Annotated in this window: 48 protein-coding genes and 1 tRNA gene (2 of these 49 cut by a window edge); 32 read left to right on the top strand and 17 right to left on the bottom strand. The window is 53.4% G+C overall.

Annotated elements, in window-relative coordinates:
* The 5 genes in view from yidC to AC1EKS_RS04320 are tightly spaced (at most 57 nt apart) and all read left to right on the top strand, a layout consistent with a single transcriptional unit that may run on beyond the window.
* A protein-coding gene (gene yidC / locus AC1EKS_RS04300) for a membrane protein insertase YidC (protein ID WP_481009171.1) crosses the window boundary here: on the top strand, positions 1-261 show its 3' end. Its footprint begins 1,113 nt before the window's first position; only the last 261 of its 1,374 coding nucleotides appear in the window; its start codon lies off the left edge, out of view; its stop codon occupies positions 259-261.
* Between the two features lie 35 nt (positions 262-296).
* Positions 297-824, top strand: coding sequence for a Jag family protein (locus tag AC1EKS_RS04305; protein ID WP_481009172.1), 528 nt, complete (start codon positions 297-299; stop codon positions 822-824).
* Positions 825-881: 57 nt separating this feature from the next.
* Complete coding sequence (rsmG, locus tag AC1EKS_RS04310; protein ID WP_481009173.1) at positions 882-1,532, top strand: 16S rRNA (guanine(527)-N(7))-methyltransferase RsmG; 651 nt, start codon at positions 882-884, stop codon at positions 1,530-1,532.
* A 32-nt stretch (positions 1,533-1,564) separates the two neighbouring features.
* Complete coding sequence (locus tag AC1EKS_RS04315; RefSeq protein WP_481009174.1) at positions 1,565-2,470, top strand: ParA family protein; 906 nt, start codon at positions 1,565-1,567, stop codon at positions 2,468-2,470.
* On the top strand, positions 2,470-3,618 hold the full coding sequence (locus AC1EKS_RS04320; RefSeq protein ID WP_481009175.1) for a ParB/RepB/Spo0J family partition protein: 1,149 nt from the start codon (positions 2,470-2,472) through the stop codon (positions 3,616-3,618). The genes AC1EKS_RS04315 and AC1EKS_RS04320 overlap by 1 nt, the downstream gene beginning before the upstream one ends.
* Before the next feature lie 57 nt (positions 3,619-3,675).
* On the opposite strand, the gene AC1EKS_RS04325 is transcribed toward AC1EKS_RS04320, so the two are convergent.
* From AC1EKS_RS04325 to AC1EKS_RS04345, 5 genes are all read right to left on the bottom strand, one after another.
* Positions 3,676-4,638, bottom strand: coding sequence for a D-alanine--D-alanine ligase family protein (locus AC1EKS_RS04325; RefSeq protein ID WP_481009176.1), 963 nt, complete (start codon positions 4,636-4,638; stop codon positions 3,676-3,678).
* Positions 4,631-5,902, bottom strand: a complete 1,272-nt coding sequence (locus tag AC1EKS_RS04330) for an aminotransferase-like domain-containing protein (protein ID WP_481009177.1) — start codon at positions 5,900-5,902, stop codon at positions 4,631-4,633. Before AC1EKS_RS04330 ends, AC1EKS_RS04325 begins: the two co-directional genes overlap by 8 nt.
* A 110-nt stretch (positions 5,903-6,012) precedes the next feature.
* The gene (locus AC1EKS_RS04335) at positions 6,013-6,861 is read right to left on the bottom strand and encodes a cytochrome c biogenesis CcdA family protein (RefSeq protein ID WP_481009178.1); all 849 of its coding nucleotides are present in this window, start codon (positions 6,859-6,861) and stop codon (positions 6,013-6,015) included.
* Positions 6,861-7,688, bottom strand: a complete 828-nt coding sequence (locus AC1EKS_RS04340; protein WP_481009179.1) for a DsbA family protein — start codon at positions 7,686-7,688, stop codon at positions 6,861-6,863. The genes AC1EKS_RS04335 and AC1EKS_RS04340 overlap by 1 nt, the downstream gene beginning before the upstream one ends.
* A gap of 56 nt (positions 7,689-7,744) precedes the next feature.
* Complete coding sequence (locus AC1EKS_RS04345) at positions 7,745-10,312, bottom strand: lysylphosphatidylglycerol synthase transmembrane domain-containing protein (protein WP_481009180.1); 2,568 nt, start codon at positions 10,310-10,312, stop codon at positions 7,745-7,747.
* A 132-nt stretch (positions 10,313-10,444) separates the two neighbouring features.
* On the opposite strand from AC1EKS_RS04345, the gene AC1EKS_RS04350 reads away from it, so the two are divergent.
* A complete protein-coding gene (locus AC1EKS_RS04350) occupies positions 10,445-11,113 on the top strand; it encodes a DedA family protein (RefSeq protein WP_481009181.1) in 669 nt (222 codons plus the stop codon).
* Positions 11,114-11,134: 21 nt separating this feature from the next.
* On the opposite strand, the gene AC1EKS_RS04355 is transcribed toward AC1EKS_RS04350, so the two are convergent.
* The 3 genes from AC1EKS_RS04355 to purB all read right to left on the bottom strand — a co-directional run bounded on the left by AC1EKS_RS04355 (position 11,135) and on the right by purB (position 14,568).
* Complete coding sequence (locus AC1EKS_RS04355) at positions 11,135-11,407, bottom strand: heavy-metal-associated domain-containing protein (protein WP_481009182.1); 273 nt, start codon at positions 11,405-11,407, stop codon at positions 11,135-11,137.
* A gap of 196 nt (positions 11,408-11,603) precedes the next feature.
* Positions 11,604-12,884 (bottom strand): hypothetical protein, encoded by a 1,281-nt coding sequence (locus AC1EKS_RS04360; protein WP_481009183.1) that lies wholly within the window; start codon positions 12,882-12,884, stop codon positions 11,604-11,606.
* A gap of 229 nt (positions 12,885-13,113) precedes the next feature.
* A complete protein-coding gene (gene purB / locus AC1EKS_RS04365; protein ID WP_481009184.1) occupies positions 13,114-14,568 on the bottom strand; it encodes an adenylosuccinate lyase in 1,455 nt (484 codons plus the stop codon).
* 150 nt (positions 14,569-14,718) lie between these two features.
* On the opposite strand from purB, the gene hisC reads away from it, so the two are divergent.
* Positions 14,719-15,774, top strand: a complete 1,056-nt coding sequence (hisC, locus tag AC1EKS_RS04370; protein WP_481009185.1) for a histidinol-phosphate transaminase — start codon at positions 14,719-14,721, stop codon at positions 15,772-15,774.
* A 161-nt stretch (positions 15,775-15,935) separates the two neighbouring features.
* On the opposite strand, the gene AC1EKS_RS04375 is transcribed toward hisC, so the two are convergent.
* From AC1EKS_RS04375 to hemL, 3 genes are all read right to left on the bottom strand, one after another.
* The gene (locus AC1EKS_RS04375) at positions 15,936-16,640 is read right to left on the bottom strand and encodes a hypothetical protein (RefSeq protein WP_481009186.1); all 705 of its coding nucleotides are present in this window, start codon (positions 16,638-16,640) and stop codon (positions 15,936-15,938) included.
* Positions 16,641-18,215 (bottom strand): hypothetical protein, encoded by a 1,575-nt coding sequence (locus tag AC1EKS_RS04380; RefSeq protein WP_481009187.1) that lies wholly within the window; start codon positions 18,213-18,215, stop codon positions 16,641-16,643.
* Between the two features lie 159 nt (positions 18,216-18,374).
* Positions 18,375-19,793 (bottom strand): glutamate-1-semialdehyde 2,1-aminomutase, encoded by a 1,419-nt coding sequence (gene hemL, locus AC1EKS_RS04385; RefSeq protein ID WP_481009188.1) that lies wholly within the window; start codon positions 19,791-19,793, stop codon positions 18,375-18,377.
* A 147-nt stretch (positions 19,794-19,940) separates the two neighbouring features.
* Between hemL and AC1EKS_RS04390 the strand changes: the two genes are divergently transcribed.
* The 3 genes from AC1EKS_RS04390 to AC1EKS_RS04400 are packed head-to-tail and all read left to right on the top strand — an operon-like array spanning position 19,941 to position 20,936.
* Positions 19,941-20,153 (top strand): DUF4244 domain-containing protein, encoded by a 213-nt coding sequence (locus AC1EKS_RS04390; protein WP_481009189.1) that lies wholly within the window; start codon positions 19,941-19,943, stop codon positions 20,151-20,153.
* 1 nt (position 20,154) lies between these two features.
* Positions 20,155-20,559: a TadE/TadG family type IV pilus assembly protein gene (locus AC1EKS_RS04395; RefSeq protein ID WP_481009190.1), complete on the top strand. Its 405-nt coding sequence runs from the start codon at positions 20,155-20,157 to the stop codon at positions 20,557-20,559.
* Positions 20,556-20,936: an Rv3654c family TadE-like protein gene (locus tag AC1EKS_RS04400; RefSeq protein ID WP_481009191.1), complete on the top strand. Its 381-nt coding sequence runs from the start codon at positions 20,556-20,558 to the stop codon at positions 20,934-20,936. Before AC1EKS_RS04395 ends, AC1EKS_RS04400 begins: the two co-directional genes overlap by 4 nt.
* Before the next feature lie 10 nt (positions 20,937-20,946).
* Here AC1EKS_RS04400 and AC1EKS_RS04405 read toward each other — a convergent pair whose 3' ends face one another.
* The gene (locus tag AC1EKS_RS04405; RefSeq protein WP_481009192.1) at positions 20,947-23,409 is read right to left on the bottom strand and encodes a DEAD/DEAH box helicase; all 2,463 of its coding nucleotides are present in this window, start codon (positions 23,407-23,409) and stop codon (positions 20,947-20,949) included.
* Positions 23,410-23,510: 101 nt separating this feature from the next.
* Here AC1EKS_RS04405 and AC1EKS_RS04410 point away from each other — a divergent pair, with 101 nt between their 5' ends.
* The 5 genes from AC1EKS_RS04410 (at position 23,511) to AC1EKS_RS04430 (ending at position 29,809) form a co-directional block, all read left to right on the top strand.
* A complete protein-coding gene (locus tag AC1EKS_RS04410; protein WP_481009193.1) occupies positions 23,511-24,425 on the top strand; it encodes a phosphatase PAP2 family protein in 915 nt (304 codons plus the stop codon).
* A gap of 253 nt (positions 24,426-24,678) precedes the next feature.
* Complete coding sequence (locus tag AC1EKS_RS04415) at positions 24,679-26,502, top strand: ribonucleoside triphosphate reductase (protein ID WP_481009194.1); 1,824 nt, start codon at positions 24,679-24,681, stop codon at positions 26,500-26,502.
* Complete coding sequence (locus tag AC1EKS_RS04420) at positions 26,495-27,241, top strand: anaerobic ribonucleoside-triphosphate reductase activating protein (protein ID WP_481009195.1); 747 nt, start codon at positions 26,495-26,497, stop codon at positions 27,239-27,241. Before AC1EKS_RS04415 ends, AC1EKS_RS04420 begins: the two co-directional genes overlap by 8 nt.
* A gap of 155 nt (positions 27,242-27,396) precedes the next feature.
* A complete protein-coding gene (locus AC1EKS_RS04425; protein WP_481009196.1) occupies positions 27,397-28,287 on the top strand; it encodes a hypothetical protein in 891 nt (296 codons plus the stop codon).
* Positions 28,288-28,543: 256 nt separating this feature from the next.
* A complete protein-coding gene (locus AC1EKS_RS04430) occupies positions 28,544-29,809 on the top strand; it encodes a variant leucine-rich repeat-containing protein (protein WP_481009197.1) in 1,266 nt (421 codons plus the stop codon).
* Positions 29,810-29,840: 31 nt separating this feature from the next.
* Here AC1EKS_RS04430 and topA read toward each other — a convergent pair whose 3' ends face one another.
* Positions 29,841-32,543, bottom strand: coding sequence for a type I DNA topoisomerase (gene topA, locus AC1EKS_RS04435; RefSeq protein ID WP_481009198.1), 2,703 nt, complete (start codon positions 32,541-32,543; stop codon positions 29,841-29,843).
* Between the two features lie 687 nt (positions 32,544-33,230).
* Between topA and AC1EKS_RS04440 the strand changes: the two genes are divergently transcribed.
* Both AC1EKS_RS04440 and AC1EKS_RS04445 read left to right on the top strand, forming a co-directional pair.
* The gene (locus AC1EKS_RS04440; protein ID WP_481009199.1) at positions 33,231-34,997 is read left to right on the top strand and encodes a CAP domain-containing protein; all 1,767 of its coding nucleotides are present in this window, start codon (positions 33,231-33,233) and stop codon (positions 34,995-34,997) included.
* Positions 34,998-35,423: 426 nt separating this feature from the next.
* Entirely contained in the window at positions 35,424-38,753 is a 3,330-nt protein-coding gene (locus AC1EKS_RS04445) for a coiled-coil domain-containing protein (protein ID WP_481010265.1), read from the top strand.
* Positions 38,754-39,018: 265 nt separating this feature from the next.
* On the opposite strand, the gene AC1EKS_RS04450 is transcribed toward AC1EKS_RS04445, so the two are convergent.
* The 4 genes from AC1EKS_RS04450 to purT all read right to left on the bottom strand — a co-directional run bounded on the left by AC1EKS_RS04450 (position 39,019) and on the right by purT (position 43,035).
* Positions 39,019-40,152 carry an ABC transporter ATP-binding protein gene (locus AC1EKS_RS04450; RefSeq protein WP_481009470.1) on the bottom strand — a complete coding sequence of 378 codons (1,134 nt, stop codon included), beginning with the start codon at positions 40,150-40,152 and terminating at the stop codon, positions 39,019-39,021.
* A gap of 335 nt (positions 40,153-40,487) precedes the next feature.
* The gene (locus tag AC1EKS_RS04455) at positions 40,488-41,222 is read right to left on the bottom strand and encodes a phosphoglyceromutase (RefSeq protein ID WP_481009469.1); all 735 of its coding nucleotides are present in this window, start codon (positions 41,220-41,222) and stop codon (positions 40,488-40,490) included.
* Between the two features lie 53 nt (positions 41,223-41,275).
* Entirely contained in the window at positions 41,276-41,599 is a 324-nt protein-coding gene (locus AC1EKS_RS04460; protein ID WP_481009468.1) for a histone-like nucleoid-structuring protein Lsr2, read from the bottom strand.
* A gap of 221 nt (positions 41,600-41,820) precedes the next feature.
* Positions 41,821-43,035: a formate-dependent phosphoribosylglycinamide formyltransferase gene (purT, locus tag AC1EKS_RS04465; protein WP_481009467.1), complete on the bottom strand. Its 1,215-nt coding sequence runs from the start codon at positions 43,033-43,035 to the stop codon at positions 41,821-41,823.
* Between the two features lie 146 nt (positions 43,036-43,181).
* Between purT and AC1EKS_RS04470 the strand changes: the two genes are divergently transcribed.
* The 15 genes from AC1EKS_RS04470 to AC1EKS_RS04540 all read left to right on the top strand — a co-directional run.
* Positions 43,182-43,254, top strand: a tRNA-Lys gene (locus tag AC1EKS_RS04470).
* A 155-nt stretch (positions 43,255-43,409) separates the two neighbouring features.
* Positions 43,410-44,912, top strand: a complete 1,503-nt coding sequence (locus AC1EKS_RS04475) for an ABC transporter substrate-binding protein (protein WP_481009466.1) — start codon at positions 43,410-43,412, stop codon at positions 44,910-44,912.
* 1 nt (position 44,913) lies between these two features.
* Positions 44,914-45,876, top strand: coding sequence for an ABC transporter permease (locus AC1EKS_RS04480; protein WP_481009465.1), 963 nt, complete (start codon positions 44,914-44,916; stop codon positions 45,874-45,876).
* Positions 45,873-46,712, top strand: a complete 840-nt coding sequence (locus AC1EKS_RS04485) for an ABC transporter permease (RefSeq protein WP_481009464.1) — start codon at positions 45,873-45,875, stop codon at positions 46,710-46,712. The genes AC1EKS_RS04480 and AC1EKS_RS04485 overlap by 4 nt, the downstream gene beginning before the upstream one ends.
* Positions 46,709-47,533, top strand: a complete 825-nt coding sequence (locus AC1EKS_RS04490; protein ID WP_481009463.1) for an ABC transporter ATP-binding protein — start codon at positions 46,709-46,711, stop codon at positions 47,531-47,533. Before AC1EKS_RS04485 ends, AC1EKS_RS04490 begins: the two co-directional genes overlap by 4 nt.
* A complete protein-coding gene (locus tag AC1EKS_RS04495; protein ID WP_481009462.1) occupies positions 47,526-48,326 on the top strand; it encodes an ABC transporter ATP-binding protein in 801 nt (266 codons plus the stop codon). The genes AC1EKS_RS04490 and AC1EKS_RS04495 overlap by 8 nt, the downstream gene beginning before the upstream one ends.
* Positions 48,327-48,527: 201 nt before the next feature.
* The gene (dnaN, locus tag AC1EKS_RS04500; RefSeq protein ID WP_481009461.1) at positions 48,528-49,661 is read left to right on the top strand and encodes a DNA polymerase III subunit beta; all 1,134 of its coding nucleotides are present in this window, start codon (positions 48,528-48,530) and stop codon (positions 49,659-49,661) included.
* Positions 49,662-49,687: 26 nt separating this feature from the next.
* Positions 49,688-51,022, top strand: a complete 1,335-nt coding sequence (recF, locus tag AC1EKS_RS04505) for a DNA replication/repair protein RecF (protein ID WP_481009460.1) — start codon at positions 49,688-49,690, stop codon at positions 51,020-51,022.
* Positions 51,019-51,687 (top strand): DciA family protein, encoded by a 669-nt coding sequence (locus AC1EKS_RS04510; protein ID WP_481009459.1) that lies wholly within the window; start codon positions 51,019-51,021, stop codon positions 51,685-51,687. Before recF ends, AC1EKS_RS04510 begins: the two co-directional genes overlap by 4 nt.
* Positions 51,680-52,468: a class I SAM-dependent methyltransferase gene (locus AC1EKS_RS04515; protein WP_481009474.1), complete on the top strand. Its 789-nt coding sequence runs from the start codon at positions 51,680-51,682 to the stop codon at positions 52,466-52,468. The genes AC1EKS_RS04510 and AC1EKS_RS04515 overlap by 8 nt, the downstream gene beginning before the upstream one ends.
* A 161-nt stretch (positions 52,469-52,629) precedes the next feature.
* Positions 52,630-53,730, top strand: coding sequence for a phosphate ABC transporter substrate-binding protein PstS (gene pstS / locus AC1EKS_RS04520; protein ID WP_481009458.1), 1,101 nt, complete (start codon positions 52,630-52,632; stop codon positions 53,728-53,730).
* 83 nt (positions 53,731-53,813) lie between these two features.
* A complete protein-coding gene (gene pstC / locus AC1EKS_RS04525; RefSeq protein ID WP_481009457.1) occupies positions 53,814-54,785 on the top strand; it encodes a phosphate ABC transporter permease subunit PstC in 972 nt (323 codons plus the stop codon).
* Positions 54,786-55,925, top strand: a complete 1,140-nt coding sequence (gene pstA / locus AC1EKS_RS04530; RefSeq protein ID WP_481009456.1) for a phosphate ABC transporter permease PstA — start codon at positions 54,786-54,788, stop codon at positions 55,923-55,925.
* Between the two features lie 57 nt (positions 55,926-55,982).
* Positions 55,983-56,762, top strand: a complete 780-nt coding sequence (gene pstB / locus AC1EKS_RS04535; protein WP_481009455.1) for a phosphate ABC transporter ATP-binding protein PstB — start codon at positions 55,983-55,985, stop codon at positions 56,760-56,762.
* Between the two features lie 136 nt (positions 56,763-56,898).
* On the top strand, positions 56,899-57,671 hold the 5' portion of the coding sequence (locus tag AC1EKS_RS04540) for a sensor histidine kinase (protein ID WP_481009454.1). It continues 316 nt past the right edge of the window; 773 of the gene's 1,089 nt are visible here — the first part of the coding sequence; the start codon lies at positions 56,899-56,901; its stop codon lies off the right edge, out of view.

Below are 57,671 nucleotides of genomic sequence, written 5' to 3' on the forward strand. Positions count from 1 at the left end.
CTAGAAGAAAAACCGAAGAAAGCGGTAAAGCAGTCCCGGATGATGGCAGCGCTGCAAAAGAAGGCCGAAGAACAGCAGACCGGGATGAAGACAAGTACTCATAATGCCCAGGCACAACCGAAGCGACTCACTAGGGCGCAGCGTGATGCCCAGGCGAAACGGCGTCGCCAAGCTGGCGGGTTAAGTGAGCAGGAAAAGGCGAAACGCCGGCAGGCACGGCGCAAGAATAATGCCGGTAAAAATCGGCGTAAGAACCGATAGGATCATTGCAGATAGCTAAGAGAGGATTAGATGCCATGAGTGAAGAAGCATCACCGGAGCGGGTTGCCGCCTTGGAAGAAGAGGGCGATATTGCCGCCGATTATTTAGAAGAGCTACTTGATATTGCGGATCTAGGTGGAGATCTTGAGATCGATGTAGAACACGATCGTGCCAGTGTCGATATTGTTTCTGATGCGCAAGATCTAAATGACTTGCAACGGTTGGTAGGAAAAGAAGGCGAAGTTTTAGAGTCTTTACAGGACTTAACCCGCCTGGCTGTTTCGCAAAAAACGGGGGAACATTCGCGGTTAATGCTGGATATTGCCGGTTACCGTGAGGAACGTAAACAAGAGTTGCGCTCGATTGCGGAGGAAGCCATTACCAAGGCTAAAACCACGGGTGAGCCGGTTCGTCTAGAGCCGATGAATCCTTTCGAGCGTAAAGTTTGCCATGATGTGGCCGCTGAAGAAGGCGTTTATTCTGGTTCCCAGGGTCAGGCACCTAACCGCGCAGTAGTTATTTATCCGGATGCGGCTGGCCCCGAAGAAGCAGAAGAAGAGTAAGGGTAAAGCTGGTAGACTCCCCGCTACCACTACCCTTTTACTTAGCAGAGTTTAGCCATGGCAGAACTAAATTTTGAGGTTGTGCAACCAGGCCCAGAGGTTAAGAAGTTTTTTGGTTCATCTTTTGAGCTGATGCAACGCTATGCCGATATGCTGGCAGATCAGGGTGAACTGCGGGGACTTATTGGTCCGCGCGAATTACCTCGGATTTGGCCGCGCCATTTGTTAAATTGCGCGGCCGCAGAAAAATTCTTACCTTTGGGACGCAATGTCACTATTGCCGATGTAGGTTCCGGAGCCGGCTTACCGGGAATTGTCTTGGCTATAATGCGACCTGATCTTCAATTTTTTTTGATAGAGCCTTTAGCTCGACGGGTAGTTTGGCTAGAGGAAGTAAAGCAAGAGTTGGGATTGGCAAATGTGGAAGTCATGCGTTCCCGGAGTCAAGACTTACCGGCGGGACAACAGTTTTCGGCGGTTACCTCTCGCGCAGTAGCGAATCTAAAGAAGCTGGTACGCATCTCTGGCAAACTAGTGGCTCCCGGCGGGCGGATGCTGGCGATTAAAGGTGAGCGCGCTCCCTTGGAGTTGGCCGCTGCGCAAGCGGAGTTGCGGGCAGCTAAACTTGATTTGGCACATATAGAGGAAGTGCCATCCCTCATGGATGATTCGATTACCCGGATCATTATGGCAACTAAACGTCCCTAGTGGGCAGCAGTTTTGCAAATTTTGGAGGCGTAATGAGTAAGCATCGTTTGGCTGATGCCGAAATGGTGGAGCAGGCAGATTCGGACGAAGGACTTCTCCTCGCGGAGCGTTCCCATTCCCAACTGGAGTTAGGGGAACTGCCGCGTCCGCAGCAAACGCGGGTAATTGCTGTCGCTAACCAAAAAGGTGGGGTGGGTAAAACTACTACGGTGGTTAACCTGGCGGCAGCTTTGGCTTTAGGGGGACTTAAAGTTCTGGTAATTGATGCTGATCAGCAAGGAAATGCCTCTTCTTCGCTAGGTTTTCGGCACTTAGCGGATGACCAACAATCTCTGTACGAGGTAATGACCCAGGGGGTGCCGCTGCGGGATGCTCTGATCCAAACCACTAAAATTCCGAATCTGTGGCTGGTGCCGGCCTCGATGAATATGGCGGGTATCGAATTAGAGCTGAGCGAACGCACCAATTTTCAACAGATCTTAGCGGAATCTGTAGGGCAACTTTTGAGTAGCGGAGAACAGTTTGATTATATCTTCATAGATTCTCCCCCGTCTTTAGGAATTATGACCGTTAACGCCCTAGTCGCAGCCAAAGAGGTTTTAGTTCCTTTGCAGGCAGAATATTTGGCGCTGGAAGGGCTAACCCAATTGACGAAAACTATCGATATGCTGGTTATTCGCCTTAATCCCACTCTTCATTTCACCGCCATATTGCCTACTATGGTTACCAGCAACACTTTGTTGAGTAAAGGGGTGTTAGAGGAAGTTCGGGCCTACTACGGCGAGATCGTAATGCAAACAATTATTCCTCGTAATGTTGCTTTAGCGGAGGCTCCTTCGCATGAGGAATCGATTTTGACTTACCAACCAGCCTCTAAAGGTGCAAAATGTTATTTAGATGCTGCATATGAGTTAGTTAGTCGTGAGGTGAAATCGTAATGGCGCGAAAGAGTCACTTAGGCAGAGGTCTTTCTGCACTGATTCCTACGGATCCGGTAGAGAACAAAACCGAAGAGGCGGCAGAAGATCCCGCCTCTCGTCCAGCGGACATATTTTTTGGGGGACATGGTCATTCGCCCAAGGGCGGCTCCGCCAAAGATCTTTTGGAACCCCGAAAAAATGTTTCACGTGAAACATTGCGGGGGTCACGCAATACGGGAGCAGGAGAAAATCAGAATATTTCTTCTGTCAAAAAGGCTGAGCGCCCGAAAAGTAAACGCGATAGAGAGAACGCGAATGTTTCACGTGAAACATCACTGCTACCGGTGCCAGGCGCGAAGTTGGAGCTTATAAAGGTTAGTAAAATACATCCTAATCGTTCTCAACCGCGACAAACTTTTGACGAGGATGAAATCGCAGAACTCGCCGCCTCTATAAAGGAAGTTGGGTTATTGCAACCAATCGTGGTTCGCACTGATCCTACCGATAAATCAGCCTATGAACTCATAATGGGCGAACGTAGGTTGCGGGCTTGTCAACTGGCCAAAGTAGAGCAGATTCCGGCGATTGTTCGTGAGACCACTGATAATAAAATGTTGCTGGACGCGCTAATTGAAAACCTGCATCGCGTGCAGCTCAACCCTTTAGAGGAAGCCGCTGCCTACCAGCAATTGATGGAAGATTTTGGCTGTACTCAACAGGAGCTATCAAAACGAGTTGCAAAGTCCCGGCCTGCTATTACTAACGCATTACGGCTGCTACGGTTGCCAGCGAGTGTACAACCCAAGGTTGCATCCGGGGTCCTCTCTGCCGGACATGCGCGAGCGCTGCTTGCAGTCAGTGATCCGCAGGATCAAGAATATTTAGCGGATCGAATTATTGCAGAAGGACTTTCGGTGCGTTCTACTGAAGAAATTGTAGCTTTGGGAAATGTTCGCGGTGCACCAGTGCGTACAAAAGGAAGCGGTAAACCTCGCCAGGTAAATCTTTCTCCTAGCCAAGCGGCCGCGCAGGAGCGCTGGACGCATATTCTCGATACTCGAGTATCAGTTAAGCCGGGAAAGAAAATCAGCAAACTTGTCATCGAATATGCTGATGAAGCTGACTTAGAACGCCTCACCCAGCTGCTAGAACAAGTTAAGCACTAGCATTGTAAATCCGATATAGCTGCCTGGGTAATAGAAAAAGCTGAGGTAACTGCGCTTTTAACCGCGCTGTCCCCGTTCAGCTGCCTGGTAGGTAACCGCCTCAATTAATTTTCCGAAACCCACATCAGCTTGCGCGGCTAGGGGCCACAAGGAAGTGTCTGTCATTCCTGGTACCACGTTGGCATCTATAAACCAGGGCTTACCGTCACCATCCAAAATGAGATCTATACGAGAAAAATCTTCTAGCTCTAAAACCCGATGACAATCTAGTGCTAAACTCCGAACCTTTTCATCTTCTTCCGGTTCTAGCGGCGCAGGTGCAAAAAATTCAGTGCGCCCGGTTAGATAGCGGGCATCAAAATCGTATCGGCCCACATCTGTGCGGATTTCTACCGGCGGAAGGGTCCGGGCAACTCCTGCTTCGACAATAATCGACACCGATATTTCCCGTCCCTTAATAAAGCGTTCGATCAATACTTCATCGTCGTAGGCGAAGGCATTTACCATGGCAGTACGTAGCGCACTCTCATCGCCCACGTAGGTAATTCCCATCGCGGATCCGCCTCGGGAAGGCTTAACCATTAGTGGGTATCCCAAACGTCTAGAAACTTCTCCGAGTAAAGTATCTGCACCTACCTGGCGGAATAAGATTTGGGGTAACGCTACTGAACGGGGGGTGGGTAACCCGTTTTTCTCCACCACCGATTTTGCTACCGGTTTTGACAGGGATATCCGGCAACCCTTAGGTCCGGTACCCACATAAGCCAAGCCGCTTAGCTCTAATAAATCCTGCAGAGATCCGTCCTCACCCTCACGCCCATGAATAATTGGCCACACTACGTCAGGAGCAAAATCGCGTAAAGCATGAAGTAAGTTCCGGTCCAGCTCCAAGCTTTCCAGCTGGTGACCACATTTACGTAACTGGGTCGCTACTCGATTTGCGGAGCGCAAAGAAACTTCCCGCTCATGTAGCTGACCTCCAGTGATAATAGCAATTTTTAGGCTTTCGTCTTTAGTCATTGCTTTCACCTTTCTGTTGGGAGGCGAATAACTTAACCAGTTCCATTTCCCGATGCACTACTTTGGCTAACCGTCGCACGCCCTCTCGAATCTCATCTGGAGTGGGATAACAAAAGGATAGCCGGATATTTTGACGTCCCTGGTCAGAGGCATAAAATGCCGTTCCTGGGGTATAGGCAACTAGTTCACTAACTGCGCGCGTCAGCATGTCTTTGGAATCTAATCCTTCCGGTAAAGTGAGCCAGGTATAGAAGCCCCCTTCGGGAACTGTCCAGGTACATTCGGGCAAGTAATCGTTTAAAGCGGTGAGCATGGCGTCGCGGCGACCGCGATACATTTGCCGGTAGGAATCTATTTGTCCGCGCCAATCATAGTCCCGCAGGTAAGCATGGATCGCCATTTGCCCAACCATAGACGGCGATAAAATTGCAGATTCGGAGGCCACCACCAGTTTGTCCCTGACTGCCGGGGGCGCATAGGCCCAACCAATCCGAAAGCCTGGCGCGAAAATCTTTGAAAACGATCCTAAGTAAACTACCAGGTCAGGAGCAAGTTCTACCAAGGGAATCATAGTTTGTCCCTCGAAACCTAGCAGGCCATAAGGATTATCTTCTAAAATCAACACTTGATATTTTCGGCAGAGCTCCACCAGTTCTTTCCGGCGGGAAATCGACATGCAAACGCCCGCGGGATTATGGAAATTGGGAATGGTGTACAGGTATTTAATTCGTTTTCCTTCCCCGCGTGCCTGCTTGACAGTGCGAAGGAACTCTTCGGGAATCAAACCTTCGTCGTCTATGGGAATATGGCGTACATCTGCTTGGTAGGCCTTGAATACTCCTAGCGCCCCAACATAGGAGGGTGACTCGGCTAGAATTACATCTCCTGGCTCAATAAAAAGCTGTGTGACCAGGTCTAATGCTTGTTGAGAACCGGTGGTTATCACCACGTTATCGGGGTTGGCGTTGATACCTTCTTCCGCCATGACTTCAGTGATGGATTCTCGCAGGGGTGCCCACCCCTGTCCCCCTCCGTATTGCATCGCCTGCTCGCCGTGTTCCAACACTAGTTGTTGGGCGCTATTGGCCAGTTTTGCCAGCGGAAGATCGTGAATATTAGGCATCCCTCCGGCGAGAGAAACCACCTCGGGACGAGAAACTACCGAGAATAAAGCCCGAATTTCAGATTCCCTCAGGTTATGAGCTCGCGCAGCGTAGGAATCCTGCCAAAGATCAAGATGGGTCCCTTGCTTATGCGCGCTCATTTACGTCTCCTTCGTTAGATTAATTGCCATTTTCGCACGAAGAATGAATGTGACCAAAGCCAAAGTCAAAAAAAGCAAAAAATTTAAGTAATACCAGTTCGAGCTAGCGGCTATTCTTGGGGGTTATCTTTTGCGGATTGCTTTTTTTGGCTACGCAAATACCAGGTCAAGGTGCCTACAAATGCCAAAACAAGCACTAGCAGCAAAGGTAAGAGCAGGTCGGGAAGAACTGCAGCGGCCCGAGTGATTGAAGTTTCTAAAGACACTTGTTGGGCGGGGGTAAGCAAAGAGTTAGCGTTGGTGCCCCCGGTGATTAATAGCAGTACTCCCACGATTACAAATACCAATCCCGATAACATCGAACCCCACGTGGTTTGCCTACCTAAGAACCGTAGGGGACGGGGATGGAAAAGGCGCTGTTGGCGGGCAGTGAGCGAACCCCAGATGAGGGAAAGTATGGCCACCGGGGTGAACATTCCCAGGGCATACCAGAACATCAAAAGTGCGCCTCGCAAGCTAGACCCCGTCAAAGTGGCAGCCGACAAGACTGCCCCGAGAATCGGACCAGTACACCCGGATCCGGCCAACCCATAGGAAATACCGAAAAGAAAAATCCCGATAACACTAGGACGAGTGGCTCCCCCTAAAGCGCGAGGAAGCGGGAGTTTGGGGAGCGGTAGGGCCAAGACTTGAGCGATACCTAAAACGGTGATTACTCCACCGACAATTAGGGTTACGAGGTGGGAGTGGGCAAGTAGCCAACCACCGAGTCCTCCGGCCGCGAACCCCAGAGGTACTAACGCCACCAGCAGCCCGCCAAGAAAAACTAAAATCCGCTGCAGCAGTCGCGAGCGATCCTCAAAAGCACAGGCAAAAAAAGCTGGCAGTAAAAAAGCGCCACAGGGAGCTAGAAAAGTAACCAGTCCCCCCAGGTAGGCGATCGTGAAGTTTATCGACATTAGCGATTACCAGCAGCTTTAGCTGCAATTTCAATGGTTTGGATAAAACTGTCTGCTGGTAGCGCCCCGGTAATCACATAATTGTTAATGAAAAACGCCGGGGTGCCGTTAAGACCTACGGCGCGGGAATGAGAGGTTTCATTCTCAATAGTTGCGGCGGTTTCGGGTGCCGCAAGATCTTGGTTAAAACGAGACAAGTCGCTAACGCCGCTAGCTTGGGCCACCTGGGTAACCAGTTGTTTATCCCAGGTAATATGACCGCTACCTTCGCTGGCAGCCAGCTTGGTAGCTGCCGCTAAATACTCCCAGAATTTTCCTTGTTTAGCTGCCGCGATTGATCCGGCAGCAGCCAGGTCAGAGTGATATTGCGGAGCGAAAATTGTTAGGTTGTTGAACTCTATTCGCAAAGTACCGTTATCGATATACCGCTTCAGCTGCGGAAAAACATTAGCTTCGTACTGATAACACATGGGACAGGAAAAGTCAGAGAACTGAATCATAGTTACCGGAGCTTTCGGGTCTCCGATTGCCCGGGGATCGGACTTAGCGTTGCGATAAAAAGACCTAATTACCTTTTTGCCCTGTTCATCGTTAACTAAATTCACCCCTTCGGGCAGCTGGTCACTTTGGGTAGCACCGTTACCCGGGGTCTGAGCGTTTTGAGAGGATACCGCGGTGTCAGCGGGATTGGCAGTGCTGCTTTTATCGGAACCAAGGTAGTAGGCGATGAAAAAAACCAACACCAGTACGGAGATTGCTAGCAATACTAGAACCACTATGGCAGCTGGTTTCTTCTTTATCGGTGCCGGGGGGGCGGAGTCACTCATATCCTTATTTCCTCTCTTTGCTTCTACCCTAAAGGAGATTAGCTTACTGGGGATAGTTAGAGCACGTCACGCCGTTGCAAATAACGCATTGCTAACCAACCGATGGGGGCACGCATCCAAAACGTGAGTAGGCGGTACAGTAATGCCCCAGATAGCGCGATGGCGCCTGGTACCCCGGCCACCTGCAAACCGGCAGTCAGCGCGGCCTCCACCGGACCGAGCCCGCCGGGACTGGGGATTAACGAACCTAAAGTGTTGGACACTAAGAAAGTAACGGTGATGGTGGCTACCGGTAAATGGTAGCCAAAGGCGGCAATCGCGCAATAAAAAGCTGCTACTTGCAGGCCAGTTTGCATTAAGCATCCCAAGGTGGTCAGCATCATTCTGCGGGGGCTGGAAGTGATCCAGATTAGACGTGGCCAAACCTGCTGGAAAGTTGGTTGAATTTTTCCCCAAATCCAGTTACGCACTTTGGGGAGCGCAAACGCGGCTACCAGCAGCGCCACTATCAACAAGACGGTCGCTAATACCGTCGATGAGGGCAGACGCACGTTCATGGAGGTGCCGGTAAACATGACCATGACTGCTAGTAGCACCACCGTGATTACAAATTGGAAGAGCTGCATTAGGGAAACGGTAGCGAGGGCGAGCGCTCCGGTCATATTCTTCTTGGTTAGGTACCGCAGGTTAAGGGCTCCTACTCCTACCCCCGCGGGCACTACCAGAGAGGTAACGGAGCCTGCCAGCTGCAAGATAAATAGCTCGCCATAGCCTAGACGGTTGGGGGTTACAGCTTGTAGGGAGAGTGCTTGACCGCTACTCATAACAATTGCAAAGAAAACTCCGGCGAGAATCCACCAAAGGTTGGCTGCTGAAATCGTGGCATAAATTTCTTTAAAGTTTAAAGATCCTAAGACAATCAGTACCGCTGAAAGTCCCAGGGCGGTGAACACCAAGGAGGACAGGGAGAAGCGGCGTAGTTGAGCGCGGGGAACCGCGGCGGGATCCGCCTGGTCGCGAGATAGCAGTTCTTGGCGCAACTTGGCTAGAAGCGCGGTCTTCCGTATTTTTTGTCTGGTTGAAGAGGGCAGAGCCAAAGTTTGCAGCACCGGAACCATTGCTTCGATCTGGGAAGCTGGAATCACTGCGCGCATTGCCGCCACTGCCCGGTTTTTCCCGAAATAAGAACTGGTTAAAACTAGCAACTGTACCTGGTCAATTAGAATCGACATTTTAGAGGCGGCGACTTCCCCGTCGGACCAGTTAAGAAAATATAGAGATCCATCTGCGCCTAAACATAAGTTTTCGGCATTAATATTTCGGTGAGCAAGCCCGCCTTGATGGGCTTTTAACAGTTGTGACCAGGCAGAGCGCAACTGTTCATCGGAAATATCGGAGGGAGTCAGACCGGCCAGAGGGCGCAGAGAAATATCGTCCTCGAAAATATTGAGCATCGTGCTTCCGCTGTGAGTTAGACCGTGGTAGGGGCGAGTTTTGAGTTGCGCCCGGGTGGTCATGGCTCCCATTAACGCGGTATATTCTCCGTTTTGCCTTACGGTAGCGGCGGTTGACTTGGAAAAAGAACGCAGCCGCAGATTAGTCCAGATTCCGGTGATCCAGGTGGAAAGGCGGGAATCTCCATCGGTGGCGATCATGCGGTAACGGCGGTTACCTTGGGAGATTACGCTATAAACTCTTATCCCCGACCTTTCAGTTTCTTTGAAGGTTTTTAGGTCACTGCCGACAAAAGTAGCTAGTTCCAGAACCGGATCTGCTGCTAGCTTTTGCCGTTTCATTTCTCCGACTGGCGTTAGGGAACCAGTTTCGGTAGTGAAGCTAACCTCCTCGACGCTAAGCAGATCACCTTCGGTGGGCGGATCGAGCCGCAAAATCATCCGGGGGGTTATCCCCACTTGGATCAAGGCGCGGATCAAAGCACGACCGGTAGGACGGTGATTGCGTACTCCCCATAGGTATCGGCCCAGGCAACCGGTTAGGGTGCCTAAAAACACGGTAATTAGCGCCGAAGGTAAAGTCATCCGACCTTGCAGAACCGCCAACACTAAAATAGCCCAAGTGATGGCCCAGAGTACCCGCACTAACTGGTCTCGCCGGCGTTCGCCTGCCATAGTCATCATGGCCACTACCGCAGTAAAGGGAATTGAAATAGCCACTATCGATCCCTCCACTGACCATACTTTCAAAGCACTTGAAAATACGTAGGGAAGGGCAGATATCAAGGCTGATGCCCCTAAGGCCACAATCCCTCCGATTAGGGCAGTAAATGCAGCCTGAAAGGTTCGTATCCATTGGCGGCGCAGCGCCAACATGGATAAAAGAGCGATGGGGGCAAGCAAAATAAATAGGTTTTGCAACATCGACAGCGGCAGTAGCAGGATTTGAGCCAGCGTGGTGTTTACGAATACTTTAGTCAGATCTTGGGCGACTGCCTGGGTAGTGGCATGGGCGTAGATAGCCATTAGCACTACCAGAACAATGGCTGCTAGGTAGAGGCCGGCACGAGCCAAATCATCGATTCGTCGTAAGCGGGTATTTTTAGCGTCAACAATTTCGGTGAGATGCTGATTTAGCTGCCCCTTAGCTATATCTCCCGAAATGCTCATGTTTTGATTCTATGCGTTATTAGGGTGCATACCTAGATGTGAGCTTACGCCCAGCTTTGCACGCTTCTTGTTCGTCTCCCAGCTCCCTCCTTTAGGATTAGAGAAGATCATGATCTGTTTTCAGGAGGGCGAATGTTAGCGTCTGTATTAGCCGGGGGAGCATTAGATTACCTTACCGACCCTAATCTTTTGCTCAACACCTTATTGACGGAACTTGGCGGTTGGATGGTAGCGGCCGTCGCCCTAATTGTGTTTATCGAATCCGGAGTGCTATTCCCGGTACTTCCGGGTGACTCCATGATTTTTGCTCTCGGGATTTTACATAACCGGATACCGGGAGTACCCGAATGGCTTACTTTTCTCGTCCTCTTTTTGGCTGCGATCTGTGGAAACCTAGTTGGGTATTGGTTAGGACGCAAATTTGGGCGGCGCTTATTCAAAGATGATGCCCGCTATTTATCAACTGAAAATATGCACAAATCCGAGGATTTTTTTCGCCGGTACGGCGGAGTGGCGTTGGTGCTGGCGCGCTTTGTCCCGTTCGTGCGCACCTTCGTGCCGATTATTGCCGGGATTGGCAAGCAACACTACCGTACTTTCATAATCTGGAATATGGTGGGCGCGGCGCTCTGGATCGGAGTATTCATGCTGGCCGGAGTGCTGCTGGGGGATATTCCGGTGGTAGCCAACAATGTCGAGGTAATCGCGATTGCAATCGTGGCCATCTCGGTGGTGCCCATGGTGATTAGCTACTTTAAAGCGCGGGCCAGCAAGCGGGATGCCGCCAAGAAGGGTGCCTAAAGCGCTAGTTTTTGAGGGCGATTATTCGTCGCGCTCGATGCCTACTACTTCGTAACCGGCCTCTTTAACGGTGTCGCGGATAACCTGGTCAGAGATTTCGTAGTCGGTGAGGATAGTGACTTGGCTGGGTTCGTCGGTGCGCAGCAATACTGACACCCGCTTAACGGTATTTAAAGCCTCGAAAGCTGCAGTGATATGTTCTACGCACTTTTGGCAAGTCATCCCAGTGACTGCAATATCTATGGTGCGATCATTAGCTTTCTTATCGGACCGTTTTGTTGAAAAAAACCCCACAGTAGTCTCTCCTTATATTTTGATGCGTTCCTTCTGAAGTCTAATCTCTATCTTGCAGTTTGCAACGAGTTCCGCCATTTATGAAATTCAGCCATTTATGAAACCCACAAAATTCAAGACGGGGCAGGAGATTGAGGGAATCTCCTGCCCCGTACCTGACCGATCTAGAAACGGCTAAGGCCAGTTCCCAGTGGACTTAACCGTTCATCAGTGACCGGGTCAGGGCTATGGCGCCACCTGCGCCGATCAACCCAAGAACTGCAATCGCGGCGATGGTGCCCAGGCCACCCATGCGGTCAACCACACTGGGGTTAGCGTTGGCAGCTCTAGCCGCGGCGGGCGCAGACGGCGCCGCCTTGGGTTGTTCTACTCCCTGAACCTGACTGGCGGTCCCATTGCCAGTTGCTTCCTGCGCGTTACCGGACCCTTCCTGAGCCGGCTTCACGGAGTTGTTCGAGGTAGTAGAAGGATTATTGCTTGCGTTATTGGAGGGAGCAGTAGGTGCTTCCCGGTAACGTACCGGACCGGGAACAGTTACGGTACGAGTGTTTTCCCGATTCTGAATAACGGTGCGTACCGGAGCGGGTCGCGGCGCAGCCGGGGCAGCTGCCGAACGCTGATTAGTAGCAGCTTTAGGGGTTGCTGCCTTAGCAGGCGCGGAGTTCTGGGTAGCTGCGCGCGCGGCGGGCTTCTTAGAGGAAGCGTCAAGAGTGGGCGCCTGGCGTTCTACCGTGGGAGCGGTAGGAACCTCGGGGACATCCGGATGAGCCGGATGAGTGTCCGGATCAGTCGGGGTGGGAGGTGCCGGGCGGGAGTCCAGAACTTTCAAATCAGCAGCTTCCGGTGCCCGGAACTGATGCAAAGTTAACAATGGATTCGAGCTTTGCTCTACCGCCTGCGGGTTTACCAAAAACTTTTTGATCTCCAGATACTTGTCAAACTTATTGTTTTCCAGCACGGTACTGAAGTCATAGTCACAGCCAGTGTTGACCTTGAGGGCACCGTAGATCTCGTCTTCAAGCTGGACAAATACCCAGGGGTGGAGATTCTTTACGGAGCTCTTAAATTGATAGGTGCCCGCCAGTCCTAAGCCACTATTGCCTACGGAGCCAAATAATGTCCGATCATTCTCGTTAGCGGTGGCATCGAAGGTGTACATATACCCGCCACCGTTGCGATTTTTATAGCTATCGCGACTGGGGAAGGGGCTATTTTCAGAGTCGGAGACGGTCAGGAACCAATCTTTACCGGCAGGCAGTTTCTTGATGGTTACGTTTTCGTAGCCCAACTGACTTGAGTCGATGCACCCGGTTAAAAACTTGGGGGTATTCGCCACCGAGGTAGATACCGCGAGGTTACCGGCTGGGGACTCGTCTTGCAGGTTACCGGCTGCTGCGACCGCTAAGAGACCGGCGGGAATTAACGCCGTTGCACATACCCCAGATACCAGGGTCTTGGCGAAGTTCTTAAGTCTCATGATTTAATCCCTCATCTATTGCGGAGCCGTTATTGGGAACGCTCCATTTATTTGGTACCACTAATAATCTTACCGCATGGTCACTAAATTGCCAGCTGAAAAATATCTAATCTAGGTGATATATATCACATAAGACTTTAACCTTGGTAAATGCCCGAGGACGACTGGCAAAAATGCCGGAACATTTCGGGAAAAAGCGCTGTTTTCAATACTTACCGCCTGGTAAGTATTAGTTTTCTAACAGCTTTCCGGTAGCAAGTTCGGGGGCGTAACCAATATATGTTTGGGGGGTGAGAGCCGCTAGCCGTGCCTGCGCGTCCTCAGAAAGCCCTAATGAAAGTACAAACTCTCTCATCGCTGCCTCATCAACTTTACTATCGCGGGTGAGCTCTTTCAGCCGCTCATAGGGGTTATCCATCCCGGGAGTGCCCGCTAAGCCTTCTACCCGCATCACCTGCTGCACTGCCTCTCCCAGCACCTCCCAGTTCTGGTCGAGGTCGCACGCCATCACCTGATCGGCTACATCTAGTCCGCTAAGTCCGCCGGAAAGGTTGTAGAGGGCGAGCAGGGAGTGCCCAATCGCCACCCCGATATTGCGCTGAGTAGATGAATCTGTCAGGTCGCGCTGCAGTCGGGAAGTCACCAAGGTCTGCGCCAAAGTATCTAACAACGCACAAGAAATCTCCAGATTAGCCTCCGCGTTTTCAAAGCGGATGGGGTTGACCTTGTGCGGCATAGTGGAAGAACCAGTAGAGCCTTGCGCCGCCAGGTTTTGGTGGAAGTAGCCCATAGAGATGTAGCTCCAGCAGTCAGTAGCCAGGTTATGCATAATCCGGTTAGCCCGATCCAAGTCGCTATACAGCTCACTTTGCCAGTCGTGAGACTCGATCTGAGTGGTTAACGGATTCCACGTTAGGCCCAAATGCTCCACAAATGATTTCGCGAGCTGTGGCCAGTTAGCGCCGGGTACCGCGACTTTATGGGCCGCCCAAGTACCGGTAGCCCCATTGATCTTGCCTAAGTATTCGGTATTTTCAATGCGGTGGATCTGCCGGCTCAAGCGATAGGCAAACACCGCCATTTCTTTACCTAAAGTTACCGGGGTAGCGGGTTGGCCGTGAGTGTGCGCCAGCATCGGCACCTCAGCGGCCTGGACGGAAAGCTCGTTTAGCTGCTTAACCAGGCCTTTAGCTTTAGGTAGCCACACTTTTTGGATGGCGCCCTGGATACAGATCCCATAAGAAAGGTTGTTAATATCTTCGGAAGTGCAGAAAATATGAACCGCCGCCAAGTAGTGGGGCAGGGCAGTTTCCCCTAAAACATCTCCGGCACGGCGCAGGCGTTCTTGTAAGAAGTACTCCACTGCTTTCACGTCGTGTTTGGTTTCTGCTTCGATCTGTTTCAGCTCCGCCACTTCGGACTCGCCAAAGCTTTCAATCAGAGAGCGCAGATAGCCTTTCTCGTCCTCGCTAAAAGGCTCGACCCCTTTTAATACCCGATTTTCCGCCAGGAAAATCAGCCACTCTACCTCCACCAGGAGCCGGGCGCGGTTAATGGCCGGTTCGGACAGATAATTGGTCAGCCCCGCCACGTGGGAGCGGTAGCGGCCATCTAGGGGACCTAAAGCAATATCGGTTTGCGCGAAATCAAAACAGTTATCAAACAGGGTCTGCATAAGACCCATTATGACACGCTATCTAGAGACCAGTTATTGCCCTCCCGAACCAGCGGAAGGGATCTCATTAATATCGCTTCCGGTAGGTAAACATAGCCACCAGGGCAAATATTTTGAAACAAATGGGCGTTGAAAGGCTAAAAGGGGCAAACTTAGATTATGAGCCAGGTTAAATTTCGTGAGGCACTCGCAACTCTTCCCGCCTATGTGGCCGGAAAAGGCGATGCCGGAAAAGTAGTTAAACTCTCCAGTAACGAGCTTCCCTTCCCGCCCTCCCGAGCAGTTATCCAAGCAGGGGAGCGTGCCCTCGCGAAGGTTAACCGTTATCCGAGTGCGATTGGTAGCGCCCTAGTTGAAAAACTCGCCGCCCGCTTTGGGATCAGTGAAGACCAGGTGGTAGTGGGTCCCGGGTCCATTCAGGTGCTTGCCAATGCGCTGACCGCGGTAGCGCAGGCGGGCAATAATGTGGTCTATGCCTGGCGTTCCTTTGAGGCTTACCCGATATTGGTGGGGATTACCGGTGCCTCCTCCCGGCAGATTCCGCTAAATGGCCAAGGGGGCCACGATCTGGAGGCGATGTTAGCGGCAGTAGATGCTGACACCGCGGCGGTTATTCTTTGTAGCCCCAATAATCCCACCGGCCCTTCCCTGTCGGCGCTAAAGGTGCGCGAATTTTTAAGGGCATTGCCCCAAACAGTGTTGGCAGTCTTGGATGAAGCCTATTTCGAGTTCGATACTTCGCCTGGTCACGTTGATGGCGCCGCTTTACTCGCGGATTTTCCTAACCTATTGGTGTTGCGCACTTTTTCTAAAGCCTACGCGTTGGCCGGGCTGCGGTGCGGTTACGGTTTAACCAGTCCAAAGGTGGCGGCAGCGCTCCGCAAAGTAGCAACTCCTTTTGGGTTATCAGCAGTGGCGGAGGCCTGCGCCCTGGCGTCCTTGGAGGATGAGGAAGCCCTTCGCCAGCAGGTAGCTCAGATTTGTCAGGAGCGCGAGCGAGTATTGGACAAATTGCGTCAGCATGGTTGGAACCTGCCTCAGGCGAGCGGCAATTTCATCTGGTTCGCCGGGCCGGTAGGCGCGCAGATCCACGCGGCAGCGCTTTCCCAGGGGGTACAAACCCGTAGTTTTCCCGAGGGGGTGCGGGTCACTATCGGTAGCCGCGAAGAAAATGACCAGTTCCTGGCGGCAATCAGTCAGATCAAGCCGAGGTAGCGGGCCGGGAAGAAAACCCGGGTCTAGCACCGAAGCTGCCACTTTAATCGCCGTTTGAGGGCAGTTGCCGGGAATAAATGTTGCCGGGAATAAATAAGGAGCGCTGGAGGCTAGCGGCTAAGTAAAATCCGCGCGACCTCTTACCAGCTACCCGGTTATGTTTAGACCAGTAAGTCGCGGTAGCGCCAAAACAGGTCGCGCCGCCAATCAGGTACGGCCGGATCTACGAGGATCGCCTGGGGAAGCTCCCGGTTTATGGATTCGCGTAGAGCGGGCGGTATTTCCTGGGGAAGCCCGGCAGTGTCAACTAGGAAAATAACTGGCCAGCTTCCCGGTCTGAAACCTTGAAAATTAGCGGTCAAAGTGCGCAGGGTTTGCCCGGCAGGTACCGGTAAATCTGGTAAAGCGAGCAATAATTGGGCATGCTCGCTAGCGGCCGGGGTTATTTCTAGAGATTCGGAGGCGATCGGGGTGAGGGCGTCCGCGGTGGGGATCCCGGCTACCAGCAGACGCAGGCGGGGGAGGTTGTGAGCTTCCACAGTGATTTCAAACTGTCCTCCCGGATTAAGGATTGCGCCTAGCGGCTTCGCATGTTTACTTGCCCGATCGAGATGTTCAGATAGGAGGGCGGGGGAGGCTGCGGAAGATGCGGGCACTCGCAGCTGGGTAGAGTAGGCGGCTAAAAACTGGGAATCACCTTGGGTAAGGATTTGTCCGCTGCTATACACCGGGTAGATGGCTAGCGCTCGTAGTACCGGTTCTAGACGACCAGTAGCTATCGACATATAGATGGCTTGGTCTAGATCTTGGTCTTTTTCCCGTTTTAAACGGTAATCGCGCCAACGACTGCGGAAGGATTTTTTCATTTACGGGTTTAGTCGCGAGAAAATTAATAGTCCGATACCCGTTAGGCCGGCAATCACAATCCCTCCGGCAAATACTGCTAGGGAAGAAGAGCGGATCCACTGTTTGGTGGCCTGATCGGTAGATCCGGTAGCCGCTTGGAACTTTAGAGCGCCACTGTTTCCTTGGCTATCTCCTGCGCCCTGCTGGGAAGGCGAGTCTAGATCAGGGTTGGTTGCTGGCGGATTGTCAGCACCGAGGTTGTCAAGTGACCCCAGCTCCGAAAGATTAGGAACAATATCTGCCGGCTGTTGCGGGAGAAGTGGCGCACCCTCGGAAGCGGTAGCCCGGCTACCTGGTATTGAGCCGGCTGCGGACTGCAGCCCGGTCCGCGAAGAAGACCTGTTATTTTGCGCGGACGCCATTGGTGCAGCTCCCAGCCTGGTGGCAGGAGTAGCACCAAGACGGGAGGAGGTTCCCCCCCTATTCCCGTGGTTCGGGGTGCGCGGATTCGGATTTACCGCTGGCTTGGGGGTGGGGTTTGTTCCGGGGTGGGTGTTCCCCCCATTATCGCTATGACCTGGCGTGGGAGTATCAGGAGTAGTGTCCCCGGGATTCGGGGTGGGGTCAGTTCCCGGGTGGGTTCCTCCACCCTCATCCCCAGGTCCCGGTGTAGGGGTATCAGGAGTGGTTTCCCCCGGATTGGGAGTGGGGGGATTTGGGTTGTCGCCGGAATTATCATTCAGGTCGTCTTTAAGCCCTTCTGGAATCGGGGCTTCCTTGCCCACGATAAACATGTAGGGCATTTCGCTCTGGTAGATTTTAGCGGGGTTTGCCGCCGGGTCGGTGGTGGTGGCTCTTAAGGTAACGCGGTAAAACCCGGGCTGAGTGAAGCGCAGTTTAATTGAGTTTTCTGTACTACGTAGAGTGTTTATAAAACCGCTATCGGAGCTGCCGTTAACCGCAGAGTGAGGCATTTCTTGATAGTTACCACCGGACTTTGAAGGCCGTGATTCTACCTTTGTCCCCTCCTCGTAGGGTTTTACATCGGTTACCTGGAAAACGGTTTTGGTGTTTTCGCTAAAACCGGAGGCAGTGAGGGCGGATTCATCTGCCTTAAATAGGGTTCCGTAGAAGACCTCTTCAGTGACCTGACCAGTTTTGTCCGGAGCTACCCGCACACAAGTACCAATTTTCTTCTTGTAAGTATGGACTTCCTGTTGCTTTCCATTTATGATTTTTACGGTTGTAAGAGTCGTGGCATCAATGAATTGGTTCTTAGGTTTAGGCCTGTTTGCATCGGTGTCCTGGGTGGTATTGGTGTACCCCAGGTAGGTTTTCCCGTTGGCATACCCTAGATAAATCGGGGTGTTGGTATAGGTGTTGTTATCGAATTGCTTCCCACCGGGGCAATTATCGTGTGCCCACTTAGTAAGATTTTGCGACTGGCCAGCTGGGTTGGTAGTGGAAGTGCTGGTAGCCGGGATGTCGGAAGGGGAGGCAGCAGCGAAAGGAGCAGCGCAAAAACCGATGCACAGCGGCGCTACTGCCACTAAAGCAGTGGCAGCAAAACTGCTGATCTTGCGCAGAATGCCCATAGTGAATCGGAACTTCCCTACCCAACCGATAAATACGCTAGTAGTGTATCACAACATTAAAGTTTAGCGATAGAGTTTTAATCGAGTTTCGTTGAGATTTTAGTTAAATCCTGGGGTAATGAGGGGTCAATTAAAATCGATATAGAAAACAATTTTAACTTAACTATCATCAGCCTCAGTCTCGGCGGCGGCGCGCATCGCGATCGGTAGCGCCTCCAAAATCCGTCCTACTGCCCGATCATCGTGGGCGCCCGATACAAACCAGGCTTCAAATCCGGAGGGCGGCAGGGCGATATTTTGTTCCTCCATCGCATGGAAGAATGCCCGATAACGGAAAGTTTCTTGGGCGCTTGCCTCCTCGAAATTGGTTACCCCGTTTTCTGCGGGGCCTTCCCCGAAGAACACCGAGAATAAACTGCCTGCGCGGTTGACTTTCAGCGGTACTTCCGCTTCCGCGGCCTCGTGCTCAATCGCTCCGATAAGGGCATCGGCAACCGCAGTAGTGCGGGCATAGACCGTGTGATCGGCCAGTTCCAAAGTTTTCAGCCCGGCGGCAGTTGCTAAGGGGTTACCCGAAAGGGTTCCGGCTTGGTAAACCGGGCCCAGGGGAGAAAGCTGTTCCATGATTTCTCGGGAGCCACCCAATGCCGCTAGCGGCATGCCTCCTCCGATTACCTTGCCAAAAGTAAAGATATCCGGCACGAACTCCATTTTTTCTAGCTGCGCGGCATGCCAAGCAGCGCGCTCGTCCTCGCTGGTAAAATCCGGAAGCTTTGCGGGCAGGTCGATCCAATAGTCATTTTGGAAACCCCAATACCCCGAGGGCCCTACCCGGAAACCGGTCAGCACTTCGTCGGTAATCATCAACGCCCCATACTTGCTGGTGAGCGCACGAATATGCTGGTTAAAGCCGGGGAGTGGGGGAACGACTCCCATATTGGCGGGACAGGATTCACAAATAACTGCCGCGATCTGTTCCCCTTTGCGCTCGAAAGCCTCGGTGAGGGCGTCAAAGTCGTTATAGGGCAGCACCAGAGTTTCGGCGGCCACCGCGGCGGTTACCCCCGCGGAGCCAGGCAGCCCCTGGGTGGCTACCCCCGAACCAGCCGCAGCCAGCAGGCCATCGGAGTGGCCGTGATAGCAGCCGGCAAACTTTACAATTAGGTCGCGTCCGGTTACTCCCCGCGCCAGGCGAATGGCGGTCATAGTGGCTTCGGTGCCGGTTGAAACCATGCGCACCTGTTCACAAGCAGGCATCCGGGCGGTTATGGCTTGGGCTAGTTTGGTTTCATTCGCCGTGGGGGCACCAAAAGATAGGCCTTTAGCAGCGGTTTCTTGCACTGCGCGCACTACGGGGGGGCAAGAGTGTCCCAGTAGTGCCGGCCCCCAAGAACCTACCAAGTCCACAAAAGTGGTGCCTTCTTCGTCGCGTACATAGGCGCCGAAAGCCTCTTTTATAAAGTGGGGAGTCCCGCCCACGGATCCATAGGCGCGGACCGGAGAATTAACTCCTCCGGGAATCGCTGCTTTTGCCTGGGCGAATAGTTCTTTATCGGATTGGATTGCTTGCTCACTCATGCGCCTATTATCGCCCACAAGTCCCCAAGAGGTGATAATCGCGGCGGCTACACAGAACATTATTTAGGTTTTCCCATTTTATTTTCCCTCCGCGATGCTGATATCACCACAGGCCGAAGGGGCTTGAGGAACAGGAAAGGGTTAGGGATGAAGGATTTGGCACTACGCGCCCTGGTATGGGGGCAAACCCGGCAGGCGATTGCGCGGCTGAAAACGGAAGAGGACGGGATGACCACCGCCGAATACGCAATCGGCACTCTAGCGGCCGCCGCCTTTGCTGGTCTGTTGATGGCGGTAATCAAGGGAGGAGGGATAAAAAGCGCCTTAACTGCAATTATTAAACAAGCGCTTTCGATTTAAAGTGAAAAAAATATCTGGGAAACATTCGCAGTCGGCGCGGTTTTGGCAGTGGCTGCGCCGACTGTGGCAAATGCGCGAAGCCAGTCAAGGCGGGTATGCCACCGTCGAGACTGCTCTGACCCTGCCGGCCCTAGTGGCAGTGGCAGTCTTAGCTTTGGGGGCAGGCGCGGCTGGAGCAGCTAAAGTGCAAGCCTGTGACGCGGCGCGGGCCGCCGCGCGGGGAGCCAGTATCGGGGAGGCATGGCAAGGCGCAGCCGGGGTGGCGATGAAAATAGACAATAGCGGGCCCTGGGTTAACGCCACTGCCAGCAAAAACTTAGCGGGGTCAGTAAAAATATTGCCGGCGGTTACCTGTAAAGCTAGTGCTTTGAAAGAAACAGAGTTAGCGATGGGGCTAGAGCGGTGACAACCTGGTGGCGGCGGACAAAGCCAGCCCCAGCAGTAGCCGAGGCCGGCTCGGCCACGATTTGGGCGGTGGGATTCATTTGTCTGCTAGTGGCGCTAGCAATGGGGATTAGCCTATTAGGGGGAGTCTTTAGCGCGAAGGCACGCGCACAAAGCGGAGCTGACTTTGCGGCTTTAGCCGCCGCACAAGCCCATTTTTACGGCACCAATAGCACTCCCTGCGATTTAGCAGCCCAGGTTGCCCGGCAAAATGAAGTGTCTATCGATTCCTGTGTTTTGCGCGGACGGGACGTGCGGATTTGGGTGCATACCAAAACTATTTTTAACTGGCAGTTAAAGGCTCGCGCGCGAGCCGGTCCGACCGGGAATCCCGGTTAAAATCTGGATCCTAAGCAGAGCTATTCATCGCGTTACAGCTATCCCGCAAAAATTCTAAAAGATCGCGTCCGGCAGATTTTGAAAGCATTTCGTTCCCGTTCCCACATTTGGGGGAGTGAATGCAGCGGGGGCAACCGGTTTTACAGGGGCACTCACCGACTTGCCGGTAGGTTAAATCCAGCCAGGCGGGCAACTCGCGGAAACCATGCCGCGAAAAACCAGCGCCACCGGCGGTTCCGTCATAAATGAACACCGTGGGCAGGCCAGTTTGTAGGTGCTGAGTTAAAGATAGTCCTCCCAGATCCCAACGATCGCAGGTGGCTACCAGCGGAAGCATACCAATCAGGGCGTGTTCGGCGGCATGCAAGCCTCCTCCCAACAGCTGTTCTTCGTTGAGCTGCAACTGGTTAACTACCGATTCAGCTAGTGTGAACCAGGTGCCGGTAGTTTGCAGGGTGCGAGTGGGGCAATCCAACTGGAAAGTTGCTTGATAAACATGTCCGGGCAGACGCAATAGATCAAAGGAAGTAACCGTGGTTTGCACTTCGATCCGGCCGTAATGCCAGCTGATTCCCGGCGAAGGGGTAACCGGGGCGGCTTCCTCCGACAAAATCGAAATACTGGTGTCAGTGTTTGGGCGGGTACGGAGCATTTTGGGGCCTGGAACTACCTGCGCGGTGTCCTCATCACGTGCCGAAACCTGCCAAACGCGGCCTTGATGCACATAGATAGCATCCGGGTGCAGCACGCTATCGGCGCGGGAGCTATCAACGGTCCCCACTACCTGGGCGCTTTCGGCTTCAATAATCTGTACTTGACCTAGGTCTCCGCGAATTTTCACTGCTTCCCAGGGCGAAAATGGTTTGGTGATATCAAAACAAAGTCCCGCCGGTCTTTCTACCAGCAGGCTCTGCTGGCGAAGCTCCGACATCACCTGGGCGCTGCTCTCGCCAAATAAAGAAATATCTTCACTGGTTAAAGGAAGTTCCGCGGCTGCACAAAGCAAATGGGGAGCCAGCACAAACGGGTTTTCGCTATCGAAAACTATTGCTTCTACCGGGCGGAAAATCTCTTCCGGATGGTGAGCTAGGAAATCATCTAAAGGATTATCAGAAACCACCAAAATGCCGATTCCGTCTTGGCCGGCTCGTCCGGAGCGACCTACTTGTTGAAAGAAACTGGCGCGAGTTCCCGGCCACGAACAGGTAATGGTAGCGTCCAGCCCGGAAATATCGATTCCTAGTTCTAAGGCAGACGTTGCCGAAAGGCCTTGTAAGATGCCCTCTCGCAAGTCTTTTTCTAGCTGGCGGCGTTCTTCTGGCAGGTAGCCGCCGCGGTAGGCGGCCACCCGCGACATTAACGCCGGATTGCGGGTGCTGAGTTGATCCCGGGCTACCTGGGCGATAGTTTCCACCCCCTGGCGGGAGGGCGCAAAAGCCAGCACTCGCCCGCCGCTCTTTACTAGCTGGGCCAACAGGCGCCCGCCTTCCCAAATAGCGGGATAGCGCGGTCCCTCTTCGGGGTTTCCGGTTTCCAGGTTAGGGTCTGCAGTTGCCATTGGGGGCGAGGTGGCCGCGGTGTTGCCGCCCTCGCTATGGTCTTGACTGGTTTCCCCCGGGTTTTCTTCCTCCCAAAAAGCCGGGTCGCTAGCCTCGATAAGGGGAGGGCGCCACACTAGGACCGTGCGGGCTCCCGAGGCGGAACTGTCCCGGTCGATAACCTGCAAGTCTCGTCCTCGCCCCAACATATTAGCGCCGTGAACTGCAGGATTAGCGGTGGTAGCCGAGAGTAAGGCGAAGGCCGGTTCAGCTTGATACTTTTTGGCCAGGCGGCGCAGACGGCGCAAAATCAACGCCACATTCGCTCCCAACACCCCGCGATAATAGTGCGCCTCGTCAATAACCACTAGCGAAAGACCGCGCAGAAACGGCCGCCAAAGCTCGTGACCGCGTAAAATCGCGAAATGCAAGAAATCCGGGTTGGTGAGCACAATGTCGGCACCTGCCCGTGCCCATTTTTTGACCTCCCCGGGGCTATCGCCGTCTACCGGCGCTACCTGCAAATCCAAATTGGCCAGCTGAGTCCAACGATCCAAAGCCGCCGCCTGGTCGCGAGCCAGAGCCTTAGTGGGCGCCAGATACAGGGCGGTAGGTCGCGCTACCTGCAAGTAGTTATCAGTGCCTTTTGATTGCGCGCGCCGAGCAAGAAACCCCAGCCAGGCCGCCAAGGATTTCCCCGAACCCGTACCGGAAGTAAGAATCACGTCCTTGCCGCCATAAAGAGCATTTGCGCAGCTAGCTTGGTGTTCCCAAAGCTTAGTGATGCCACTGGCTTCCAGGCCGGTCCGCAAATCTTCTCCTACCCAATGGGGCCAGGGTGCAAAACTGGCGCTACGGGCGGGTAGCACGGTTTCGTAAAGCAACTGGTCGCTACCCAAGGAACGCAATCCGCTAAGCAGATCAGTGATACTCACCAGACTCTTCCTTTCCCCGGCAACCATGGTTTGAAATCCAGCTTGCGTGTACCTGCCCGGTGGTTGTGGAAACCAAAGGGGTGACAAATTAAGGTTAAAGCATGAGCAGCGAGGTGAGAAGGAGACTAACTGCCAGTTACGTGCGTCGTTTTTCGGCTGCTATCTTGGCCGCGCTACTCTTGGCGGCCTGTTACCTGGTATTTGTGTGCACCCGCGCCGGGCAAGCTACCGATACCCTCGCCATGTTCGCTTTATCTGATCTCAATCGTGCCTTTGCACCTTGGGATCAAGCGTTACTGCGGGAATGGTACCTGTTCATTTTGATTCCCCTACTGGCCGCGGCAGTGATAGTTGCCCTGGTAAGACGGCGTTTTGCCCTCGGTGCCCGGATGCTGGTGATGGTGGTGGCGGCCACCGTCACTACCCAGGTGCTAAAACATCTGGTGCTGTCTCGGCCCGCCCTCGGAATCACCTACTATATGACCAACTCTTTCCCCTCCGGTCACACTACAACGGCAGGAGCAGCCGCGGTGGCGCTGGTGATGGTGGCGGCAGATCGCTGGCGGGAGGTGGCCACCTATCTGTCGGCGCTGGTGCTCTGGCTGGTGGCTTTAGCGGTGATCGTGGCGCGCTGGCATCGTCCCTCTGACGTATTTGCCGCCATCTGTGTAGTTTCCGTGTTTGCGCTGCTGCTTTCCCCCCTCGAGCTGGGTGGGGAACGGAGCCAGCGATCCCTGCGACGAGGACGTATCTTCACCTTCTTGGCGGCGATCATCACACTGGTAGGGATAGTGATGGTCAGCTACTGCTACTGGCAACTGACTGCCGGCAGCACCTACTTTTCTGCCGGTAACGCCAGTGATGACCTGGGCCTCCTGGCCAGTTCCCGCCATCTGCTCGCCCTGTTGCTGGCGGGGGGAACCGTCCTCGCCCTCGCCGGAGCCTGCTGGATTTTCGTTTTTGAGGTCGCCCGTGCCGGGATGCGTACCCTAAAATCCTCCTCTCCCAACGTTTAGGGCTTTAGACCCAAAGAGTTTTTGCAGGTCAAACAGGCGGACTGCTGTTAATAAAGTGAATATTTTTGTCCTCGCCAGCAAATATGAGAAAAATTCGGAGAAAACACAATATCTAGTGGTTACGATTTAGGAAACCTACTATATCTCGTGTGTCTATTAGTCTTTGCGACCAGTTTTACCTATAGTCGATAGCGGTGGCTACACAGCCGTAGACATAAAAAGAGGAATTTGAAGAAAAAAGAAGAGGACGAAGATGACACCCCAAACGAAGACGAAACACTTGGTTGATCCGGCTCAGACTGTAAATGAGTATCTATCAAAGGCCGATTGGCGGGTAAACGCCAACGCGAACCAGGGGTATTCGCTGGGCGGCATGATTCTTAACTCTTCGGGCAAACTGATCGCCAACTATTGGTTAAATGAGATCTATACTCCTGAAATCGGGCAAGCACACCGCGAGGGTGACTACCATATTCACGACCTGGATATGTTCGCCGGTTACTGCGCGGGCTGGTCCCTAAAGCAGCTATTGCAGGAAGGTTTTAACGGAGTTCCGGGCGCGATTGCCTCCAACCCGCCTCGCCATTTTTCCTCCGCGTGCGGGCAAATCGTGAACTTCCTGGGAACTTTGCAAAACGAGTGGGCAGGCGCCCAAGCTTTTTCTAGTTTCGACACCTATATGGCGCCGTTTATCCGCAAAGATAACCTGGACTACGAGCAGGTTCATCAGTGCATGCAGGAACTGATTTACAACCTGAACGTGCCCAGCCGCTGGGGTAGCCAGTGCCCCTTCACTAACCTGACTTTCGACTGGACTTGTCCGGATGACCTAGTAGATGAAAACCCCTTGATTGGGGACGAACTGATGGACTTCACCTACGGGGATCTGCACGAAGAAATGGAGATGATTAACCGGGCGTTCATTGAAGTGATGACCGCCGGGGATGCCGATGGCCGGGTGTTTACCTTCCCCATCCCCACCTACAACATCACTCCTGATTTCGATTGGGATTCCCCCAACACCGAGCGGCTATTTGCGATGACCGCCAAATACGGCCTGCCCTACTTCCAGAACTTCCTGAACTCCGATCTGGATCCCCATATGATTCGCTCCATGTGCTGCCGCTTGCAGCTAGACCTGCGGGAACTCTTAAAACGCGGCAACGGACTGTTTGGTTCGGCGGAACAAACCGGCTCCCTAGGGGTAGTGACCATCAATATGGCGCGCCTCGGCTACCTCTATAAAGGCGATCTGGACGGGCTAACCCGCCAGTTGGATCACCTGATTGACCTGGCCAGCCAGTCCCTAGAGAAGAAACGGGAAATTATTTCCTGGCATATGGATTCTGGTCTTTTCCCCTATACCCGCCGCTATTTGGGCACTCTCGACAACCATTTCTCCACTATTGGGGTAAACGGAATGAACGAGATGGTACGTAACTTTACCGATGACGCGGAAGATATTACTGGCGAAGTGGGGCATAAGATGTGTGCCGACCTGCTAGATCATATCCGGGAACGGATGGTGCAGCTGCAGGAAGAAACCGGGCACCTCTATAACTTAGAGGCAACGCCTGCCGAAGGCACCACTTACCGCTTTGCGAAAGAGGACGCTAAACGCTTCCCCGGCATTATTCAGGCTGGAACTAAGGATGCGCCCTACTACACCAACTCTTCGCAGCTGCCGGTAGGCTACACCCAGGACGCGTTCCAGGCGCTAGAAGAACAGGTGGAACTGCAAGGTAAATACACTGGTGGAACCGTATTGCACCTCTATATGGGGGAGGCGATGAACTCCGCGGAGTCCTGCAAGACTCTGGTACATCGGGCGCTCGCGAACTTCAAGCTGCCCTATATTACGATTACCCCCACCTTCTCGATTTGCCCAGTGCATGGGTATTTGTCGGGTGAACATTTCGATTGCCCCAAGTGTGCCCAGGAAGGCAACCACGAGCAGCCCTGTGAAGTGTGGACGCGGGTGATGGGATACTTCCGTCCGGTCACCTCTTTCAATACCGGTAAACAGAGCGAGTACGCCGAGCGCACTACTTTCTCGCAAGAGTTAGCCGGTGTCTGATTTTTCGGCAATTAACGGGGGACCGAGCCTGCTGGGGCAGGCGAGGCAGCTTAACATCGCTGGTCTAGTCCCGTTTTCCACGGTGGATTGGCCGGGGAAAATCGTGGCCAGTGTGTTTTGCCAGGGGTGTCCCTGGCGCTGCGCCTACTGCCAAAACTATGAAATCTTAGATTTTAAAGTCCCCGGCGTAGTCCCGTTTGCCGAGCTAGAGGAGTTACTAGGACGCCGAAAAGGACTGCTCGATGGGGTAGTTTTCTCCGGCGGCGAAGCCCTGGCACAGGCAGCGGTAATCCCCGCTGCCCGCTGGGTAAAGGCTCAAGGTTTTCAGGTGGGTCTGCATGCGGCCGGAGCCTACCCTTCGCGCCTGCAAGAAATGTTGGCGGCTGACCTGCTCGATTGGGTGGGGCTGGATATTAAGGCTCTGCCCGCCGATTACCGCCAGGTCACCGGGGTAGCCGGCGCAGACAAGGCTTTCGCCTGCCTAGATGCCGTGTTGGCCAGCGACATCGACTGCGAGGTGCGGTTAACTGTTTATCCGGGCCACCCCGGAAAAGTAGTGGAGTTGGCGCGCGATCTAGCGGCGCGAGGCGTGAAAAACTTTGCCCTGCAGCAGGCACGTGAGTTGGGTGCGTCCCCAGATTTTAAGGCCCAAGCTCAAGGCTGGGATAGCCAAGTAAAAACCTGGGCTGAGGAAATCGACTCTTTGGGGTTTGAAAAGTTTTCTTTCCGTCCCGCTTGAGCGCGTTTAGACTTTGGGGTGATTTGCTCGCGCAGCCATCACCAGAAAATTTTGAGAGCAGGAATTTCCCGTCAAAATTGGGTTAGGAATCCGCTCCGCGGACACGCCCTGCCAGGTAGAATAGAAGCAGTATTTCCCCAACCCAAAGGTAAATCATGACTGACAGCGATAATCGAAAGGAACCGCAGGCGCGGGCGTTGCCGCCTGATCTGGATGCTACCCGCCTGGAGAGTTCATCCGGGGTAAATCGGGATCCGGCATCGCAAACGTGGGAGGATTATCCGCCGACGATGGCGACTCCCGCGGCGATGTCTCCTACCTATTCTGCTCCTGTCTACCCGGAGCCGGTATATCCGGAGCCGCCTCGACAGCCGGTGATGAGTCCGCCGCCAGCTGCCTATTCGCCTTTCCCGGGATATTCTAGCCCGGCGGCTCAAAGCGTCCCTCCAAGTACGTCGTCTCCCGAATCGCCGCAGCGCAATTGGGGAATTATTGGGGTGAGCGTCCTCTTGGTGGTGGCGCTGATCGCCTTGGCGATTGGGGCTACCTGGCTGTTTACCTCTAAAGGTGAGGCTAAAGAGGGCGAGACTGCCAGCCAGTCGCAGAGTGAAAGCACCCAGACTAATACTGTCCTGGAAACTACGGTGACTGCTACCCAGGCTCCTGGCCAAGCACCCAATCGCGTCCCCGCCCGAACCGGCAAATCGATCCCGGCAAATGCGGTGTACGAAGGTGATGGATTCGAGACCCCTACCGGTAATATTGGTTGCTCAATGTCCTCGGGCGGAGTGTACTGCCAAATTGGGGAGCGCCAATGGCAATTGGGTTGCGATGGCCCATGGGGAGTGCAGCTTGACGCATCTGGAGTAACGGAGCAGTGCAATTATCACGGTGGTTCTGATCCCCATTACCAAGCCAGCTATGGCACGGTCTACTATAACGGTGACTTCGCCTGTGAAGTGGGGAAACATACCGGGGTGAACTGTTGGAACTCCCGGACCGGTCGCGGCTTTACGATGCGTAAAGCCGACCACACCACCTACTAAAGCTCAGCGCGCTACGCTCGGGCAGCGAATATTCGTGGTTCCTCCTCCCTCTTCTCCGGGCTGCCATGCTCTTAGCCTTGGGGGCGACCAGCCGTGCGCCCTACCCACGTTGTAGAGGCGGTAATTTTCTTTAAATTGCTGTTATACCTGATTTTTGCCGCTCGCAGGGTTTACTGACTTATCAGGCAAGCGCTGTACGCCGCTATTAGAAGCCAGCTAGAATAAGAACGGTATTTTTCCAAGCAAAAGGTAAGCCATGACTGAGAGTGATGATTTAAAGAAATTGCGCGAGCGCGCCTTAGCGCCGGAGACAGACGCAACTGAATTGTTCGAAATATCTGCGCAACATCCGGAGGTGTATGCAGAGGTCGCGGCGAACCCAAATGCCTATCCGGATCTGCTCGATTGGTTGGAAAATGTGGGCGATGACCAGGTAAAAGCGGTGGTGACCGCGCGGAGAGACGGTCTTTCTGGCACCGAAGCGTTAGCGAAAGGTGGCCAGGCAGAGAAGGAACCCGACTCCGCTGACTCGTCGCCCCTAGCCTTTGCGCCCCCCGCCCATCCCGAAAGCGAACCGGAAGCTACCGAGAAAATCGAAACTACCGACCAAGCAGCGGAAACCGAGCAACTAGAGGAAAACCCGACTGCGAGCGCGGACGCAGCGGGAGATAGCTCTCAAAATCCCAGTAACGGCCCAGAATCTGCGGAAGTCGCAGGCAGCGATGGGCAAAGTGACGATGATGCTACTCGCCTCGGTGCTATGCCGCTGGAAAGTCCGCAGTCCTCGGCGCAAACGGTTGAGGATTATCCGACGGTAATGGCTGCTCCCGCGGCCATGCCTCCGGCGTATTCTGCTCCTGCCTACCCGGAGCCGCCCCGGCAACCGGTGATGAGTCCGCCGCCAGCCGCCTATTCACCTTTCCCTGCCTACCAGAATCCAGCGGGGGAGAGCGCTTCCCAACCGGCAAAATCTCAGCGCAGCTGGGGGGTTATCCTTTTGACGGTGCTGCTGGTGGTAGCGTTAATCGGTTTGGCGATTGTGGGTACCTGGATTGTTTCTTCTCGCGGAGACAATAAAGGGCAAGCTAGCGCCAGTGAGTCCGAAAGCGACACCACCCGGACCGCTACGGTAATGGAAACCACGGTGACCAGTACTGAGGCTCCCACCCAAGCAGGCCAAGCGATCCCCGCAAACGCGGTGTACGAGGGTCAAGGATTCTATAGCCCCACTGGCAATATTCTTTGCTTAATGTACTCGGGCGGAGTGGACTGCCAGATTAATGAGCGGCAGTGGCAATTGGGTTGCGACGGCTTATGGGGAGTGCAGCTTGACGCATCTGGAGTAACGGAACAGTGCGATTCTTATTTCGCCTCTGATCCCCAGCACCAAGCCAGCTATGGCACGGTTTACTACAACGGTGATAACGCCTGTGAAGTGGGTAAATATACCGGGGTGAACTGCTGGAACTCTAAGACGGGTCGCGGGTTTACGATGCGTAAAGCCGACCACACCACTTACTAGGAAGCTAAACTGCTACCGGCAGGGGTACTACCTACTTTTTTGCCGCAGGTTTCTTGGCGGTTTTAGCAGTGGTTTTCTTAGTGGTGGCCCGCTTTTTGGTAGTTTTTTTCGCTGCGGACTTCTTAGTAGTTTTACGGGTTCCGCGTTTCTTAGCCGGCCCTTTCGCCCGCTTCTCCGCCAGTAAAGTGTAGGCTTGATCAGCGTCAATATCCTCGATAGTGCTAGCGCGCGGCACCGTCACATTGGTGGTGCCATCGGTAATATAGGGGCCAAAACGCCCGTCCTTAATTACTACCGGTTTCCCGGAGTTAGGATCGGTTCCCAGCTCCTTCAGGGGCGGTTTCGCGGTGCGACCGCGCCGGGTTTTCGGTTGGGCATAAATCTCTAGAGCCTGCTCCAGAGTGAGGGAGAAAATCTGATCTTCCGTTTCTAGCGAGCGCGAATCTGAGCCCTTCTTTAAATAGGGGCCGTAGCGCCCGTTTTGCGCGGTAATATCGACTCCGTTTTCTGGATCCTGGCCCACTACTCGCGGCAGCGAGAGCAGCTTCAAGGCATCATCCAGGTCCACACTCTCGATCGACATACTCTTAAATAGGGAGGCGGTGCGAGGTTTAGTACCCTTAGGGGCGTCCTCGGGCAGTACCTCGGTAAAGTAGGGGCCATAGCGCCCGTTCTTTACTAAAATCAGGTTCCCATTTTCGGGGTCGTTACCTAGTTCCCGCCCAGTATCGGCTGAAATAGTGAAAAGCTCTTTCACTTTTTCGGCGTCTAATTCGTCGGGCGCTAGCTCCTCGGGTACCGAGGCGCGCTTGCCCTCCGCGTCCTCCAGATAAGGTCCGTACCGTCCGACCCGCACGTTTACTCCCGGCAGCACTTCGATAGAGTTCAGAGCGCGGGCATCAATATCGCCGAGGTCCTCTACGGTATCTTTGAGGCCGCGGGCCCAAAACTCTCCGCCAGAGCCGCCTCCAAAATAAAAGTGGGTCAATAGTTCTTTGCCGTCGCGCTCCCCGGCGGCGATCTGGTCCAGATCCCCCTCCATAGTGGCGGTAAAATCGTAATCCACCAGGGACGCGAGATTTTCTTCTAGCAGGCGGACCACGGAAAAGGCTTGCCAAGAAGGGACCAGGGCCTGCCCGGCGCGGCGTACATATCCGCGCTCAATAATCACTCCGATAGTGGAGGCATAGGTAGAGGGGCGCCCTACCCCCTTTTCTTCTAAGGTTTTCACCAGCGAGGCTTCGGTATAACGCGGAGGCGGGCTGGTAACGTGCGCTGCTTTCTCTTTATCTGCGCTGGTAAAAGCTAGTTTTTGGCCTTCGCTTAGTTTCGGCAGCGCCGTGGAACTATCGGTGCTGGCGTAGCGGGATTTATCTTTACCTTCTTCGTAGGCGGCTAGGAAACCGCGGAAAGTAATTACGGTTCCCGAGGCAGTAAACACCAGTTCGTGAGGGGCTCCGTCTAGCGAAATCTGGGCGCCGACCCGCACGGTGTCGGTGGTACCGCGGGCATCATTCATTTGCGAGGCCAGAGTACGTTTCCAGATCAATTCGTAAAGGGCGGCCTGCTGACCGGTAAGAGCTCCTCGTACCTGGTCCGGGGTGCGGAAGTTATCTCCGGCGGGGCGGATTGCTTCGTGGGCTTCTTGTGCGCCCTTGGCTTTCTTCGCATAAAAACGGGGCTTTTCAGGAATAGCATCTGCCCCGTAAAGATTCTTTGCCTGGCGCCGCGCCGCCGAAATCGCCTGACTGGAAAGCGCGGTCGAGTCGGTACGCATATAGGTGATGTAGCCGTTTTCGTAAAGGTATTGCGCAAGCGCCATGGTCTGTCGCGAAGACATTCGTAGTTTACGTCCGGCCTCTTGCTGCAGGGTAGAGGTAGTAAAAGGCGGGGCGGGACGGCGCGTATAGGGCTTTGACTCTACCGAAGTCACCTGGCAGTGGGCCTGTTCTTCTAAAGCCTGCACCAGTTTTTCCCACAACTGCTGATCCATAACTGTGGCTTTGCGCTTTAACTGGCCGCGGTCATCAAAGTCGCGGCCAACGGCAAAACGAACCCCATCCATTTCCAGGGCGCGAGCATTAAATTCCCCGCCATCAGCACTAAAGGTGGCGTTTAGATCGAAGTAGTTGGCGGGAATAAAAGCAATCCGTTCCCGCTCGCGCTGCACCACCAGGCGAGTGGCAACTGACTGTACTCGTCCGGCTGACAGGTGCCGAGCTACTTTGCGCCAGAGGATCGGGGAAACTTCGTACCCGTAGAGGCGGTCTAAAATTCGGCGAGTTTCCTGCGCAGATACCAGGTCGGTGTCGATATCGCGGGTGTTTTCTAGGGCGCGGTCAATAGCTTCGCGGGTAATCTCATGAAAGACCATCCGTTTTACAGGAACCTTGGGTTTTAGTACTTCTAACAGATGCCAGGCAATCGCTTCGCCCTCGCGGTCCTCATCAGTGGCGAGGTAGAGTTCTTCGGCATTTGCCAGGTCTTTGCGCAGTCCGGCCACGGTTTTCTTTTTATCGGGATTAACCACGTAGTAGGGCTGGAAGTTATCGTCCACGTCTACCGCGAACTTCTTGTATCCGGACTGTTTGAGTTTTTCAGGCAGGGCTGATGGTTGCGGCAAGTCCCGAATGTGCCCTACCGAGGCTTCTACCTGGTAGTCAGCGCCCAGGTACCCGCTGATAGTGCGAGCCTTAGCTGGAGATTCGACGATTACCAGTTTTTTAGCGCTCAAGACTTCCTCTTCCCTTGGATTAACGGTCTACCTTTATACCTTATATATACCTTGCAAACTTGAAAGGCTAACAAATCAGGTTTGTGAGCTAAATAGGGTGTTATTTTTTGTCCCGACTGGGGATTTTGGGAGAAGCGTTTGTGGAAAAGCAATGTCATTCTCCGAAAATCTTGCATAAAGATTGTCTGAATATGAGCAGACTCAAATATTTCGATCGGTGATTGTTAGATTCGCTAGATGAGTGAAAACTCAGTCCCGGGTGAGTGAAAACTCAAGCAGAAAATGGGGGAGCATCAAAAATTTTAAATTTCCTAACTTTTGATGAGAATAATGCAACTGTTGACCTATAGACACAGGTAATAGCCACTTTTAGATGAAAAGTTTGATTAAATCATTCAAATGGTCAAAATTGCCAGTGATGGAACTCACAATTTAGTCCGAGGGTGCGGCTAACATTTAAAAAACCTAAAAACATTCTAATAGACCAGGTCAACCCTACTTTATGGTTGGTAAGTATTCATAAATTCAACCTACCAGGTGTAAAACTTTCATTTTCCAACATTATCGCTTTTATTTTTGTTCGTTTAGGCGGATAATAGTTAATGAACGGAGCGAGGGGACGTGACGTTCACGGAAACTAAAGGATTTGGTTTCCATAAGAGGAAAACGCAAGGAACGGGATCTACGATGAAAACGTGGAAGGAACACGCCAAGACTTTGGCTGTGGGTGTTCTAGTAGCCGGTGTAGTCGCGGCAGGAGTAAACCTGGCCGATGCCGCTACCTTCTTTACCGCTACCTCCTCTGCCGGTTCGACCGCAGTTGCAGCCAACGCAATCAACACCAACAACCGTGAAGAGGTTCGTACCCGTTACCTGAGCGATATTGCCGATACCGATTACCCCGAAAGCCCCAACAATGGCGCGGACTACAAAAACTGCCGCGCCGGCGTGGTTAATCCCACGACTGCTAACTCGGTGGCTCGGGCCCTTAACTACTTCCGCGGCCTCAACGGAGCTGAAGCGGTGAAGATGGATACCACTTCTGCGCTCCAAGATTACACGCAGCAGGCTGCCCTCAATATGGCTGCTAATGGCCGTCTTTCCCACACGATTGACAAGAGTTCCAAATGCTTCAGCTTTAAAGCTCAGCAGGGAGCGGCCATCTCTAACCTTTCTGATAGCGCGGGACAGACTCCTGCTGAACAGATTTTGTGGTACTTTATCGATCCTTCTAGCCTGGGTGCTTCCACTATGACTAAAGTGGGCGCCAACGACCGCTTGGGACACCGCATTGCCTTGATGGATCCCACCTTATCGACCACTTCCTACGGAAATGTAAATGGTTACAACGCGATTGCGGTAACCGGAAATCAACTGGTTAGCACCCCCGATTTCAATAACAAGCAGATTGCCAACGACGCTGCTTACAAGCCGGAAGTCATGACCTGGCCGTCTGCCGGTTACTTCCCTTACCAGTTGCTGACCACCAACCGTGATGACCAAGAAGATGTGGAACGCTGGAGCGTCTCTTTCCGGGGCGAAAGCAAGTCGCGGCGTCCCGACCTTTCGGGCGCTCGGGTGCGAGTAACTGGCCCCAATGGTGCCGAAGTTCCGACCACCGTCTTGAACAACACGCTCAATGGCAAAGGCCCGGGAACCTGGAACTACTACAACACCCTGCTAATCAAGATGCCCAAGATCAAGGATCTGCCGGCAGGTACCGATGGTTCGCGTGACTACAAGGTCACCGTTACCGGGGTGAAGGGTGCGACTCGTTCCTCCTACGCCTACACCGTGAAGCTGTTCGATCCCATGATCTCTTCCAGCGAGATGGCTCCCCAGATTAAGGTGAACGCCGCTCCTCGGGTAGCTCAGGGTGGATACGCCGAACCGGCTAAGCTCACCGTGCAGGGCTCCACCGGGATGAAGTACCAGTGGCAGCGCTCCAAAGATGCGGGTAAGACTTGGGAGGATGTAAAGGACAAGTTCCGGATTCCCGCTGATCACCGCTTCTACGGAACCGCTAACGATCTGGACTACGCTCCCGGTGCTCGCACCGAAGACAAGTGGGGTCTGCTGCGGTCGGCTCCGATTGCCAACCGCGCCGAGGCCGAGTCCTTGCGCTTCCGCCTGAAGGTCACCAACCCGGTGGGTACCTCGATCTCTGAACCGATGAAACTGGAATACTACGGATTCGATCAGGATCAGGTAGTTCGCCAGGGCGACAAGCTGATCGCGAAGGTTAGCTTGCAGGGTAACTCCGATTCAGTCGAGCGTTTCAGTGACGTGATCTGGAAGGACCAAAACGGTAAGCAGGTTGGAACCGGAGACACTCTGACTTTGACCCCCGATATGAAGGGCAAGCAGATTCAACCCACCGTTCAGTTCTGGCTCACTTCGTTCATGTCAGCTTCTCTCTACGAGTTGAAGCTGCCCGCATACTCCGTTGGGTAACTTGCGTTTTCTATGCCTAACGGTCCCAAAGAGGGTCGCGTCCTTAGGGACGAGGACGCGACTCCTCAAAAATCTAAGAATCCAGTCGTTACCTGGCTGATTGGCTTCAGTAAATAAAAAGAAATAATCTGGCTCCTAGGACGTTCCCAGTCTAGGAGCCAGATTATTTTTTGGTTACTGTCTATTTTTGGCTCTGGTTTTGGGGTTTGCTGGCAGGATTTTGGGGCTGTTTACTGTTGGGAGTGTCTTTTTCCGGGTGGTTTCTTCCGTTATTTACTTCTTAATTTTTTGCAGCTGTCCGAACTTCGGGATAAATCCCTTCAAAATGCCCCTGGACTGGACTTTTGTCTTTAAATACGAGAAGATTATAGGGAACTTAAGGCTTGATGATACGAGCGAAACTAACAGGATATAGAGGGGAATGTTATGGCACGCAAACAGGTTGCAAAGGTAGCGATTGCAGCAGGCACCGGTATTGCTCTGGTGGCTCCGGCGGGGGCGGCATTCGGGATTAATCAAGCAGCACCACAGGGCAAGCTGAATATTCCAGGATCTGTTTCGCAATGCCGCGTCGGAGTTGACGTTTCGGCGGTCAATAAAGCCTATCAGGATTATCAGCGCGCCCAGCAGCAAGCCGCGGAGGCGGCCACCAATTTGGATGCTGAGCAGGCCAAGCCAGAGATTGCCAAGCCCCTTGCGGCCTACGCGGGTGCCCAGGATACCTTGCGGAAGGCACAAGCTACCCAGCAGCAGAAGCGGGATGCTGCCACGGGTGCGCATAAGCAGATGCAGGACCAGGCGGCGCAAGCACTGGCGGCGGCAGTTGCTAATCTGGAGAAAGCTCAAAACGACTTAGATCAGGCTCAGCAGCAGGCAGAAAAAGCCGAGCAAAATCTGGCTCAGGCAAAGACGAACAAAAAAGCAGCGGACGAAGCAAATACTGCGGCGCAGGCGGCTGCCCCCGGAGCTGAGGCGGTAGCTGAAGCTAAGAAAGCTGTTGAGGACGCAGCAACGGCACTAGCTGCGGCGCAGCAGGAGGCAGCTACCGCCCAGAGCAAACTGGACGAAGCCACCAGGGCTGCGGAGCAGGCAAAGCAGGCAGTTACAGATGCCGAAGCTACCAAGACCCAGGCGGAAAAAACCGCTAAAGACGCTGCGCAAGTGGTACAGGAAAAGCAAACTGCCTTAGATAAGGCAAATCAGAAACTGCAGGCCGTGCAAAACGCTATTAGAAGCGACGATGCGCTGCAAGACGCACAAGACAAATTAGATACGGCGAAGAAAGATTACGATAATGCCGTCAACGACCAAAAGACTGCTAATGACGCATTGTCCGAGGCTAAAACGAAACGAGATACCGCGAAGACGGAGGCGGTGGACAAAGCTAAGAAAGCCGAGCAAGCGCAAAAAGACCTTGACGATGCAAAGGCTGAGCTAACTAAGTTGCAGCAGGCGCAACAATCAGCGCAAAAGACTTATGACGATGCCGTCCAGGCACAAAAAGATGCTGAAACCAATAAAGATAACGCGCAAAAAGCCTTAAATGATCAGCAGCCAAAATGCGATGCTGCCAACAAAAAGGTAGAGGATGCTGAGAAGGCCAAGGAAGAAGCTAAAGCCGCAGTTGCAGAAGCGGAAGAAGCGGTTAAAGCAGCAAAAGATGCTCTGGAAGCTTCCAAAGCCGAAGCTCAAAAGCAGTGGAATTTAGGTTCAAAAGGATTTTTCGAAAAAAATAGTTCTGACAAAGCTATAGCTCAGCTGAATACAGATTATGTTGCCCCCAACGGAAAAAAAATTACTTCCTACACCACCATAGGAAACCCTCAAGATGCTACTTCCCTTGAGAATATGAAGCTTGCTCTCGAAACTATGAAAGAGGGCAATGATTTGCGGGTTAAGGGTGATAATAACTTCGCTGCAATGTCGGCTCTTAAAGTAACTGATGAATTAATGGCTATTGCCCAGGTTAACGCAAACTATTCCGCTAATTACTATAATGGACATTCAGAAAATGATGGTCCGTTTGTAAAATCTGCTGGTGAAAACCTCGCTTGGGGTGGGGGGAGCCCCTATACGCGTTCAGATCATTCCTGGTATACCTTTGAAAAAGCAATCTACGACAAAGACCCCTCGGGTACAAGCGGTGTGGTTGGGCACTATACCAATCTTATGAACAAAGATTTCTTGTATACGGGATTCGCAAGCGGTACAAAAAATGCTGCGCATGGGATTATACACGAGCAAGAATTCTGGGGTGGTACCACCGACACGGAGTACACTTACGATCAATATCTTGACCGTTTCATGAAGTATTACGACGGATTGAAGGATGCCATTGCTAACGGTTCCCAGAAGGCTAGGGAAGCGCTTACTGAAGCAGAAAAAGCTGCGGGATTGCAAGAAAAGCGCGATGCGCTAGCCAAGGCAACGAAGGATTTGGAGCAGGCAACAGCTACCGCCGAGGCGGAAGCGAAGAACTGTGAGGCGTGCAAGAAAGCGCTGGAGGAAGCTAAAGAAGCACTCAAGAAAGCTGAGGAAACTGCGACATCTGCAAATCAAGAACTAACAGCAGCCAAAGCAGCGACTACCGCTCAAGAAAGTGTGGTTGCACAGAATAACAAGGCACTAACCGATGCTAATGCCGAGAAAGCTACTGCCGATCAGGCTGTTACCGAGGCGCAAGGCGAGGTTAACAGCAAACAAGAAGCTGCCGATGCCGCGCAAAAGACAGTAGACGAAAAGCAGAAAGCTTGGGATAAGGCCAAGGAGAACTATGACTCAGTAGTTGCCACCAAAGCTGACGCTAAGAAGCAGTTGGATGCCGCAGAAAATGCAGTAAAGCAGGCAGAAGAGGCTCTGAAGGTTGCAAACGAAGAAAAAGCTAAAGCCGATGCGGCAGCAACCGAAGCAGGTAACAACCTGACCGCAGCCCAGCAGAAAGCTGACGAAGCTACCACCAAGGAAACTGCGGCAAAGGAAGCTAAAGACAAAGCTGATCAAGAAGCAGCGGACGCCAAGACGACAAACGACGCGGCTGCTAAGGATTACGCAGACAAAGGCGCCGCCCAAAAAGCCGCGGATGAGGCCAAGACGAAAGCCGATGCCGCCGCGAAAGCGGTAGACGATGCGAAAGCGGCAAAGGAAAAAGCTGATAAAGCAGCACAGGACGCTGGGGCGGCAAAAGATACTGCCCAGGCAGCTAAAGATCAGGCTGCGGCAGATAACAAAGCCGCGCAGGAAGTGCCCGACCTAGACACGTGGGTCAAGGATCAGCCGGACACTAACCCTGCCCCGGCTGCCCCGGCCGCGTTTAGGGCAATCTCGATGTTCCGCGCGCCTGTAGCTCCAACCGCCAGTCAAGCCACGCAGGACGCGATTGCTGCGGTGATTGGAAAATATCAGGAATATCCGCCTGCGGTAGCAGCCGCGGAAGCCGCTGCGGAAACTGTCAAGCAGGCAGAGCCAGAATACCAAAAGGCTAAAGCTGCCCTGCAGCCATTCGAAGCTGCCTTGCAGCAGGCTAACACGCAGTTGGATAAGGCGAAAGCCACCTACGAGAAGCTCTACCAAGACTGCATCGCGCCCGGGCCATCCTCGGCAGGTAAACATGCAGGTGAACAGGCTAACGCATCCAGTTCCGGCCTCGGGCACACCGGCGCCGCCGACTTGTCCACCATTTTGGGGCTGTCCACTATCAGCGCGGGTGCCGGTGCCTATTTGCTGGCTCGACGGCGCCAGCCTAAGCATGTGCGCTAGGAAGCACCTGTTTAGCTAACGTAAATCACGTACTGCGGGGTCAATGTTCAAAATGGGCATTGACCCCGCAATCAATTCGGCTATCAGCCCCGAATTGGTAGGTAATACCTGATTGGCGGAACACGCCAATAGTCGACTAGGGAATAAAGGTTCGGGTATTAACTCGGTAGAACCCCAGGTTCACCCCTCGCAATAACGCCCGGCATAGCAGTGGGGGCAGGCGAAACGCCTGCCCCCCAACAATCGTGGTTGCTATTTGATTAGTTTATTCCGGTAGCCGCTCTTGGGTAGAGGCCGAGAAAATATGACGCCCGCCCTCTTTAATCCGTACCGGCATTACTGATCCCGCAGGCGGCGCAGAATGCGGAGGCACCCGGATAGTTACCTGGTTCAAAGAAGGACGACCATCGCTGCGATGTTCCTTAGCGTCATGTCCATCCAAAGTGCCGTAAACATAGCCGTCAGAGCCCAGTTCCTCAACGTGGGTGACTTTGATCGGAATGGTGTGTTCCGGATCCGCCCCGCCTTCTTGAACCTCGAGTGCTTCCGGACGGAAACCAATGATGACCTCGCCGTTATCCTCGGGCTTAATCGCATCCAAAGTAGACTTCGCCAACGGAATCTTGGCTCCGCCAAGTACCGCTGAACCATTCTCTACCTTGAAGGTACCGATGTTCATTGCCGGGGAACCGATGAAAGCAGCCACGAAAGCATTCGCAGGGTGATCATAGAGATCACGCGGCGTGCCCACCTGCTGCAAGATGCCGCCCGCAATCACCGCGATGCGATCGCCCATGGTTAGCGCCTCGGTCTGGTCGTGAGTCACGTACAAAGTGGTGACCCCCAAAGTGCGCTGCAACTGGGCGATCTGGGTGCGGGTCTGCACCCGCAGCTTCGCATCCAAGTTCGACAGCGGTTCGTCCATCAAGAACACCTGGGGTTTACGCACAATCGCGCGTCCCATGGCCACCCGCTGACGCTGACCGCCAGACAGAGCCTTAGGTTTACGATCCAAATATTCGGTTAGATCCAAAGTTTCGGCGGCCTGTTCGACCCGCTTATCGATTTCCTCTTGCGGAACCTTCGCGATCTTGAGGGCGAAACCCATATTTTGCCGCACGGTCATGTGCGGGTAAAGCGCGTAGTTCTGGAAAACCATCGCAATATCGCGATCTTTCGGTTGCACATTGGTTACATCTTTATCGCCAATGAAAATTTTGCCGGAGTTAATGTCCTCTAGACCAGCCAGCATCCGTAGCGAAGTAGTTTTGCCGCAGCCCGAAGGGCCGACCAAAACCAGGAATTCTCCATCTTCGATTTCCAGATTCAACTTATCAACAGCCGGGTGATCTGACCCCGGATAGATTCGAGTTACCGAATCAAATACAACTTTTCCCATATTTATATATCTCCTCCACGGGCAGGTACGTGCCCGACGATCCGAGTGGAGTGTCTTTTGTAACTGCGCGAAATATCATTCCCGCGTGTCACCTGCGACACAGGCGCTGGTTGCACCTGAAATCAGTCTCCCATATATACCCTCTGCGCGGTAGTGAGATACGCCAAACTTGCGCCATTTCATACTTTTTTCTCCTACCTCGCCCGCAGACCCGCAAATCTGCATATTTTTCTTTCCCGAGGGCGCATCCGGATTAACCCCAAAGCCCGGAACAACCGGGGCTAGATATGACGAAGTCCCCGAGGTTGCCCTCGGGGACTGTCAAGAGAAAGAGGCTACTTGCCCTGGTTGGCTACCGCCGCAATCTTGGCTTCGGCATCCGGATCCAAGTAGGTTCCACCCTTCTTGACCGGCTGCAGATTCTCATCCAGCTCGTAGTACAAAGGAACCCCAGTCGGAATATTCAAACTGGAAATATCCTCATCACTGATCTGGTCAAGATGCTTCACAATGGCACGCAAGGAGTTACCGTGCGCGGCAATAAGTACTGTTTTACCTGCCTTTAGCTCGGGAACAATTTCCTGTTCCCAATAGGGCAGTAGCCGCTCTAATACCTGCTCTAAGCATTCGGTGCGCGGAATCGGCTCCCCGCTATAACGCGGGTCGGCATCTTGAGAAAACTCGGATCCCAGTTCAATTTCTGGGGGAGGAGTGCTGTAAGAACGGCGCCAGAGCATAAACTGTTCATCGCCGTACTGGTCGCGGATAGCTTTCTTGTCTTTGCCCTGCAAAGCGCCATAGTGGCGTTCATTTAGACGCCAGTTACGCTTAACCGGAATCCAATGCCGATCAGCGGCATCCAAAGAAAGGTTAGCGGTCATAATCGCCCTGCGCAGCAGAGAGGTGAAAACAATATCTGGCAAGATGTTCTCTTGCTTTAGTAGCTCACCGCCGTGGGTGGCTTCTTTACGGCCCTGATCCGATAGCGGAACATCTACCCAACCGGTGAAAAGATTTTTGGCATTCCATTCGCTTTGCCCGTGACGGAGCAATATAAGTTTGTAAGTCATATCTCTAGTGTCTCATTGTTTAGATGAAAATACCCGGGGTATAGGTCCCTATTTTATTTCAAATGCGTGCGGTAGTAGGCGGAACGTACTTTTGCGGAGATGCGGCCTTTTTCGGATACCTGCATATTCTGATCCCGAGCCCAGGCCCGAATCTTGGAAGCATCCGAAACCGGCCGGGTATCAGTGCCCGCCACCCGGCGTCCTCCTACCCGGCGTCCTGCCTGAATCCACGGATCCATGAGGTCCCGGAACTTTGCGGCATTTTCGGTACATAAATCGATTTCGTAATCAATACCGTCAAGGCCAAATTTAATGGTTTCATCTCCAAGTTCACCGTTAATATCATCGATCAGAACTATTCGAGTTTTCCTGGCCATGCTTTTTACCTTTCCATTTTTAGGTTTGCTTTTACCTCTTATATTAACGCCGGCAATAATGCATTTCTATAGCTAGTTAAAAACTATCAAAAATAGGAACGATAACGACGGAAACCTAAAAAGAAATAACTGGTATTTATGGCTGAATATAGCCAAGATAACCGGTAGAAAGCGAGAAAATACGGTTTTACCTGAAAGAAAAAACTATTATTCCCGTGCTATTAGGCATCTTGGACGGTGATTAATCCGGCGGCTTTCTTTGCCCGCTCCCGCGCCTGGTTAACAGTATTTCCGCGGGCCAAAGCCACCCCCATGCGCCGCCCTACCCGGGATTCAGGTTTACCAAAAAGCCTTAAATCTACTTCCGGAACCGACAAAGCTGCGGCTAAGCCCCGGTATACCGGGGCCTGGCTCTGCAGGTTCGCGCAAATTACTGCCGAGGCCGCCGGAGTACGCAGGCGGGTATCGACCGGTAGCCCTAAAATAGCGCGGGCATGGAGCTCAAACTCGGAGAGGTAACCAGAAGCCATAGTCACCATCCCGGTGTCATGAGGACGCGGCGACACCTCGGAAAAGAGGACTTCATCTCCGCAAATGAACAGTTCTACCCCGAAAATGCCGCGCCCACCCAGGGCGGTGGTAACTTTCTCGGAAATAGCTTGCGCTTTTTCTAGCACCCCACTTTCCATAGGAGCCGGTTGCCAAGACTCGTGGTAGTCACCATTTACCTGCAGGTGACCTATCGGTTCGCAAAAACTGGTGACTGTTTGTCCGGTCTGATTGTCCAGGGAACGCACCGTCAATAGCGTGATTTCATAGTCGAAATCTACCAGGCCTTCCACGATTACTCGTCCCTGGCTGGCGCCGCGTCCTCCCTCCAGAGCGTAATGCCAGGCAGGCTCGATATCTTCCGGGGTTTTCAGTAGGGACTGGCCCTTGCCAGAAGAGGACATTACCGGTTTTACGATGCAGGGCAGTCCGATTTTGTCTACCGCCTGGCGCATTTCCTCCTCCCCGGAAGCAAACACATAGCGGGAAGTGGGGATACCCAGTTCCTCGGCGGCGAGGCGGCGGATGCCTTCTCGATCCATAGTTAGGCGAGTGGCGTGAGCAGTGGGGATTACCGTGACCTCGCTAGAAGCGGCAATTTCTTCCAAAGTATCGGTGGCGATGGCTTCGATTTCCGGAATGATGAAATGGGGTCGCACTTTTTTCACCAGGAAATCTACCTGTTTTCCATCGGTCATATCTAAGACGTAAGAATAGTGTGCTACCTGCTGAGCCGGCGCATTTTGGTAGCGATCCGCGGCGTGGACTTCCACCCCCAGGCGAGTAAACGCTATCGCCAGCTCTTTACCTAATTCTCCGGAACCGAGCAGTAGTACCCGCAAAGCGGATTTCGACATGGGGGTTCCAAAAGTAGTTGGCGTGAGCATGAAAACCCTTTCCTAGAAGTGAATTCCCGCCGTTTAATGGAGGGATTTGAATACTACTTTACGGGTTCTTTAGTGAGGTAAGCAACCAAAATCTAAGTTGGGAAATGGCCGTTGTCCTTGTAGAATAAAACGTGCCTTTATGGCAGGCGCCTGTAGCTCAGTTGGTAGAGCAACGGACTTTTAATCCGTGGGTCCAGGGTTCGATCCCCTGCGGGCGTACTAAAAAATGGGTTGCGCCTGTTGGCGCAGCCCATTTTTTAGTACAAGCGGGGGATCTAACCCGTGAGGGCGGGCAGTGAGCGACAAATTCGGGCGGGGCGGGCAAGCGTTATGATTGAAACGATCATGACCCATCGCCGATAAAGGGGAGATCCTTGCGTAAGCGTCTATTGGCCGTGCTGGCGGTTGCCGGTTTGGTATTAGCTGGCTGTTCCAGTACCAATTCTTCAAACAGTAAATCCGAGCGAGTGCTGACTATCGGGGTGCATGCTACGCCCTCGACTTTGGATCCCTCGCATAACGATGCGGCGGCGATTACCTATGCGCTGCTCTATAACGTGTATGAAACTTTGTTGCGGGTAGACGACAAAGGCAAGCTGGTGCCACTGCTGGCGAAAGATTACCAGGTTTCTGCTGATCGCAAGACCTATACCTTTACTTTGAAGGACGCGAAGTTTGCTTCGGGTGCCCCGGTTGATGGGGCGGCGGTCGCAAAATCTTTCAACTATTTGCTGACTGATAAAACCGTGAGCCCCACCCGCAAACAAGAGATGGAAGCCTTAAAAGCAGTCAAAGATTTGGGGGGAAACAAAGTTCAGTTTGAGCTGTCGCATCCCTCGAATGCCTGGCTTTATTACCTGAGCTCGACTGCCGGGATTATTTATGACCCGCAGGCACTCGATAAGGGTGACTTGGCAACTAAACCGGCTGGTTCTGGTCCTTACACCCTGAAAGAGTGGCGACAGGGGGAAGAAATCCAGTTAGCCACTAATCAGAAGTATTGGGGTGAAAAACCGAAGGTCAAAGGAGCGACTTTCCGCTATTTCTCCGACCCGAACGCCATGAATACCGCGATGCTTTCTGGTTCGCTAGATATTATTTCTAACCTGGCTGCCCCGCAGGCACTCGATAAGTTCACTGGTGATTCCCGCTTCAAAGTCCTGGAAGGCCACACCAATGGGGAAGTGGTAATGGGGATGAATCAGCAGCAAGCAGCCCTCAAAGATAAGCGAGTACGCCAAGCCATTAACTATGCTATTGACCGCAAAGCGGTGCGGGACGCAGTTTGGGCCGGTAAAGGCTTATTGATTGGATCGATGGTGCCGCCGACTGATCCCTGGTATGAAGATCTGTCTTCTGCCTATCCTTTAGATCGGGAAAAAGCCAAGAAACTGCTGGCAGAAGCGGGATACGGAGAGGGGCTCACCCTCAAGATGCGGATTCCTACCTTGCCCTATGCCTCGGGAGCGGCCACCCATATTAAGAGCCAGCTTTCTAAAGTGGGGATTAATTTAGAGATTGAGCAGTTGGAATTCCCGGCGCGCTGGATTGATGAGGTAATGGTCAAATCTAATTACGACCTGACTATTGTTGCCCATATGGAGCCGCGCGATATTTCTCGCTTTACCAACACCGATTATTACTGGCATTACGATTCACAGCAGTTCCGGGATTTGTATCAAAAAGCAGATGAGGGTACCCCGGAAGACCAGGTTAAATATATGAAACAGGCGGCAAAGGTACTTTCTGATGATGCTGCCGCCGGATTCTTGTGGCTGCTGCCAAACCTGATCGTGACTAAGGCAGATATTTCCGGCCTAGCCGCGAATGTAACCGGACTTTCCTTCGACCTATCGTCTATTAGCTACCAGAGTTGAGATGAAAGCGCCGGCACAGGCCATCCTGAAGCGGGTAGCCACCCTAATAGTGAGCCTAATAGTGGCTTCGCTAGTGGTGTTCTTGCTGATAAACCTACTTCCTGGGGACGTGACTGGCGTGATTTTGGGGGCGAATGCCGACCCGGGTTCAGTGGCGCAACTGCGGGCAGCTATGGGACTAGATCAGCCACTAATTTTACGCTATTTTAGCTGGTTGGGTGGAATGCTACGCCTAGATCCTGGTACCTCGATATTTACCGGACAGGCAATCTCTCAGCAGCTTCCCCACCGCCTAGAGGCTACATTTTCGCTGGTATTTGCGGGAATGATTCTGGCTTTAGTGCTGGCAATCCCGTTGGGTATGTTCGGGGCGTTGCGCCGCAATCGTAAGAGCGGGATCGTGGTGTCTGTCCTCAGCCAGTTAGGAATGGCGATCCCCGCATTCCTAGCCGGAATGTTGCTAACCATAGTTTTTGCGGTGAAACTGCAGGTGTTGCCGGCAAACGGTTACGTTTCTTTCCAGGACGATCCGCTGGAATGGGCACGCTACCTATTCCTACCGGCACTTTCGATAGCGATAGTGCAAGGAGCGGTACTTACCCGCTACACCCGCTCGGCGTTTATCGAAGTAATCAAACAGGACTATTTCCGCACGGCGAGGGCGATTGGCTGGCGGTTTCCGGGGGCGCTGCTGCGTCACGGGGTGAGAAATGCATCTTTGCAGGTAATCACGGTCCTGGGGCTGCAACTTTCAACCCTGCTGGTAGGGGCGATTGTAGTGGAGCAGGTTTTTGCGATCCCCGGTTTGGGTACCTACCTAATTGCCGCCGTCGGGCAGCGGGATTTAACCGTGGTGCAAGCGGTAGTGATGATTCTGGTCGCGGCGGTGCTGGTAATTAACGCGCTGGTAGACGTGGTTTACCAGTTACTGGATCCTCGAATTCGGCAGGGGGTGGAGCGATGAAAACTGGCCGGAAACTATCGCTACGCCGCCACCCCAATCTGTGGATGGGGATCGCGCTAGTAAGTCTCATCGTGCTGATGGGAATAATATCTTTCCTCTACCTGCCTTTTGATCCCACGGAAGTTAGCGAACAGCGTTTAAGTGCGCCCTCTTCCTCCCATATTTTCGGAACCGATGACTTTGGACGCGACGTGTTTTCTCGGATGCTGTCGGGAGCCGGAATCTGTCTGCTGGTAGGGATAGTTTCCGTCAGTATTGGCGCCATAATCGGGGTTCCTCTGGGTGTTTATGCTGCTCAGCGTGGAGGATGGCCGGCCAGGATCATTGAGCGCTCCCTAGATATCCTTTATGCTTTCCCTGCCCTGCTGCTGGCGATTTTGCTGGCGGCGGCGCGCGGATCCGGTTCCACTTGGACGGCGATGGTGGCCATCGGGATCGCTTCGATTCCCGCATTTGCTCGCAATATCCGGGCTGCCACCTTGGGGGTAATGTCCCAGGACTATATGGTGGCGGCCAGAGCGGCTGGCACTCCCCGCTATCGCGCCACCTTCACCCACGTGCTCCCCAATATCGCTCCCACGATTATCGTGCAGGCCTCGGTGAGTTTCGCCCTCGCGATTTTGGCGGAGGCCGCCCTTTCCTACCTGGGGTTAGGTACCCGTCCGGACACTCCCACCTGGGGATTAATGCTATTTGAAGCCCAAAAGTCTCTGCTGGTAAACCCGCAGTTGGCGCTGTGGCCCGCCCTGGGGATCGCCCTGACTGTTTTAGGGTTCAACCTTTTAGGTGACGGGCTGCGTGAGGTACTAGATCCGAGGCTTAGGGAGCGACAATGAAGGGACTAAAAGTAGACAACCTACAGGTCTCTTTTCGAGGTCACCAGGTAGTCAAAGGAATCAGTTTCGAGATTCCACCCCAGGCGCGGGTGGGACTGATTGGCGAATCTGGTTCGGGCAAATCGGTAACTGCGCTCGCACTAATGGGCCTTCTGGGTGAGGACGCGAGGGTCTCCGGCTCCGTTTCTCTTGACGGAAAAGAATTATTGTCACTGGCCGATAGGCAGATGGCGCCGTTGCGAGGAGCGAAAATCGGGATGATTTTTCAAGAACCGATGACCGCCCTCGACCCCACGATGCGAGTCGGTAAACAGGTGGCGGAGGTTTTAGCGCTGCATCAACGCGGACGGAGTGACAAGCGCCAGGAAGTCATAAAAATGCTGGAACGGGTGGGTTTGCCCCAGCCGGAGCAGAGCGCCAACGCCTTTCCTCATCAGCTGTCTGGGGGACAACGTCAGCGAGTAATGATGGCAATGGCGCTGATAAATGCCCCGCAACTGCTGATTTGCGATGAACCCACCACCGCTTTGGACGTTACGGTGCAAGCGAAAGTGCTAAGGCTTTTAGATAAAGAACTAGCTAGTAGCGCTGCGGCCTGTCTGTTTATCAGTCACGATTTAGCGGTGGTCAACGAGATTTGTGACTATCTTTTGGTGATGTATCAAGGGCAAATCATGGAAAGCGGTCCCCTGCGGGAAGTGCTGGAACAGCCTAAACATCCCTATACTCGCGGCCTACTGGCAACCGCCGATATTGCGGCGGTAGAACCGGGAGCGCGCCTGCCAGTCCTGAGTGATTTCTTTAGGGGGAGCGATGAGTGAGCAACCGATTTTCCTCGCTAATGATTTAGTAAAAATCTATCCCCGCTCCACTGGACAGGTACGCGCGGTAGCTGGAGTAAACCTGGAGATTAACGCCGGGGAGCGCCTGGGAATCGTAGGCGAATCCGGTTCCGGAAAATCAACATTAATTCGCATGCTATGCGCTCTTTCTCGCCCTACTAGTGGAGAAATTAAATTTGCAGGTCGCACGATTACCGGGCTAAAAGAAAAGCAGTTAGGACACCTGCGTTCCCGGGTACAAATCGTGTTTCAAGATCCGCTCAGCTCCCTGGATCCGCGGATGCGGGTGGGCAAGATTATTACCGAACCGTTGCGTTCGCCCTGGGTGCGCGGGCGCGAGGGGGTGCCTACCAATATCGGGGCACGTCTAGAGGAAGTACTGACGGAAGTCGGTTTAAGTAGCGAAGACGCCGATAAATATCCCCATCAGTTTTCGGGAGGACAGCGCCAACGTATCGCCCTCGCTCGCGCCCTATCTGCGCGTCCTGACGTGTTAATCGCTGATGAAGCGGTTTCCGCGTTGGACGTTTCGGTGCGTGCTCAAGTATTGAATCTGATAATGCAGATCGCGCAGCGGGAAAACTTGACTTTACTGTTTGTCAGTCACGACCTGGCGGTGGTGCGCCACCTGTGCCAGCGGGTTATAGTAATGCGAGAGGGAAAAATCGTAGAGGAAGGCCCGGTTGAGCAGGTGTTTTCTCATCCGCAGCAGGACTATACTGCCGAACTTATCGGGGCTGTCCCGCACTTGGCGTTAAAGCGGAGAAACTAAAGAGCCTTCTGCAGCTGGGGGAAAATCTGACCTGAAGCAAGAATCGGCGCGTTATCCCCAGTTTTGGTTACTTTAGTGCTAATCGGGATGCGAAACCCTATAATGGGAGACTGGAACAAATGATTCAGCCCGGTTGTCGCTGGCTGAATTTTGCAGATATCGCGCCATACACCATGGTCAAAGAGATAAAAGGGGCAGCGCATGAAATTCGTAGTCGAGCGGGACGTATTCGAGGACGCGATTAGTTGGACTGCTCGCACTTTGCCGGCACGTCCAGCAGTGGCCGTACTAGGTGGGGTGTGGATGAGCGCCAAAGCCGGTATCGTCACCTTGTCCAGCTTCGACTATGAAGTTTCCTCCCGGAACCAGTTTGAGGCCGATGTGGAATCGGAGGGCGAAGTTCTGGTTTCCGGAAAAATGGTGGCCAATATCTGTAAACAGCTCCCTAAGAAGCCGGTAACAGTCGAGATGGAGGGGGGTAAAGTCAGCATTTCCTGTGGTTCCTCCAGTTTCCAGCTGGCAGTGATGCCCCTGGATGACTATCCGGCGTTGCCGCAAGTCCCCGCAGCTATCGGGGAAGTTGACTCGGGCGAGTTTGCCCGGGCGGTTGCGCAGGTTTCCCGCGCCGCCTCCTCTGATGAAGCCCTACCTTTGCTGGCTACGGTGCGGATGGAGCTGGCGGATTCCCACCTGACCCTAATGGCTACCGACCGCTACCGCCTGGCGGTGCGGGTAATGGATTGGCAGCCGAAGGAAACTGATTTTTCCGCAGACGCGCTAGTTAAGTCGCGGATTCTTTCGGAAATGGCTAAGGCACTTTCCGGCGCAGGGGAGATTCATTTAGGTTTGGAAAATTCTTCCGAAAGCGGGTCGATTATCGCCCTGGAAGCCGGAGGACGCAAGATTACTTCCCAGCTAACCGAAGGTGATTATCCTCCGGTGACCAGCCTGTTCCCCGAAGAAGCTCCGATAAAGGCTGTTATTCGCCGCGAAGAACTCGAGCAGGCAATTAAACGGGTTTCTTTGGTGACTGACCGCAGTGCCCAGATCCGCATGAATTTCGCGGACGGCACCCTCACTTTAGAGGCTGGACAGGGCAATGATGCGCAAGCGCATGAAGAAATGACCTGCACTTTTATTGCTGATGAGCCGATGATGATCGTGTTCGACTCCCAGTATCTCTTGGATGGCTTAGGGGCTTTGGAATCCGACTATGTGCGGATGTCTTTTACGCACCCCACTAAACCAGCGGTGATTACCGGGCAGGAAGAACTAGACGGCGACGACTCTGCGGACTTTAGATATTTGCTGATGCCGATTCGCTATTCTTCCTAGGCAGGCGGGGTAACGCCGTTACCGCCATGTATATTTCCGATATTGCCCTTGATGATTACCGCAGCTTTCACCACTGCGTAGTGCATTTATCGCCGGGGGTAAATATCCTGGTTGGCCCCAACGGTCAAGGTAAAACTAACTTTGTGGAGGCAATCGGGTATTTAACGAACTTCCATTCCCATCGCTCCAGCGCAGACAGCGCGCTGGTGCGGTTCGCGCCCCAGTCTGCGGCGCTGGCTGGCCGCAAAATGACGAAACCAGCCGCCACTGAAGAGGAAGACTCGGCATTCGAGAACGCAGCTGCGGTTAATACTGCTAGTACTGCCGGCGGGGGCACTCCTGCAGCAGCAATCATTAGGGCGAAAGCCCACTTTAAAGAGCGAGAAATACTGGTTGACCTGGAGATAAGCTCTGGGAGGGCTAATCGCGCCCGGCTAGCGCGCTCCCCGGTACCCCTAAAACAGGTGCGAGGACTGATCGCTACCACGCTGTTTGCACCGGAGGATTTAGATATCTTGCAAGGCGATCCTGCAGCTCGCCGCCGTTTTCTGGATGATCTATTGGTGCAACTGTGGCCAGTAGAGGCCGGCACTATCACCCAGCATCAAAAGATATTGCGGCAGCGCGGCGCCCTGTTAAAGCAGGCGGCAAAAAAGAAGCGCCGCGGGGCTGACCTTTCTTTAGAGCTTTCCACTCTTGATGTTTGGAATAATCAGTTATCCCAGGTAGGTGCGCGCTTAATCGCGGGTAGAGTCCGGGCTTTGCAGGCTCTTACCCCCCATGCGGCGCAAGCCTACTTGCTGGTATTAGGGGAAGATCACCTGGCGAACTCTTCCCAAACCTTGGAATTGTCCTATGTTCCATCTTTTACTCCTCCCTCCGACCTCGCTGATCCGCAGGCTGTCGAGGTGGCGCTGCAAGAAACTTTCGCTGCTCGCCGCGAGGAAGAACTGATTCGCGGGGTAAATCTGGCGGGTGCACACCGTGACGATATGGCGGTGATGCTCGATGCTCTACCGGTAAAGGGTTTTGCTTCCCACGGAGAAACCTGGAGCGCCGCCCTGGCTTTACGTCTGGGGCAGTTTGAACTATTAAGGCAGGTGGGGGAAACTCCGATTCTGATTTTGGATGACGTGTTCGCTGAATTGGACCCCTCCCGCCGCGCCGCCCTCTTGGATTTTATGAACCGCGCTGACCAGGTACTGATTACCGCTACCAGCCGCAAAGATTTACCTACCGAAATCGAGGGACATTTTTTCGAGGTGCTACGCGGGCCGGAAGGAACCACTATTGAGCCGAGCCTGTCCGCGCAGCAGGTGGCGAAAACGGACTCAGAAAATGCCCGGTGGGATGCCTCATGAGTGAGCAGCCAGAGGAAACTCCCACCTACACCCAGCGAATGCTGCGAGCCGCCCAAGAGCACGCCTTTTCTCAAGGACTAATCAGAATGTCAGCCAGCGAGCTGCGTCGCTATCGGGGAAGACGTAACTGGGATGGGGTAGATGCCCCCACTATTTCCGAGGACGAATCCGCGGGAGATTTTCAGGAAGTCTCTTTGGGAAGAGTTAAAGGGATCAATGATAGTTACGCGCGTGACCGGGTCCCGGGATTAATGCAGTTACAGCCCTCCCCGGGACTGGCAGGAGGAGGCCACGGGGGCAGATGGTCGCGGCGGGAACCGCGCCGCCTACGTTCAGTATGGGAAACTTATGTACGAAATTTTGGGTTGCGGAAGCTACTTGATGAAGGCAAACTGAAAGCCAATTGGGAACAGATTGTTGGCTCGCAAGTCGCTCAACACGCCCAAATTGAATCAATCCAAGATGGGGACGTGGTTTTGCGTTGTGACTCCACTCGTTGGGCCTCCGAATTACGCAACTTGATTCCCCAGCTCATGGGGCTAATCGAGGATCACGCGGGTTCGGTGGTAATAAAACGTTTGATTGTGCTAGGTCCGAAAACGCCCTCTTGGAAACATGGACCGCGTTCGGTGAAAGGTCGCGGACCGCGTGACACCTATGGTTAGTCTGGGACCGGCCCCCGGTACTATCACCGATGAGCAGCAGGTGGGCGGGGCAGCGAGCGGGGGAAACCCCTATACCTTGGCGGGGAGAGATTACGAACGCTACCGACCTGCCTATCCGCTACCTGCTGTATGTGCGGGTCTATCCGGTCTACATAATCCTCAAGTTTTAGATGTTGGGGCTGGTAGCGGCAAGTTTACCCGGGAATTAGTGACCGCTGGAATCAGGGTTACCGCGCTGGAGCCTGCATCAGCCATGCGGGAAATGTTTCGTAAAGCTTTACCCCAGGTCCCCCTCTATGCAGGGAAGGCCGAGGATGCAGCAAAACTGTTTGCCCCGGGAAGTTTCGATGCGTTGTGTTTTGCGCAATCCTGGCATTGGGTCGAGAGGGAGGCGACCTGCGCGGCGGCAGCCAGAGTTTTGAAACCAGGTGGGCGAATACTGATTATTTATAACCAAATGAATGTGTCTTTCCCCTGGGTAAAGCGACTTTCACGAGTGATGCGTTCCGGAGATGTGCACCATCCAGATCGGGTACCCCAGATAGGAAAACAATTCGCTAAACCGGAACTACAGCTTTTTCAATGGGGCATATCTTTGCCGGTAGCTGCCCTGTTTTCCCTGGCCAAGACCCGCTCTTCCTATCTGAAGGCTAGTGAGCGGGGAAAACAGCATATGCAGAGTAATCTGCGGTCTTATTTATTGGGTGATTTGGCTTTAGACCCCAAGCAAACCGTCACTTTGCCCTACTACACCCTGGTCTGGAGTGCCACCAAACTATAACCCATTTGGTGTATCAGTGCAGGTATAACCACTTTAACTTCGTGATTTTTCAGTGCCCAAACAATGTTAACTAGGAATTAACGCAATCGTCAGGGCCGCGTTAACTTCTTCGTTTACTTTGCAAGTGTCAATGAAAAATCTAAAAGAATCGAAGGAAAGATATGCGTAAGAGCATTAAATCTTTAGCTGTTATCGCTGGTCTTGCCCTTTCGGCGACCAGCTTGGCTGCCTGTGGATCTGATAATGCCACCGGGACAGCTGACCAGACCAAGAAAGTTGAAACCACTGATATCTCTGGCAAACTGGCAGGGGCGGGCGCATCTTCACAAAAAAGCGCTGTTGAGGCTTGGAAAGCCGGGTTCGCGGATGTAGCTAAGAATGTGGAAGTAACCTATGATCCCACTGGTTCCGGCGCGGGCGTGACCACTTTCTTGCAAGGTGGGGTGGCCTTCGCAGGTACTGACCAGGCGCTCTCGTCTGAAGAAGTCGAAAAATCAGCTGCGGTTTGTAAAGACTCTAAAGCGATTAACCTGCCGGTTTATGTTTCCCCGGTGGCGGTAGCCTTCAACCTGGATGGCATCAAGAAACTGAACCTGAAGCCAGAAATCATCGCCAAGATCTTCCGCGGGGAAATCACCAAATGGAATGATCCGGCTATTGTCGCCGACAACAAGGACGCGAAACTACCTGACTCCAAGATTGTAGCCATACACCGCGCCGACCAGTCGGGTACTACCGAAAACTTCACCGACTATCTGCACGCTGCAGCTCCTAATGCTTGGCCGGATAAGCCATCAAAAGATTGGCCGGTAGCTGGCGGAGAATCCGGGGATAAAACCGCGGGCGTAGTCGATAACCTAAAGAAAACTGTAGGCGCGATCGGTTATATTGATGCCTCTCAGGCCGGTGACTTTGGGACAGCAGCGCTCAAAGCAGGTGATGGTTTCGTGGAATACTCTGCCGATGCAGCTGCCAAAATCGTGGAAAGTGCCAAAGTTGAGGACGGGCGGGAAAAGAACGACCTGGCCTTGGAACTGAACCGGACCCCTGATGATCCCGAGGCCTACCCCTTGGTGCTAGTTTCCTACTACGCGGTTTGCCCACAGTACAAAGATGCCAACACCGCCAAACTGGTGAAAGCCTGGGTCAACTACGTGGTATCTGCTGATGGACAGCAGAAAGCTGCCGAAGCAGCCGGATCTGCTCCCCTGGGCGTAGAAATCACCAAGAAGATCACTACTGCGCTAGACGCAATCAAGTAAGAACTCCCTAAATATTTGAGCAATGGTGGCCAGGAGTACGGGCGAAATGCCGGTACTCCTGGCCTTAACCACCTGGAGTAAACGTGAGTAGCAAAACCCTCCCTGAAAAACGAGAATCTCTGCAATCCCCTTCTCGAAAAGGAATTTTCAACTGGGACGGATTGTTTTATCTAGCTACTAAAGGTTCTGCAGCGGTTATCGCGGCCGTGCTGGCTCTGGTAGCGATGTTTTTGACTTTGCAAGCCTGGCCGGCGATCTCTAACCCGGGTTTGCGGCTGCGGATGCGCGGACGCACCGAAATGGTCGGTATCTGGGAGTATGTCGCTCCCCAGCTTTTTGGAACAGTGCTGGCAGCCGCGGTTGCCTTGGCGATTGCCTTGCCACTTTCTATGGCGCTGGCGATATTTGTAAACTTCTATGCTCCCCAGAAAATCTCGGCGATTATCGCCGGTTTGATTGACGTGATGGTAGCGATTCCCTCGGTGGTTTACGGACTATGGGGCGGACTAATCTTGCTGCCTATTTTGCAGCCGATCATGGAATTCCTCGCCACCTATTTTGGCTGGTTTCCTCTATTTTCAGGGCCAGTGTCTCCGATCGGGCGAGTGATTTTTGCAGCCTCGGTGGTGTTGGCGATTATGGTGATTCCGATTATTACCGCACTGTGCCGCGAGGTTTATGCCCGCGCTCCCGCTCTGGAAATGGAGGCGGCTCTGGCGCTGGGAGCGACTAAGTGGGAAATGATAAAAACCGTGGTCTTGCCCTTTGGACGTTCCGGTACGGTTTCGGCAGCGATGATCGGCTTAGGCCGGGCTCTCGGGGAAACTATGGCAGTGGCGATGGTGCTTTCGCCCGGTGCCTCCTATGTGTGGTCACTGTTTAGAGCGGGAGCGCACTCTACGATTGCCTCTAATATCGCCCTCCAGTTCCCGGAGGCTGATTCCAATATGGCGGCAGCGTTAATCTTCACTGGTTTAGTGCTGTTCGTGCTGACGTTACTGGTTAATTCGGGTGCTCGTTGGATGGTTGCCCGCAAGGAAAGTTCGGGGAAATAAATGAGGGAAGAAAATCAGAATCAGGGTGACCTGAAGGTAAAGCAACAATCTATAGGTGCCGGGCAAGCTTCCGCCAGTACCGGGGCGGGGAGCCTAGGCAAGAGCGATAAGCTTGCGGCTCTTTCCACCTCCGATAATACTTCCGCTTTGCAGGCGGTAATCCTGGAGCGAAAGCTGAAGTACCAGGAGCAGCCGAAAGCAGCTAAGTCACAGCAAGAGGTTAAACACGCCAAACTGGGCGGCGATAAAGCGCTTTCATTCCGCCGCAAGTTCACCAATAACGCGATTGCGGCCTCCATGTGGCTGTGCGGTCTGCTGGTGCTCGCAATTTTGGCTTCTATCGGATACGAACTTATCCGGCGCGGCATCGGGATTGTCTCTCCCTATTTCTTAAGCGTATCCATGAAGGGCGTGTACGGAGGGATGCAAGCGGGCGGGATTTATCACGCGGTGGTCGGCACCCTGATGATTACCCTGGTTGCAGCGATTATTTCGGTACCGATCGGGTTAATGGTAGCCATCTACCTGACCGAATATGCGGGCAAAACTAAGTTCGCCAAACTCACTACTACCTTGGTAGACGTGATGACCGGTATTCCCTCTATCGTCGCCGGTCTGTTCGCGGCTGCCTTGTTCACGATGGTGATTGGTCCAGCGTATCGTTCTGGCTTGATGGGGGCAGTCGCCCTCTCGGTATTGATGATTCCGCTGGTGGTACGGTCGGCAGCAGAAATGCTACGGCTGGTGCCTAATGATTTGCGGGAAGCATCCTATGCCTTGGGAGTGCCCAAATGGCGCACCGTGATCTCGGTGGTGCTGCGCACCTCCGCGGCTGGGCTAGTTACCTCGGTTGTAGTGGCAATCGCCCGCATTGTGGGGGAAACTGCGCCCTTACTGATTACCGCGGGGATGTTCGATGCGATCAATAACAATGTGTTTTCCGGGCGTATGGAAACCCTGCCGGTCTATATCTATCAGCAGTACACCTCCACTGTTTCTTGCGCGGCTCACGCAGTGAACTGTAATCCCACTATCAATGTGGATCGCGCCTGGGGAGCTGCCTTAGTGCTGGTGTTCGCGGTATTGGTTTTGAATCTAGGAGCCCGGTTCGTAGCCAAGAAACTCTCGATTGGTAAATAAATAACTCGCCCTCGCTACCAGCAGGGCTCCAAGAAGCAAAACAGATAGGAAAAGAAAATGGCAATCTGTTTAGAAACTAAACACTTAGACGTTTACTACGGAGATTTCAAAGCCGTAGAGGACGTAAATATGACGATTGAAACCCAAACGGTAACCTCCCTGATTGGGCCGTCGGGGTGTGGAAAATCCACGGTGCTGCGCACCTTGAACCGAATGCATGAGGTCACTCCCGGAGGGCGCATTGCGGGCGAAGTCCTACTTAACGGCGATAATCTCTACGGCAAAGAGGTCGACCCGGTAGAGGTGCGCCGGATGATTGGAATGGTATTCCAGCGCCCAAACCCCTTTCCCACCATGTCGATTAAGAACAATGTGTTAGCGGGCTTGCATCTGAATCGGGTGAGAACCAGCAAATCCGAGGGCGATCAGATCGTAGAAGAATCCCTAAAAGGCGCGAACCTGTGGGAAGAAGTTAAAGACCGGCTAGATAAACCGGGTGCTTCCCTGTCTGGTGGGCAGCAACAACGCCTGTGCATTGCGCGAGCGATTGCGGTTAAACCAGAGGTGCTGCTGATGGATGAGCCTTGCTCGGCACTTGACCCCATCTCTACCTTGGCGATTGAAGATCTGATTTCTCAGTTGAAACAGACTTATACGATTGTGATCGTTACTCACAATATGCAGCAGGCGGCGCGGATCTCCGATCAGACAGCGTTCTTCAACATTTCCGGGCCGCGCCAACCCGGGAAACTGGTGGAAATCGGGCCTACCGAATCCGTTTTCCTCACCCCTCACGAAAAAGTTACCGAAAACTATATTGCGGGACGCTTTGGATAGGGTGCCTGCGCGGCGGAAATCGGCAGAAGTTCAGAGCCCACAGTGTCAAGAACCAACCGTTACCCAGGGTTAACAGTTGGTTAACAAAGTCCCTACAATTAGTTTCTCGAAGATTGACCCCCCTAAAATGTTAAATATGGAGAGCCAAAGCGACCAGCCACATTGGGACGGTTCCGGCTGGCAGGTAGAGGATCTATCTACGATTCTTGACGCCCTACCGGAAGCTTCGGTAGTGCTCAATCCCGATAACTCTTTTGCCTATATCTCCCAGTTGGCGCGCCTAGTGCCCCTGTTTCATCATGGGAAAATTGAGTATCAGCAGCTGTTAGCGCAAATTGACAAGGCGCGCAGCGCGGGACGGATCGTAGAGGAAGACTACGATTTGGTGCATCCTGATGCCGCCGTTCCCTGGTCAGTGCGGGTGCGGGTGGCTCCAATCTCGCCCCGGCATACCCTGGTGTTACTAGAGGATCGCACTCGCGTCCTCCAAGCTGATGCCACTCGCCGTGAGTTCGTGGTTAACGCTTCCCACGAGCTGAAAACCCCGGTGGGAGCGATTTCTTTGCTGGCAGAAACGATTCACGACAATGCCGACGATGTGCAGGCAGTGGAAACCTTTTCCACTCAGCTAGTTAAAGAATCGCGGCGGCTAACCAAACTGGTTTACGAAATCATCTCTTTAGCGCGCCTGCAAGATGGCCGCCTGCCAGCTAAGCCGCGTTCCATGTTGGCAATCGAAGCCATCAACGATGCCCTAGACCAAGTGCGGACTGCCGCCGAAGACTCGAATATCACTTTGAACACTCATTTTCCGCAGGGAGAAGAGGTCTTAGTCCTTGCTGACCTGGAGCTACTGACTTCCGCTCTGCAAAACCTGCTGGAAAATGCGATTCGCTATTCAAATCCTGG

Source organism: Varibaculum sp. C0165D1 (genome assembly GCF_056590355.1).

Bases quoted from the DNA above. Each gene is read 5' to 3' on its own strand.
- AC1EKS_RS04305 (WP_481009172.1), top strand. From the start codon at position 297: ATGAGTGAAGAAGCATCACCGGAGCGGGTTGCCGCCTTGGAAGAAGAG.
- rsmG (WP_481009173.1), top strand. From the start codon at position 882: ATGGCAGAACTAAATTTTGAGGTTGTGCAACCAGGCCCAGAGGTTAAG.
- AC1EKS_RS04315 (WP_481009174.1), top strand. From the start codon at position 1,565: ATGAGTAAGCATCGTTTGGCTGATGCCGAAATGGTGGAGCAGGCAGAT.
- AC1EKS_RS04320 (WP_481009175.1), top strand. From the start codon at position 2,470: ATGGCGCGAAAGAGTCACTTAGGCAGAGGTCTTTCTGCACTGATTCCT.
- AC1EKS_RS04325 (WP_481009176.1), bottom strand. From the start codon at position 4,638: ATGACTAAAGACGAAAGCCTAAAAATTGCTATTATCACTGGAGGTCAG.
- AC1EKS_RS04330 (WP_481009177.1), bottom strand. From the start codon at position 5,902: ATGAGCGCGCATAAGCAAGGGACCCATCTTGATCTTTGGCAGGATTCC.
- AC1EKS_RS04335 (WP_481009178.1), bottom strand. From the start codon at position 6,861: ATGTCGATAAACTTCACGATCGCCTACCTGGGGGGACTGGTTACTTTT.
- AC1EKS_RS04340 (WP_481009179.1), bottom strand. From the start codon at position 7,688: ATGAGTGACTCCGCCCCCCCGGCACCGATAAAGAAGAAACCAGCTGCC.
- AC1EKS_RS04345 (WP_481009180.1), bottom strand. From the start codon at position 10,312: ATGAGCATTTCGGGAGATATAGCTAAGGGGCAGCTAAATCAGCATCTC.
- AC1EKS_RS04350 (WP_481009181.1), top strand. From the start codon at position 10,445: ATGTTAGCGTCTGTATTAGCCGGGGGAGCATTAGATTACCTTACCGAC.
- AC1EKS_RS04360 (WP_481009183.1), bottom strand. From the start codon at position 12,884: ATGAGACTTAAGAACTTCGCCAAGACCCTGGTATCTGGGGTATGTGCA.
- purB (WP_481009184.1), bottom strand. From the start codon at position 14,568: ATGGGTCTTATGCAGACCCTGTTTGATAACTGTTTTGATTTCGCGCAA.
- hisC (WP_481009185.1), top strand. From the start codon at position 14,719: ATGAGCCAGGTTAAATTTCGTGAGGCACTCGCAACTCTTCCCGCCTAT.
- AC1EKS_RS04375 (WP_481009186.1), bottom strand. From the start codon at position 16,640: ATGAAAAAATCCTTCCGCAGTCGTTGGCGCGATTACCGTTTAAAACGG.
- AC1EKS_RS04380 (WP_481009187.1), bottom strand. From the start codon at position 18,215: ATGGGCATTCTGCGCAAGATCAGCAGTTTTGCTGCCACTGCTTTAGTG.
- hemL (WP_481009188.1), bottom strand. From the start codon at position 19,793: ATGAGTGAGCAAGCAATCCAATCCGATAAAGAACTATTCGCCCAGGCA.
- AC1EKS_RS04390 (WP_481009189.1), top strand. From the start codon at position 19,941: ATGAAGGATTTGGCACTACGCGCCCTGGTATGGGGGCAAACCCGGCAG.
- AC1EKS_RS04410 (WP_481009193.1), top strand. From the start codon at position 23,511: ATGAGCAGCGAGGTGAGAAGGAGACTAACTGCCAGTTACGTGCGTCGT.
- AC1EKS_RS04415 (WP_481009194.1), top strand. From the start codon at position 24,679: ATGACACCCCAAACGAAGACGAAACACTTGGTTGATCCGGCTCAGACT.
- AC1EKS_RS04425 (WP_481009196.1), top strand. From the start codon at position 27,397: ATGACTGACAGCGATAATCGAAAGGAACCGCAGGCGCGGGCGTTGCCG.
- AC1EKS_RS04430 (WP_481009197.1), top strand. From the start codon at position 28,544: ATGACTGAGAGTGATGATTTAAAGAAATTGCGCGAGCGCGCCTTAGCG.
- AC1EKS_RS04440 (WP_481009199.1), top strand. From the start codon at position 33,231: ATGAAAACGTGGAAGGAACACGCCAAGACTTTGGCTGTGGGTGTTCTA.
- AC1EKS_RS04445 (WP_481010265.1), top strand. From the start codon at position 35,424: ATGGCACGCAAACAGGTTGCAAAGGTAGCGATTGCAGCAGGCACCGGT.
- AC1EKS_RS04450 (WP_481009470.1), bottom strand. From the start codon at position 40,152: ATGGGAAAAGTTGTATTTGATTCGGTAACTCGAATCTATCCGGGGTCA.
- AC1EKS_RS04455 (WP_481009469.1), bottom strand. From the start codon at position 41,222: ATGACTTACAAACTTATATTGCTCCGTCACGGGCAAAGCGAATGGAAT.
- AC1EKS_RS04460 (WP_481009468.1), bottom strand. From the start codon at position 41,599: ATGGCCAGGAAAACTCGAATAGTTCTGATCGATGATATTAACGGTGAA.
- purT (WP_481009467.1), bottom strand. From the start codon at position 43,035: ATGCTCACGCCAACTACTTTTGGAACCCCCATGTCGAAATCCGCTTTG.
- AC1EKS_RS04480 (WP_481009465.1), top strand. From the start codon at position 44,914: ATGAAAGCGCCGGCACAGGCCATCCTGAAGCGGGTAGCCACCCTAATA.
- AC1EKS_RS04485 (WP_481009464.1), top strand. From the start codon at position 45,873: ATGAAAACTGGCCGGAAACTATCGCTACGCCGCCACCCCAATCTGTGG.
- AC1EKS_RS04490 (WP_481009463.1), top strand. From the start codon at position 46,709: ATGAAGGGACTAAAAGTAGACAACCTACAGGTCTCTTTTCGAGGTCAC.
- AC1EKS_RS04495 (WP_481009462.1), top strand. From the start codon at position 47,526: ATGAGTGAGCAACCGATTTTCCTCGCTAATGATTTAGTAAAAATCTAT.
- dnaN (WP_481009461.1), top strand. From the start codon at position 48,528: ATGAAATTCGTAGTCGAGCGGGACGTATTCGAGGACGCGATTAGTTGG.
- recF (WP_481009460.1), top strand. From the start codon at position 49,688: ATGTATATTTCCGATATTGCCCTTGATGATTACCGCAGCTTTCACCAC.
- AC1EKS_RS04510 (WP_481009459.1), top strand. From the start codon at position 51,019: ATGAGTGAGCAGCCAGAGGAAACTCCCACCTACACCCAGCGAATGCTG.
- AC1EKS_RS04515 (WP_481009474.1), top strand. From the start codon at position 51,680: ATGGTTAGTCTGGGACCGGCCCCCGGTACTATCACCGATGAGCAGCAG.
- pstS (WP_481009458.1), top strand. From the start codon at position 52,630: ATGCGTAAGAGCATTAAATCTTTAGCTGTTATCGCTGGTCTTGCCCTT.
- pstA (WP_481009456.1), top strand. From the start codon at position 54,786: ATGAGGGAAGAAAATCAGAATCAGGGTGACCTGAAGGTAAAGCAACAA.
- pstB (WP_481009455.1), top strand. From the start codon at position 55,983: ATGGCAATCTGTTTAGAAACTAAACACTTAGACGTTTACTACGGAGAT.